Genomic DNA, 57,671 nt, shown 5'->3' on the forward strand with positions numbered 1-57,671 from the left:
ATCGGTGGAGCTGCATGACAAAGTCATCGGGCATTATCTGAACATAAAACACTATCAATAAGTTGGAGTCATTACCGATGAGCAATTCCAGGCTGGATTAAATACTGCGTTCGAAGATATCAACTGGACGCTCAGCTATAGCCTGACGAAAAACGCCTGGCAAAAAGGACGGGATCAGATGTTAGCGCTTAACGTCAATATTCCTTTCAGCCACTGGCTGCGTTCTGACAGTAAATCTCAGTGGCGACATGCCAGTGCCAGCTACAGCATGTCACACGATCTCGACGGTCGGATGACCAATCTGGCTGGTGTATACGGTACGTTGCTGGAAGACAACAACCTCAGCTATAGCGTGCAAACCGGCTATGCCGGGGGAGGCGATGGTAATAGCGGAAGCACAGGCTACGCCACGCTGAATTATCGCGGTGGTTACGGCAATGCCAATATCGGTTACAGCCATAGCGATGATATTAAGCAGCTCTATTACGGAGTCAGCGGTGGGGTACTGGCTCATGCCAATGGCGTAACGCTGGGGCAGCCGTTAAACGATACGGTGGTGCTTGTTAAAGCGCCTGGCGCAAAAGATGCAAAAGTCGAAAACCAGACGGGGGTGCGTACCGACTGGCGCGGTTATGCCGTGCTGCCTTATGCCACTGAATATCGGGAAAATAGAGTGGCGCTGGATACCAATACCCTGGCTGATAACGTCGATTTAGATAACGCGGTCGCTAACGTTGTTCCCACTCGTGGGGCGATCGTGCGAGCAGAGTTTAAAGCGCGAGTTGGGATAAAACTGCTCATGACGCTAACCCACAATAATAAGCCGCTGCCGTTTGGGGCGATGGTGACATCAGAGAGTAGCCAGAGTAGCGGCATTGTTGCGGATAATGGTCAGGTTTACCTTAGCGGAATGCCTCTAGCGGGAAAAGTTCAGGTGAAATGGGGAGAAGAGGAAAATGCTCACTGTGTCGCCAATTATCAACTGCCACCAGAGAGTCAGCAGCAGTTATTAACCCAGCTATCAGCTGAATGTCGTTAAGGGGGCGTGATGAGAAACAAACCTTTTTATCTTCTGTGCGCTTTTTTGTGGCTGGCGGTGAGTCACGCTTTGGCTGCGGATAGCACGATTACTATCCGCGGCTATGTCAGAGATAACGGCTGTAGTGTGGCCGCTGAATCAACCAATTTTACTGTTGATTTGATGGAAAACGCGGCGAAGCAATTTAACAACATTGGCGCGACGACTCCTGTCGTTCCATTTCGTATTTTGCTGTCACCCTGTGGTAATGCCGTTTCTGCCGTAAAAGTTGGGTTTACCGGTGTTGCAGATAGCCACAATGCCAACCTGCTTGCACTTGAAAATACGGTGTCAGCGGCTTCGGGACTGGGAATACAGCTTCTGAATGAGCAGCAAAATCAAATACCCCTTAATGCTCCATCGTCCGCGCTTTCGTGGACGACCCTGACGCCGGGTAAACCAAATACGCTGAATTTTTACGCCCGGCTAATGGCGACACAGGTGCCTGTCACTGCGGGGCATATCAATGCCACGGCTACCTTCACTCTTGAATATCAGTAACTGGAGATGCTCATGAAATGGCGCAAACGTGGGTATTTATTGGCGGCAATATTGGCGCTCGCAAGTGCGACGATACAGGCAGCCGATGTCACCATCACGGTGAACGGTAAGGTCGTCGCCAAACCGTGCACAGTTTCCACCACCAATGCCACGGTTGATCTCGGCGATCTTTATTCTTTCAGTCTGATGTCTGCCGGGGCGGCATCGGCCTGGCATGATGTTGCGCTTGAGTTGACTAATTGTCCGGTGGGAACGTCGAGGGTCACTGCCAGCTTCAGCGGGGCAGCCGACAGTACCGGATATTATAAAAACCAGGGGACCGCGCAAAACATCCAGTTAGAGCTACAGGATGACAGTGGCAACACATTGAATACTGGCGCAACCAAAACAGTTCAGGTGGATGATTCCTCACAATCAGCGCACTTCCCGTTACAGGTCAGAGCATTGACGGTAAATGGCGGAGCCACTCAGGGAACCATTCAGGCAGTGATTAGCATCACCTATACCTACAGCTGAACCCGAAGAGATAATTGTAATGAAACGAGTTATTACCCTGTTTGCTGTACTGCTGATGGGCTGGTCGGTAAATGCCTGGTCATTCGCCTGTAAAACCGCCAATGGTACCGCTATCCCTATTGGCGGTGGCAGCGCTAATGTTTATGTAAACCTTGCGCCTGCCGTGAATGTGGGGCAAAACCTGGTCGTAGATCTTTCGACGCAAATCTTTTGCCATAACGATTATCCGGAAACCATTACAGACTATGTCACACTGCAACGAGGCTCGGCTTATGGCGGCGTGTTATCTAATTTTTCCGGGACCGTAAAATATAGTGGCAGTAGCTATCCATTTCCGACCACCAGCGAAACGCCGCGGGTTGTTTATAATTCGAGAACGGATAAGCCGTGGCCGGTGGCGCTTTATTTGACGCCTGTGAGCAGTGCGGGCGGGGTGGCGATTAAAGCTGGCTCATTAATTGCCGTGCTTATTTTGCGACAGACCAACAACTATAACAGCGATGATTTCCAGTTTGTGTGGAATATTTACGCCAATAATGATGTGGTGGTGCCTACTGGCGGCTGCGATGTTTCTGCTCGTGATGTCATCGTTACTCTGCCGGACTACCCTGGTTCAGTGCCAATTCCTCTTACCGTTTATTGTGCGAAAAGCCAAAACCTGGGGTATTACCTCTCCGGCACAACCGCAGATGCGGGCAACTCGATTTTCACCAATACCGCGTCGTTTTCACCAGCGCAGGGCGTCGGCGTACAGTTGACGCGCAACGGTACGATTATTCCAGCGAATAACACGGTATCGTTAGGAGCAGTAGGGACTTCGGCGGTAAGTCTGGGATTAACGGCAAATTACGCACGTACCGGAGGGCAGGTGACTGCAGGGAATGTGCAATCGATTATTGGCGTGACTTTTGTTTATCAATAAAGAAATCACAGGGCATTGCTAATGCAGGTACGCAATATTACCTGAAGCTAAAAAACTGCACGTTAGCCCTTTGTAGGCCAGATAAGACGCGTCAGCGTCGCATCTGGCATAAACAAAGCGCACTTTGCCGACAATCCGAACAGAGCCCGCCAATGGCAGGCTCTGGTATTCTTTTACGCTACCACGCTAATAATCAGCACAATAATCAGCCCAACCACGGAGTTGACCAGCTCCAGCAGACCCCAGGTTTTCAACGTGTCTTTTACCGACAGGTCAAAGTAACCTTTGAACAGCCAGAATGAGGCATCATTAATGTGGGTGAGGGTGTTGGAACCCGCAGCCGTCGCCAGCACCAGCAGCGCCGGATTCACGCCAATCAGCTGACCAGTTGCTGGATCAAGGATTGCAGCACTGATAATCCCGGCGGCGGTCATCGCCGAAACGACACCCTGACCCGTCGCCAGACGAATTAGCACAGTGATCAGCCATGCCATAATGTAGGGCGAGATATTGCCGTGGGACATCAACATGCCGATGGTGTCGCCAATGCCGGTGTCGATGATAGTTTGCTTCAGCACGCCACCCGCACCGATGATCAGAATCACCATTGCAATACTCTTCACCGCGCTTTCAAAAGCGTTCATCACCCACTGCATGTCATGACCACGCGCGGTGCCAAAGAGTACGAATGCAACCACCATCGCAATAAACATCGCAATCGGCGAGGAACCGATAAAGTTAACCACTTCCCAGGCAGGGGTATCTTTTACCAGCCAGATATTGGCGATGGTGGTAGAGATCATAATGATCGCCGGGATCAGCGGCACCAGAATCGAAACGCCGAAAGAGGGCAGATTGTTCATATCTACCGGTTGATCTGCTTTCAGAAATGATGGCGTTGGGCGCTCAAGATTGCCGAGGAACTTCGGCAGGATCAGACCTGCGCAGATTACACTTGGGATCGTCACCAGTACGCCATAGATATAAACCATCCCCATATCTGCGCCATAAGCATTCACCAGCGCCACCGGACCCGGCTGCGGTGGGAACAGTGAATGTGCGGTAGTGGCAGCTGCTACTGCCGGGATCGCCAGTTTCAGGAACGGAATTTTAGCTTCGGCGGCAATGACAATAACCAGCGGCGCTAACATGATAAAGGCCACTTCATAGAACATCGCCAGACCAAAAATCAGGCCGATGATAATCACCGACAGCTGTACATAGCGCAGACCGAGACGCGCCAGCAGCGTATGCGCTATCTGGTGAGCCGCGCCGGAGTCGACCATCAATTTACCGATGACCGCACCGAACACCACGATGATAGCCAGTTCCCCCAGCGTGTTGCCGAAGCCCGCTTTCATGGTGTGCAGCAGCGACATCAAATCCATGCCCGCCAGCATCCCGACGGACAGCGCCGCCACCAACAAAGCCACCATTGAATTGATTTTGAACTTCAAATTCAGTACCAGCATCAGACCAATGCCGAATACCACCCAGAGAATGTTAAGCACATGCATAACGTTTTACCTTACCTGGTTGAACCGTTGTTATTTTGGGCGACATGTTATGTAAATTGGTCAACCATTGTTGCGATGAATGTCACATCCTCTGATCAATAACTATCGATTACCTTTTGCTGCAATTTGCAGCAACAACCAGGAGAGTGAAATTCTTGTGATGTGGTTAACCAATTTCAGAATTCGGGTTGACATGTCTTACCAAAAGGTAGAACTTATACGCCATCTCATCCGATGCAACGCCACGGCTGCGGTCTGGTTGTTCATCCGGATACCTAAACAACTCCAGGGTTCCGCGTCTCTTTGCTGTGGAACCCACTATGTGAAAGAGGAAAAATCATGGAACAGACCTGGCGCTGGTACGGCCCAAACGATCCGGTTTCTTTAGCTGATGTCCGTCAGGCGGGCGCAACTGGCGTGGTTACCGCGCTGCACCATATCCCGAACGGCGAAGTATGGTCCGTAGAAGAGATCCTCAAACGCAAGGCGATCGTTGAAGACGCAGGCCTGGTGTGGTCTGTCGTAGAAAGCGTACCAATTCACGAAGATATCAAAACCCACACTGGCAACTATGAGCAGTGGATCGCTAACTATCAGCAGACTCTGCGCAACCTGGCGCAGTGCGGCATTCGCACCGTGTGCTACAACTTCATGCCGGTGCTCGACTGGACCCGTACTGACCTCGAATACGTGCTGCCAGACGGCTCCAAAGCTCTGCGCTTCGACCAGATCGAATTCGCTGCATTCGAAATGCATATCCTGAAACGTCCAGGCGCGGAAGCGGATTACACCGAAGAAGAAATTGCTCAGGCAGCTGAACGCTTCGCCACCATGAGCGATGAAGACAAAGCGCGTCTGACCCGTAACATCATCGCTGGTCTGCCAGGTGCGGAAGAAGGGTACACCCTCGACCAGTTCCGTAAGCACCTGGAGCTGTACAAAGATATCGACAAAGCCAAACTGCGCGAAAACTTTGCTGTCTTCCTGAAAGCGATTATTCCGGTTGCCGAAGAAGTTGGCGTCCGTATGGCTGTTCACCCGGACGATCCGCCGCGCCCGATCCTCGGCCTGCCGCGCATTGTTTCCACCATTGAAGATATGCAGTGGATGGTTGATACCGTAAACAGCATGGCGAACGGTTTCACCATGTGCACCGGTTCCTACGGCGTGCGTGCTGACAACGATCTGGTTGATATGATCAAGCAGTTCGGTCCGCGTATTTACTTCACCCATCTGCGCTCCACCATGCGTGAAGATAACCCGAAAACCTTCCACGAAGCGGCGCACCTGAACGGTGACGTTGATATGTACGAAGTGGTGAAAGCGATTGTTGAAGAAGAACACCGTCGTAAAGCGGAAGGCAAAGAAGACCTGATCCCGATGCGTCCGGACCACGGTCATCAGATGCTGGATGACCTGAAGAAGAAAACCAACCCAGGTTACTCCGCAATTGGTCGTCTGAAAGGCCTGGCCGAAGTTCGCGGTGTCGAACTGGCGATCCAGCGCGCTTTCTTTAGCCGTTAATATCCACCGGCATGGCTGCGCGCCGTGCCGGTTCCTTCTTCCTTGCCGTCACTCTTTGAAGACGGATTCTGGAGTTTACGATGACTACTATTGTTGACAGCAATCTGCCGGTTGCCCGCCCGTCATGGGATCATTCTCGTCTGGAATCACGCATTGTGCATCTCGGTTGCGGGGCGTTTCACCGCGCGCACCAGGCGCTGTATACCCATCATCTGCTGGAAAGCACCGACAGCGACTGGGGCATCTGCGAAGTTAACCTGATGCCAGGCAACGACCGCGTGCTGATCGAAAACCTGAAAAAACAGCAACTGCTGTACACCGTAGCGGAAAAAGGCGCAGAAAGCACCGAGCTGAAAATTATCGGTTCGATGAAAGAAGCGCTGCATCCGGAAATCGACGGCTGCGAAGGTATTCTCAACGCGATGGCGCGTCCGCAGACGGCGATTGTCTCTCTGACGGTCACAGAGAAAGGTTATTGCGCCGATGCGGCAAGCGGTCAGCTGGATCTCAATAATCCGCTGATTAAGCACGATCTGGAAAACCCGACTGCGCCGAAGTCCGCGATTGGTTACATCGTAGAAGCCCTGCGTCTGCGTCGTGAAAAAGGGCTGAAAGCATTTACGGTGATGTCCTGCGACAACGTGCGTGAAAACGGTCATGTGGCGAAGGTTGCCGTTCTTGGGCTGGCTCAGGCGCGTGACCCGCAACTGGCGGCATGGATTGAAGAAAACGTCACCTTCCCGTGCACCATGGTTGACCGCATCGTTCCGGCGGCGACGCCAGAAACCTTACAGGAAATTGCTGACCAGCTGGGTGTTTACGACCCGTGCGCCATTGCCTGCGAACCGTTCCGTCAGTGGGTAATTGAAGATAACTTCGTTAATGGTCGTCCGGACTGGGATAAAGTGGGCGCACAGTTCGTTGCAGACGTTGTGCCGTTCGAAATGATGAAGCTGCGTATGCTGAACGGCAGCCACTCTTTCCTGGCGTACCTCGGTTACCTCGGTGGCTATGAAACCATTGCCGACACCATGACTAACCCGGATTATCGCAAAGCGGCCTTTGCCCTGATGATGCAGGAACAAGCGCCAACGCTGTCGATGCCGGAAGGTACGGACCTGAACGCCTATGCGACGCTGCTGATCGAGCGTTTCAGCAACCCGTCTCTACGTCACCGTACCTGGCAGATTGCAATGGACGGCAGCCAGAAGTTACCGCAGCGTCTGCTGGATCCGGTGCGTCTGCACCTGCAAAACGGCGGCAGCTGGCGTTACCTGGCGCTGGGCGTGGCTGGCTGGATGCGTTACACCCAGGGCGTGGATGAGCAGGGTAATGCCATTGACGTGGTCGACCCGATGCTGGCGGAGTTCCAGAAGATCAACGCGCAGTATCAGGGCGCAGACCGCGTGAAAGCGCTGCTGGGCCTGAGCGGTATTTTTGCCGATGATCTGCCGCAGAATGCCGACTTTGTTGGCGCGGTGACGGCGGCATATCAGCAGCTGTGCGAACGCGGTGCGCGCGAGTGTGTGGCTGCGCTGTAACTAACTGATTACCCTACAGACTTACTGGTCAATCAAACGCATATTTGGTTGACCAGTTTTCGTTTTTTTGCCCACCTGTACGTGCCAACTTCCAGTGCTAATGGTATAGTTTGAAAATAAATAACCGCATCTAACCAGATTGCTGACAAACCTGTTTATGAGCGATTCAGTCACTGTTTTTCTCCCCAGTCCAGGAAGGCAATAGGGCAGGGTAATGGCTACAGTCATTTCCCCTCATCCTAACCCTCTCCCCAAAGGGGCGAGGGGACTGAACGTGCCCTTTACAGGATTTGTTATCAGTCTCATCAAATGGATATTACTTATGAAATCTGTCACCTCTGCGCAAAGACCTTACCAGGAAGTCGGGGCGATGATCCGCGATCTGATCATAAAGACGCCGTACAATCCTGGCGAACGGCTGCCGCCGGAGCGTGAAATTGCAGAAATGCTTGATGTCACGCGGACGGTGGTACGTGAAGCGCTGATCATGCTGGAGATCAAAGGGCTGGTGGAAGTGCGCCGGGGTGCCGGTATTTATGTTCTTGATAGCTCAGACAGCCAGAACACAGACGGTCCGGATGCCAACGTTTGCAATGATGCGGGTCCTTTTGAGCTGTTACAGGCGCGTCAGTTACTGGAAAGTAACATCGCGGAATTTGCCGCTTTGCAGGCTACCCGCGAAGATATCGTCAAAATGCGTCAGGCATTGCAACTGGAAGAGCGTGAGCTTGCTTCCAGCGCGCCGGGCAGCAGCGAAAGTGGTGACATGCAGTTCCATCTCGCCATTGCCGAAGCGACGCATAACAGCATGCTGGTGGAGCTATTCCGTCAGTCCTGGCAGTGGCGGGAAAACAATCCGATGTGGATCCAGTTGCACAGCCATCTGGATGACAGCCTGTATCGCAAAGAGTGGTTGGGCGATCACAAACAGATCCTCGCCGCGTTAATCAAAAAAGATGCCCGAGCGGCGAAGCTGGCAATGTGGCAGCATCTGGAAAACGTTAAACAACGTCTGCTGGAATTTTCGAACGTTGACGATATTTATTTTGACGGCTATCTGTTTGATTCATGGCCGCTGGATAAAGTCGACGCCTGACTTATTATGATAAGCGCAAGGGTAAACGTTCCTTGCGCTTTCTTAAATTAAGAAGTCGCAATGAGTATTACTTTCTAAATTGCAGGGTATTGTTTAACTATCTGTATAACCTGAACGTGAGTACTCATTCTTCTCAGTGGTTATTTACCAATATAATTCCATTCACCATTTTTTAATTCAAACAGCTCTGGAAGAGATGACGGTTGCAAAGTCATACGTTTGAGTTTTGCATCTTCATCACCGGGGATAACTTTATATCCCATTTTTGCATGGATCTCCGCGGTACCTGGATAGGCTTCTATACCAATTATTGGGTCATTTCCCATTCCAATATTAGCATTAAGTAATGCGGCAAGGGCGAATCCGGAAGAATTTGCCACCCCTGAGACAGTTATTATCTGATCAATATAGATATCAATCCTTGGCTGCTCATTGGTCCATCTTTTTGCCTGAGAAACTGGAAGTGTTGAAATATATCCTGTCGTGGTTCCGGCATAACCAGGAATATTGCAGCCAGGGCCTAATGTTATTTCATGAACTGTATAGTCCTCAACAGGATCGAAAGGGCTTTTCATAAATAAATTTAGCCGTAATCCTTCTGCTAACTCTGTGGCAGCATGCGCCTTTTTACATATACCACCATATATTTCGTCTAAAGCTGAGGTGATTTTCAAGTTTCGATAGAGCATACGTCCTGTTGTTGTAATACCATTGAATTCTCTGCATGTTTCTGTCACATAATTAAATGGCCAGGACTCTTTACTAATATCAAGTTTTCTAATTTCGACAACGCTTTTTCCATCGTAATTATGGTTATTGCCACGAGCAAGAGGCGGAAGATAGATATTTTCCGTATCCATGCGTGCACGTTCATGTTTACGTGTTAACTCACTGTCGACTTTTGGATGATGAAGGAAGTGATTATCTGTAATAATTTTACTCTGAAGGGCATTGCTTAATGGCATAGACATAATAGTTACCTTTATGAGTATTTCACTGATGCTTAGAAAAATAGATAAATTTTTCTGTAGTAAAAAGAGAAGTAAACAAATGACATGCATGTTTCTGTTGTAGTGATATCAACTCTACACAGTGATATTAAAGGGTGGGAAACACTCTAAAGTATCAAAAAACGCTCATTTAAAATTATTTGCATGCAATTTAAAAGCATATCTTATTACTAATTGGAATTTGATGTTGCTATATTGATGTCTATATTAATAATGCCTGTGAATGGTATTTTTGATGTATTTGATATGTTATCAATTTATATTATTTACAAACTAATTGTTTCAAATAATACATGGCTGATTATGCGGAAATAAATAATTTCCCACCGGAATTAAGTAGCGGCGGTGACAAGTATTTTCATCTGCGTAACTATTCGGAATATTCAGAATATACTAGCGGTTTTTTTTTGAGTTTGATGATTTTTATCAAATCATGACTTTTTTTCTGAAAAGTCAGTAGATATTCATAGGCAAGTAAGGTTTTATACTTTGCTGACAGGATTCAGGCCTGTCTCAGACTGACATGGATGTAATGAACAAAAGGGAATGGCTATGGAAAATGAGCATCAATACAGTGGTGCCCGGCATTCAGGGCAAGCCGCATATGTTGCTAAACGTCAGGAGTGCGCAAAATGATGCGCCAATCACTTCAGGCTGTTTTACCTGAAATTTCAGGCAATAAAACGTCATTGCTGCGTAAATCGGTATGCAGCGATCTCCTCACACTTTTTAATTCTCCTCATTCGGCATTACCGTCATTACTTGTTTCAGGCATGCCCGAGTGGCAAGTGCATAACCCGAGCGACAAACATCTCCAGAGCTGGTATTGCCGTCAGCTGCGTTCTGCACTGTTATTTCATGAGCCACGGATTGCGGCGTTGCAGGTTAATCTGAAAGAAGCGTACTGCCACACTCTGGCGATCAGCCTTGAGATAATGCTGTACCACGACGATGAACCGCTAACGTTTGATCTGGTCTGGGATAATGGCGGTTGGCGCAGTGCGACGCTGGAGAATGTCAGCTAAGCACAATCTCCAGCTCGCGCAGTTCACGCCAGAAGCGTTCGGCAACGGGATTCATGCGGGTATTCATCCGGTATGCATAGGCCTGAATCGGGATCACCAGTTCGTCCCGATTCAGTACAACGAGCTTCCCGCTGCGAATTTCTTGTTGGATGGCGTACTCCGGCAGCCAGGCAATCCCACAGCCGTCGAGGGCAACCTGCTTTAAAAGCTCGCTCATCGAAGAGACAAAAAAGGTGCTGAAACTTAACTCACTGTGGCGCGTCAGGGTGCGATTAATCAATCGCCCCATGTAGGAGTTGCGGCTGTAATTCAGTAACGGAAAGTGTGGCTGCGCGAGGTTAAAAAGTGCTTCTCCGTGTTCGTCACTGGCGCAGACAGGGAACAATTGAGATTCAAATAAGCGAATGTGGTCAAACGGCGCTTCCAGCAAATCTTCGTCGTGAAAGGAAAAAATACAGTCACTTTGCCCTTCACGCAGTTTATCGACCGCTTCATCGACATCAATGGCTTCAATTGCCCAGGTAAAGAGCGGCGGCATCTGGCTGATAATGGACGGTAAAAGACCGAGGGAAAGAGAGTGTGCAGCGGCTATCTTGATTTTACGTTGCGCGTAATCGCTGCCGCCACGCAGCTCTGCCAGATTGCTCTCTAACTGTTGCAACAGATGGCGGATCTGCGAATGGAAGATTTTCCCTTGTTCTGAGAGTTGCAGCGGCGTTACCTGGCGGTTAAACAATTCAACACCAATCGCCTGTTCCAGCGCACGGATGCGGCGGCTGAATGCCGGTTGCGAGACGTTGCGACTGACTGCCGCCTGGGAAAAATTGCGGCATTTTTCCAGGGTCAGAAAATCATAAAGCCATTTGGTTTCAATATTATGCAAAATCGCACCACAGTCATCCATTACGTTTTACTCTGTCAGCCGCCCTTGCGGGCATTCTACGTCCATTCGGGCGGCTGACAACCGTTTAAGCCGTTTCAAACGTTCCTTTCACGCAGGCTTTGCCGTCTTTGACCATCAGTTTGCCGCGAGCGTATACCTGCTCAATGCGCAGTTCTGGCGTCATGACCAGCAAGTCAGCATCATTGCCTGGCAGAATTTCGCCTTTCCCGGTCAGGTTAAGGAAACCGGCTACGCTACTGGTGAGCGGGCGCAGGGCATCGCTGATACTGAAATCATAGTCTTTGACCAGCACCTGCACGGTTTCCAGCAACGTTTCAAAACCGGCAACACCGATATGGGTTAAATTCCCTTCGTCATCGAAGAACGGCTGGCTACCGTTGCCGTCGGAGCTGAGGGTGACGCGTGCCAGCGGAATACCCGCCTGAACGGCGCGGGCAATACCTTCGGCAGGGGCGACCGGTTCGTCAATGCTGCTGGTGATATCGATAGTGCCGCCTTTGCGCGCGAACTCCAGCGCCTGCTCAAACAACGGAACGTTGCGGTTAACGTGGGTCGGCAGCAACTTGCTGATCGGCACATCGCAGTTTTCCAGCAGGTCATAGACAGGCTGTAACGCCTTTTTGCTGTCGCCCATGTGGAACACGGTGACGCCAGGTTTACCGCCGAGCAAACCGCCAACGCGGGATTCCGCCGCCATATTAGCCAGGTGATAAACGTCCGGTGCGGCAGAACGGTGATCAGAGATGGCGCATTTCACGCCAATCACACGATCGATAATCGCCACGTCTTTTTCCACGGAACCTGTAATGGTGCGGGAAGGGACATGATAAGCGCCGGTCAGCATCCAGGCGCTGATGCCTTCTTCATTGAGCGCACGGGTCTTGGCGAGCAGGGATTCCGGGTGGCGAGAGATAGAGTCGGTGCCCAGCAGACCAACCACTGACGTGACGCCCGCTTCCGTCAGGCGACTTAGCGCCACTTCTGGCGTGCGCGTCGTGGGACCTGCTTCACCACCACCACCAATCAAATGGACGTGTTGATCAATAAAACCAGGACAGAGGATCTGCCCGCTGAGATCGACAACCGTGCAGTCCGGTACAATGTCAGAAGGGATATTGCTGGCAACGGCGATAATTTTGCCGTTAGCGACGAGGACATCGCAAATTCCCCGATCTTCCGGCGCATACAAATGCGCTCCCTGCAGCAGGGTAAAACCGGCTGCGGTATAATCAATCATGGTAACTCCTTGTTAAACAATAAGCTGCATAACCCAGATCGACAGCAATGCGTTAATCACGCAGACCGTAATGATATGCGGGTAATATTTGGCATTCACTTCGGCTGTCCCCAGGCAGCGACCGACATTTTGCACCGGGTTGCCCATTAAATACATCGCGGGCAGTAAAACGGTGACATCGTGACCGGTTAATGCGCCAGCGGTTGCCAGACTGGCGGCAACACCGACTGCGCCACCCATACTCATTAATGCGGCTAAAAGGACGGTTGCCGCTTCACCGGGTAATCCCCACAGCGCCATTACGGGTTCACAGATATGCCCCACCCAGTCGAGCAGGCCGGTAATTTTCAGTGCCTGAATGATGACAAACGCCATCACCACGTTTGGCAGCAGGTTGGTCGTGGCGATAGTAAAGCCACGGCGCGCGCCATCGATAAACATATCCATGACGTTTTTGCGGACCTGAGTTGTCATGCTTGCGCTCCTTGCGTTGGGTTGCGACGTTCTTCGAAGTTAAGCCAGACGCGCAAAATGTTGGCTCCGACAAATTTAAACACCAGGATGACGGCTAAAGGTACGATTACGGACGTGCCCAGAAAGGCGAACACCGCGACGCCGGAAGAGAAGTAGTTGGTGATGATGGCGCTACCGCTGGTTTGATATGCGGCGAAAATCACTTTATCGCGTTCGGTAATTTCCCCTTCCTGCGCCAGCTCTTTGGTCATACAGGCGGCGGCATCAGTGTTTTGCAGGTTAGCGATCAGCGCCAGCGAGCAGATCCCTGGAATGCCCAACAACGGTTTTAGCACAGGTGTCATTAACTGCTGCGCGGCGCGTAATCCACCAAGACCATCGGTAATTGAAATAATCCCCAGAGAGAGAATGACTGACGGTGCCAGCTCCAGCGCAAAGAGAAAGCCATCTTTAGCCCCCGCGCCACCCGCCCCGCGAAATGAGGTGGTGGCTCCGTTCGCACCAGGCAGTTGCCCAAACGATCCGTTCAGAACGGAAAAATCAAAAACGCGCCACCAGCTGTCTGTCCCGGAAAAAACACCGGAAAAAAAGATTATGGTGAGAAAAAAAGCCAGATACCCTTTAATGCCCACTTTTTCTGTCGCCAGATCCCCGGCTACAGCATCCCCTTGTTGTGTCATAACAATCCCCATTGTTTTTTTGTGTTTGTGTGTTGCTTGAGCCAGGAAAATTCCTGGAACTGAAAAACCTTATCAGCCATGTGGGTATGGGGAAAATGCAAGTATGTTTCTGGCTATGCGTTTTTTGCATAGGGGAAACATTACGCTGTGTGGAAAAGGTTCTGCGCAGGATTGAGTTGCAGAAAATTCATAAACCCAGTGACAATGACATTGGTAAATAAAAACAGAAAACCCAGGGACGAAAACGCGATGGCAAAGTACAACGAAAAAGAGCTGGCGGATACGAGCAAGTTTTTAAGTTTTGTCCTCCGACACAAACCGGAGGCGATAGGTATCGTACTGGACCGTGAAGGATGGGCGGATATCGATAAGCTCATACTTTGTGCCCAAAAAGCGGGCAAGCGGTTAACCCGTGCATTGCTGGATACCGTGGTCGCCACCAGCGATAAAAAGCGTTTTAGTTATTCCAGTGATGGTAGGTGCATCCGCGCGGTTCAGGGGCATTCGACTTCGCAGGTCGCTATTTCCTTTGTCGAAAAAACACCGCCACAGTTTCTCTACCACGGTACGGCAAGCCGTTTCCTTGATGAGATAAAAAAACAGGGGCTGATTGCAGGTGAGCGTCACTACGTACATCTCTCTGCTGATGAAGCAACGGCACGCAAAGTGGGAGCAAGACACGGATCGCCGGTTATCTTAACCGTCAAAGCACAGGAAATGGCGAAACGAGGTATCCCTTTCTGGCAAGCGGAAAACGGAGTCTGGCTGACATCAACGGTTGCGGTCGAATTTCTTGAGTGGTAAGGGAAACACTCCTCATGAAGTGACCACTTGCAGCTTAAATAATTGTACTGTGCTGATAAGCGCAGCAATAAACAACGCCGCCGCGCCGCAGAGAGTGGCGCCGGCAAGCGCCGATGTTCCATTGCCGAGCATACTGGTCAGCGCCGGGCCGAGGATTTGTCCAATGCCGTAAATGAGCGTCACAAAGCCTAAAAGATTGAGATTTCCCGGAACGCTCAGTTGGCGGGCGATAGTCATCACCAGAGATGTCGTGCCCATAAAGGTACCGCCAAAACCGATACTACTAATGATAAGCAAGAGAGGAGAGTCGCTGGCGAGAGTAAGCAGCACACTGATAGCCTGCACCAGCAAATTCGCCGTCAGGCAAGGCAAAGCCCCCCAACGTTTTGCTGCCCATAGCCAGCCAAAGCAGCCTGGCACAATTGATAAGCCGACTAACGTCCAGAGATGGGCGGTTAACAATGGTGAGCCTGCATCTTTCGCCATGAGCGGCAGGTAAGTCGCGACGATGATATAACCAAATCCCGCCAGGCCGTACAGAATAGCCAGTAACCACCAGCTCATTATCTGTTGCTCCGTTTTTGCCAATGGCATTGGTGCGATGGCGTGTTTTTTCGAGGGCATTAAAAGCGTAAGTGCAATCAGCATCATGCCAGAAAGCGCCCCGGCGCCTTGCCATAACGTTTGCGAGGATAAGGCAAAATGCAGGCCTGCCAGAACATATTCGTTGCCCAGTGCAATGCCAATGCCAACGCCAGAAAACAAAGCTGCCAGCACAAAAGGATGGCGCGTGTGCTGCATAATCAGCGTCGAACCAAAAATCAGCATACCGGCGCTGGCGACACCCGCCAGGAAGCGAATCAATAACACCAGAATAAATGGCGGCAACCATGCCATTGCGAGGATCAACAACCCGCTCGCCAGGGCAGAAACCAACAGAAATGGGCGCAGGCGCGACGGCTGGTGAAATGCGCCAAACGAAAATAGCAGACTGCCAGCCAGATACCCCGCATAGTTGCCGCTGGCAATCCACGAGAGCTGGCTAAATAAAAACGCCCCTTCCGCCATCATGACGGGCAACATAGGCGTATAAAGGAAGCGACCTAATCCCATACCTAAGGTCAGAACCAGCATCCCGAAAAGCGCGGTGCTGAAAGAAAAGCGTTCTACGGGATGCGAGGACGAAGGCATGTTTAACCTTGTATGTCATTTTTGTTGTTAACAAGTTAATAACAAAAAGGTGAAATATGCCAGCCTGTTAATGCGATGATTTAGGGGTAAAGCGATAAAAACGATTTGGTTCGCTAACGATATAAATATTACCAGAGGCATCCATCGCAATCCCTTCGGCCTGTTTGATGTTATGCGACAAACCTCGACTACCTTTGGTTAGTGATATTTCACCGATAACCTCGCCAACCAGGGTTACTTCCTGGAGTGCGCGAGATTCATGAGACAGCACCAGAAGCGTATTTTTTTGCTGGTTAAATTCTGCGCCGGACACATCATCTAAAGTAAATTGCCGTTGTAGTGCCTCGTCTTTGCTGATGTGTAATTCATTGCTACTTAACAGCCCGTTAACTTTGTAGACCTCAATCGGATTTTTCTCTTTAAAAAACCAGAAAGTGTGATCCTGGCGAGAATAAGCCAACCCTTCAAAACCGCAATTGGTTGGGGAGTCTTGCAGCGGGATTTTTATTTTTTTGAGGATTTTTACTTCCGAGTTTGGGGTCAGTGAAATCACATAAATGGCGTAATCGCGCTCATCGCTAATGACAAACTGATTATCGCCAATGTATTCGATCGTCTCGAGATCCTTAACAAAATCCAGAGGAATTGTGCGGATAAAATCACCATTGGTGGTCATTTCAACAATGGCGGCAGGTTTGTTGATAGTGCTAAAAAGAGTATTGCTTTGTGCCGACCAGGTCAGCGAAGAGATATTATTCGTTATGCCTGCAATTTCTTTGCCGTCAATGGTGGCGTGGTAATTCTGAAATGATGCTGCATGATTGCTTTTACGGGCGCAAGATTGCACGAAGAAAGTACACACTGCCACAATGACAAAAAGAATCACAATAACGAAGATGCGTTTACTTAACGAAATACTTTTTGTCACGGCAATCCCTTTAAGGCAAATCAATAAGATATCGAGAAGTATACGTAGCGATCTTAATGAATCCTTAACGCGGAGAAACCCCGTAATGTGCAATGCAGCGCCAGACACCATCCTGCTGGCAATAAATTGACTCAGTCTGCCCAGGGATCACCCATTGTATTTCCTCGCCGGGGGGACAGGTCAGCCAAATGCATAACCCGCAGCCGCCGCGTAAATCACGGGGAATATCGCTGACGCGAAAAGTCATGCCCGCTGCCTGCAACGCCTTGCGGGTTTGTATGACGCCGACCGTGGAGTGAAATAAAAATAAAAACTCTTTCATCGGCGTGTCCTCACTCGTTGACCAATTACCGCCGCGCCAATTGCGCCAGCAAATTGCGCATCAGGATGGGTATTTACCGGCATTCCCAGGTGAGATTCCAGCATCCGGGCAAACGTCTGGCAATGACTAACGCCACCAGTAAACAGAATCGGCGCTTCACAGGAGAGACGAGCAATGAAATTGGCACTCCTCCGCGCCATCGCGTTAATCACTCCGGCGAGAATCGCTTCTGGCGCGACGCCCGCTGAGCGCAGGCTGATCACTTCTGATTCGGCAAACACTGTGCACATACTCGTGATGGCATGCGGCGTGACATTTTCGGTAATGCTGTCGAGTTGCTCGACGCTGGTGCCAAGCGTGCGCGAGATCACCTCCAGGAAACGCCCGGTGCCCGCCGCGCATTTGTCATTCATCAGGAAATCGCACAGGTTACCGTCATCATCAAGCTGAATCACTTTGCTGTCCTGACCACCGATGTCGATTACCGCGCGCGTTGCTGGCGCAAGAAACCGTGCGCCCAGCCCATGACAGGAGATTTCCGTCACTTGTTTATCGGCAAAATCCACCAGTTGCCGTCCATAGCCGGTGAGCGTCAGAAACGGCGTTGTCTCTAACCCTTCGCGCAGAGTTTCCCAGGCTTCAGTAATTGCTGTTGCCGGACGAAAGGGTGTTGGAACGAGGAAACGGCGCGTAATCACGCCGTCTGCCAGTAAGATCCCTTTGGTGGCGGTAGAACCAGAATCAATGCCAATCGAATATGTCACTGCCACTCCTTACAGCATCTCAATAAAGGCCGCGACACGGGTACTGAGCTGCCCGACATCTGAGGTGGAGTAGTCTGTTTCAATAGCGATATAAGGAATGTTGTGCTGCTGACGCACATGACGTTTAATCGCCAGCGATTCCACCGCGTAGGTATGGCACGCCTGCAAAATCACATCAACTACGCCATCGACCTGATATTCTTCCACCATCTGGCTGAGCATTTGCAGGCGCTGATCGTTCGGCGAAACACAGGAGCAGCCAATCGCCAGATATTTATCCGCCAGTGCGTCGTAGACATCGCCCGTTTCTGCCACGCATTGCTCGGTCGCTTTCGCCCCGGTGCAGTTTTCATAACCGACAACCCAGCCGCCATTCTCTTCAATCGCGCGCACCACTTTTTCTGCTGCGCCGCCAATCGGGCAGCCGGTGATTAAAATGCGTGGACGCAGGGCCAGCCGCTGGCCTTCTTCCCACTGCTGACGAACGCGGGCTGTCATCGCGTCCAGTTCATTGATCAACGCCTCTTTATCGAACCGGAAGGTTGCGCCGTAGACCACTTTCAGAATGTCGCTGCCGCTAAGCGCCGGAGGATTTAACTGCCCAAGATGATAAAAATTAGCCAGTGCGCGACGTTCGCGGTTTTTCAGCGCAATGGCATCGCGCAGAGCATCTTCGCTAATCTCGTGCCCAAAACGTTCTTCTACCGTTTTTTGCAAGCGCAGCATCTCGGCTTTCCATAACGCACGCGAGGCATCGTCCTTAACGCTGTTCGGCAACTGCATCACATGAACAGGTTTAAACTCCGTCATGTATTCATACATTTTCTTTTTGCCGTCGCAGGTGGTTTCACCGACCACCAGATCAGAAAAGTAGAAGTAGGGGCATTTATCGGTTTTGCCGAAGCCGTAGCTGCTTTTAATCAGCGGGCAGAGGTTGCGCGGCAGATCTTTCTCCGCTTCTTCAATGGTTTCATCAGAGGTGGAACAGAGCGAAACCACAACCGCACCGGCTGCCATCGGGATCTCTTGCGGCATAAAGGTGCAGTAAGTGCCAACCAGCGGAATGCCGCGCTCCTTGAGAACCATGACGGTGAGAAAGCCTTTCTGGCGAGCTTCAGAGAACTGAGCGAAAATGGCGGGTAGATCGGTGACAAGTGACATGATTTTCCTTCCCCGTACCACGGGAGATAATGAAAAGAGGCCACATTATTACCATTCTTTTAGTGTGGTTTATTTGATCTCTCTCGCGGTTAGCTACTTAGTTTTTCATGGCTTTCTAAAAATTGCCGAGGGGGAACAAGGCCGGGAGCTGCGACAACAAATACAAAATTAGCCCAATACAACCGCCAACCAGCGTACCGTTGACACGGATAAACTGCAGATCTTTGCCGATATTTAACTCGATTTGCCGCGACATATCCCGCGCATCCCAGCTTTTTACCGTATCGCTGATATGGCGCGTCAGGAATGCAGAAAACTCAGGCGCGACGCGGTGCGCGGCTTGTTCCAGATGACCATTTAACGACGCCCGCAAGGCATCATCGGCAATTAACGTTTCGCCAAACCATTGCCCCGCCCGCGCGATACGTTCTTTCACACGAGAATCTTCACTGTTGATATCCGCTTTCAGCCATTCCCGTAAATCCCCCCACAATTCATTGAGATAGCGGTTAAAAGCTTCATCTTCTTTCAGATAGCTTTTTACGGCATCAGCTCGCGCTGCCATTTCAGGATCGTTTTTCAACTTGTCGATCAGGGTAAAAGTGGCGCGATCAAACGCATGGCGGATCTGATGCGCACGATCGCGGCTGATATCATCAAGCAAAGAATTCACCGCGTCAGAAACCAACTCAGCGCTATGTTCGCCCAGCCATTCAGTAGGCAAAATTTTGGCTTTCAGTGGATGCTCGCTCTCCAGCCAGCGAACAATTTGCTGGGCAATAAACTTGCGCGATTTATCGCGCTGGAGAAGGGCGATCAACTGTGCGATCAGCGTATCCAGAAGCACCTGATGACGATCGTTTTTGGTCATACTCTCCAGCATCAACGCACTGGTGCCGGAAAGATCGACCTTATCAATCGCCCGGTGGACCGCGCGCTTAAGCAGGCGCTGAATACGCGCATCATCGGTCAGTTCGAGAAAACCACTCATGATCTGCAACAGATGCTGACCAACGCGGCGGGCGTTTTCTGGCTGGCTAAACCAGTTACCAATTAGCAACGCCGGTTCGTGACGTCGAATCAATGCCACCAGCGATTGGGTATCGAGAAATTTTTCCTGCACGAACTGACCGAGATTTTCGCCAATCCGGTCTTTATTACGCGGGATAATCGCCGTATGACGAGAAATGATCGGAATCGGCACGCGGCGAAACAGCGCCACCACCGCAAACCAGTCCGCCAGCGCGCCGACCATCGCCGCTTCAGCAATCGCCTTCACACCGCTCACCCAAAAATTGGGCGGCAAAAAAAGCGTAACGACAAAGGTAGCAGCGGCGATAAGTAGTAAAGAGTGCGCCAACATTTTGGCGCGTCTGAGTTCAATGAGTTTATTCATAACGTTAAGAATAGAGCCTGACGGCAGGATCGCGCAAAAATCACCGCTCCTCCGCCAGCTCGGCAGCCTGATGTTGGCGCACGCGATTAAGCAATCCTGCCAGGGTGAAAACGACGATAATGCCCGCCACGACGGCTAACAGATGAAACGGCAAGCGACCGCCGTTAAACCACAGCCAGCGGCCGATTTCGACTGAGACAGACATCACCATCAGGATCACCATATTCAGCGATGCGGAGACGGTCCCTTTCGGTAAGTTATTGGAAAAAAGCGTAAAGCGGAATAAGGTCGGGAAGATTAAACCAATCCCGAAAGCATACAAACTGGTGCCCAGCACCGACCACAGCCAGACGTGCGGTGACAGCAGATTGCCGATAATCAACAGCGCGAGGCCGACCAGTTGAATGGGTACAGCACGCCAGATAAAGCGCGGTTCGGTCGGATCTTTAACGAAACGCGCCACGATGGCATTCGCGACAATCACCGCGCCGAACACCGGAACCTGTGTCCAGGCGAACTGCGAAGTTGTTAAGCCGCCTGCGTCAATCAGGATCACCGGCGAGACAGCCACCCAACTCATCATTGGGATATAGCTTAAAGAGATGGTTGTTGCGCCAAAGAGGAACAGCCGATTGCAAAAGACATTACGAAAATCGCGCAAGACGCTTTTGGCGCTATATGGAACCGCGCCGCGCTTCACCGTCTCAGGCATCGCCAGCAGTAAGCCAACAAATGAGATAAAACCCATAACCGCAATGATGGCAAAAAGGACTTTCCAGTGCACAAAGTGCATCAGAGCTGCGCCGGAAAGCGGGCCAATAATCGGCGCAATCAGTACGATGGAGGTGATAATCGCCATCAACTTAATCCCTTTTGTCTGTCCGAACGCCTCCTGCACCGTGACATAACCAACGGTAGCAATAAAACAGATACTGGTGCCCTGAATTGCACGCGCGATAAGAAACTGTGTCATAGACGTGGTGAACATTGTCGCAGCGCAGGCAAGGGTAAATATTAGCGCCCCGGTAATCAGCACCGGCCTGCGGCCAATCCTGTCGGAAAGCGGCCCCAGCAGCCACTGCAACGCCATGCCTCCAGCGAGATAGAGACTGACGGCAGCCGGAGCCAGACTGACATCGGCATTAAAATCACGGACCACATTAATGATCCCCGGCTGGATCAGATCCGTCGAAAGATAGGCGGCAAAGTCATACAAAATCAACGCCATCGGGAAAAACAGCGTAGCGGCATGGCGGGCAAAAAAACGTGGCATAACAAACAACTCCTTGTCCGGAGAACCCCAACGGGGAAAACGAAATTCAATACCGTCGGTAATGACGAAAGGCAGGCGAGAAGGACAAATGTACTGAATTTCATGTAATCAACCACACTGCCTGTGAACACACAGACAGAGAAATACCTTCTGACTTCGGGTCAGAATGTATAACGATTACAAATAGTCATCAGCACATTACACCTCTTTAATTGATGGGTTGCATAGAAAATATACACCTTAAGTGTAATTAAAATTTGCGGTTAATCAAAAGAGCGCGGTGGAAAGGGGAATATCTGCCGGGTACAGGAAATGTAAAACGCGAGCCTGTTTCCGGAAAAATGTATCGTTTGCAGACGAACAAAAATAGCCTGGAAAGCGCCTCGGGGAACGAGAAATTGCCGGGTGAGAATGGTTTTGTTAGTCGCTAAAGTCGGGCCATCTTATCAACAGGTGACGGATCGCCATGACAAACTTCACGACCAGCACGCCGCATGACGCATTGTTTAAATCTTTTCTCACGCATCCGGATACCGCGCGGGATTTTATGGAGATCCACTTACCTAAAGATTTACGTGAACTGTGCGATCTCGACAGCTTAAAACTGGAATCCGCCAGCTTTGTCGATGAAAAATTGCGGGCGCTACATTCCGATATTCTGTGGTCGGTAAAGACCCGCGAAGGCGATGGTTATATCTATGTGGTGATTGAACATCAGAGCCGCGAGGACATTCATATGGCCTTTCGCCTTATGCGCTATTCCATGGCGGTGATGCAGCGCCATATCGAGCATGATAAACGTCGGCCGCTACCGCTGGTCATCCCGATGCTGTTTTATCACGGTAGCCGTAGTCCTTATCCCTGGTCCCTGTGCTGGCTGGACGAATTTGCCGACCCGACTACCGCACGGAAACTTTATAGCGCAGCGTTCCCGCTGGTAGATGTCACTGTCGTGCCAGACGACGAGATTGTGCAGCATCGCAGAGTCGCCCTGTTGGAGTTGATCCAAAAGCATATTCGCCAGCGCGATCTGATGGGGCTTATCGACCAACTGGTAGTATTACTGGTTACAGAGTGTGCTAATGACAGCCAGATAACTGCGCTGTTAAATTACATTTTACTGACTGGCGATGAAGCGCGTTTTAAGGCGTTTATCAGCGAACTTACCAGGCGAATGCCACAACAAAGGGAGCGAATAATGACAATTGCAGAGCGAATTCATAATGATGGATGGCTGTTGGGAAGGGAGAGGGGGAGGAAAGAAGGGAAAGTAGAAGGGGAACGGAGCCTCCTCCGATTGTTGTTGCAGAATGGGGCCGATCCTGAATGGATACAACGATATACCGGACTTTCGGCAGAGCAAATGCAGGCATTAGATCAGCCCTTGCCTGAAAGCAAGCGTGATCCATGGATCGAGTACTAATCAGAGACGGATGACAAACGCAAAGCAGCCTGATGCGCTACGCTTATCAGGTCTACATAACCCATTAAATATATTGAATTTTAAAGATTTTGTAGACCTGGTAAGGCGTTCACATGGCATCCGGTATGAACAAAGCACACTTTGCCTAAGCCATGCTGGAACGTGGCGATGCCCCTGCAAAGATAAAACGAGTCACAGGCGATTCGTGAGAGGAAATCAGGGGCCTCGCCACTAATTCGAATTCATTCCATTGCCTGATACACGGCCTCGCCAATTTGCTTCAGTGCTTCGCGATAGGTTTCGCTGAGCGGCAAAGCGCAGTTGATACGCAGACAATTACGGTATTTGCCGGAAGCCGAGAAAATCGAGCCTGCCGCCACCTGGATTTTCATGCGGTATAGCTGCCGCGCGACGCAGACCATATCGACCTGTTCAGGCAATTCGATCCACAGTAAAAATCCGCCTTTCGGGCGCGTAATACAGATTTCGCAGGGAAAATATTCCCGTATCCAGCAGGTATAAAGCGCCAGATTGCGCTGATAGATCTGCCGCATCCGCCGGATATGGCGATGATAGTGACCTTCCAGCACAAACGTTGCCGCCGCCATTTGCGTGGACGGCACATTAAAGCTGCTGATGGCGTATTTCATATGCATCAGTTTATCGTGATAACGCCCCGGTGCGACCCAACCCACGCGCAGGCCTGGTGCAATACTTTTACTGAACGAGCTGCACAACAGCACTCGCCCGTCGATATCCCAGGAATGAATGGTCCGCGGGCGCGGATACTCCGTCGCCAGTTCGCCATAGACATCATCTTCAAAAATCACAATATCATGACGCTGAGCGAGAGAGAGAACGGCCCGTTTGCGCGCGTCCGGCATAATAAATCCCAGCGGATTATTACAGTTTGGCACCAGAATGATGCCTTTAATCGGTCACTGTTCCAGCGCCAGTTCCAGCGCTTCAACGCTGATGCCAGTTTCTGGATCGGTTGGGATTTCAATCACTTTCACGCCCATGCCGCGCAGCATCTGCATCGAACCGTAATAACAGGGGGATTCGACCGCGACAATATCGCCCGGTTTACACACTGCCATTAACGCCAGCGACATCGAGTTATGGCAGCCGCTGGTGATGATGATGTCATCGGCGGTGACCACCGAGCCGCTGTCGAGCATCAGGCGGGCAATCTGCTCTCGCAATACTCGCTGACCGGCTAACAAGTCATAACCGAGAACGGTTTGCAGATTATGCTGCACCACCCGGCTTAGCTCCCGCCACAGCGGTTTCAGGCTGGGCGCTTCGACATCCGGTGTGCTTTTGCTTAACGGAACAATGGAACTGTCGCTATGCGCCTCCAGCATATCCAGCACCTGATCCCACTGGGTAATTTCCACCGGGCGCTGCACCGGACGCGTCATCGGCGGTACTGGCGGCTGGGCTTTACGTTGTGCGACAAAATAACCCGAACGCGGCTGCGGAGTGATGAGCTTCATCGTCTCCAGCGTCTGATACGCCTGCTGCACGGTGCTGATACTGACGCCGTGCTCCTGACTTAAGCTGCGCACCGACGGCAATTTCTCCCCGTGACGATACAGCCCTTGCTCAATCCGTTCGGCAAGCAGAGTCGCCAGATGTTGATAACGCGTCATGCTGTATTCCTTATGTGGACCATACAGAGAGAAAAACCGGTACAGATGAGGCTAAAAAACCGGATGCAGATGCTGTTTTAACCTATCTGTATGTTAAATAAAAGTAATATTTGAATCTGTATTGTGAACTGCCAGAAGGTGGATGATGAAGCCTCTGAAAGATGAGGAGGTAGCAGATGGAATTTCACGAAAACAGAGCTAAAGCGCCGTTTATCGGCCTGGTGCAACTCTGGCAGGCGGTGAGGCGTTGGCGGCGGCAAATGCAGACCCGACGCGTGTTACAGCAGATGAGTGATGAGCGGTTGAAGGATATCGGGTTACGCAGGGAGGATGTGGAGTGAGGGGGGATATAGATTTATATATAATAAAACGTTTTTATGTTTTTAAATTAAGTTATAAAAATTTTCCCGAGACAATTCATCAATAGGTATGGAGTGTACAGGAATATCTTCTTCACTAACCTCTTTAAACTCATGTCGATAACGGTCAAAAAACGCACAGTGATTACTTGTGTTTTTTGACTGACTTTACAACTCTCATTATTCGCTATTGTGCAGTTTCTCTAATTGTTTTATACCCTGGAAAGTTAAATGTCAGCTACTGAATACTTTTTAATTGTTTGAGATTTATTTTCATTTGAAATTATAAAATCAGGTGATAAATGAGTTGTGATTAATAGATGGTTGATATCATTTTTATCTAAAATTGATTTATAGTATCGACCTGAAAAAATAGTTGTTGCCGCCTGAGTAACTATACAATATTCTGAAAGGTTTTCTTTCAAATTAGAAATGTTGTGGGGTTTTGTTTTTGTATCTTTTATCTCTAAGGAGCTTGCTTTGGGTCAATCAGAATACATTTCATGGGTAAAATGTACTTCCTGGCTAAGTAACTTTGTGAATCTTAGAGGGTTGAGACAACCGGATGGCCGTCCTCTTTATGAATATCATGCAACCAATGATGAATATACCCAATTAACGCAGCTACTCCGTGCAGTCGGTCAATCACAATCTAATATATGTAATAGGGACTTTGCTGCCTGTTTTGTTCTTTTTTGCTCTGAGTGGTACCGCAGGGATTATGAACGGCAATGCGGATGGACGTGGGACCCTATATATAAAAAAATAGGGATTTCATTCACCGCCACAGAGCTTGGTACTATCGTACCGAAAGGGATGGAAGATTACTGGCTGCGCCCAATTCGATTTTATGAATCTGAACGACGCAATTTTCTCGGAACATTATTCAGTGAAGGTGGTTTACCTTTCCGGCTACTCAAAGAATCAGACAGTCGCTTTCTGGCTGTTTTCTCCAGGATCCTTGGACAATATGAGCAAGCAAAGCAGTCAGGTTTTTCTGCCCTTTCGCTGGCAAGAGCTGTCATAGAAAAATCAGCGCTGCCAACTGTTTTTAGCGAAGATACCTCTGTAGAACTTATCAGTCATATGGCTGATAACCTCAATTCCTTAGTACTTACTCACAACCTAATAAATCACAAAGAACCAGTACAACAGCTTGAGAAGGTTCACCCTACCTGGCGAAGCGAGTTTCCAATACCGTTAGATGATGAAACAGGAACGCATTTTTTGAATGGACTGCTATGCGCAGCCTCTGTAGAGGCTAAGCCTCGACTACAAAAAAATAAGAGTACGCGTTGCCAATTCTATTGGTCAGAAAAGCATCCAGATGAGCTTAGGGTGATAGTATCTCTTCCGGACGAAGTTTCCTTTCCTGTAACAAGCGAGCCGTCAACTACGCGCTTTGAACTTGCCATTTGTGAAGATGGTGAGGAAGTCTCTGGCCTTGGGCCAGCCTATGCTTCTCTGGAAAACAGACAGGCAACAGTTCGATTACGTAAAAGCGAAGTGAGATTTGGCAGGCAAAATCCATCGGCAGGTTTGTCGTTAGTGGCTCGTGCTGGAGGGATGATTGTTGGGAGCATTAAACTTGATGACAGTGAAATTGCCATTGGTGAGGTGCCGTTAACCTTCATCGTTGATGCAGATCAATGGCTGTTACAGGGACAGGCTTCTTGCAGTGTGCGAAGCAGCGATGTTCTGATTGTGCTCCCTCGGGATAATAGCAATGTTGCTGGTTTTGATGGCCAATCGAGGGCAGTAAACGTATTAGGACTAAAAGCACTACCTGTGAAGGGATGTCAGGACGTTACAGTTACAGCAAATGAAACTTATCGGATTCGCACCGGAAGAGAACAAATCAGCATCGGAAGGTTTGCTCTAAATGGAAAGCGTGCAAGCTGGGTTTGTCATCCAGATGAAACATTTATTGGTGTACCAAAAGTCATTTCTACACTACCGGATATTCAAAGCATTGATGTAACGCGTTACCTGAGCGGAATTTCAATTGAGCAATGTCATATACAAGAGATGCTGGGGGCTCAATATCTTTCTATCCGTAATAGTAAGAATGAAACGCTCTTGCGTCGCAAAATCGGTATTTTGCCTGCTGATTTCAGTATTGAGATAAAAGGTGGAATACACGCAAATGAAGGCACTATCGTAATCACCACACAGCATCCTTGTGTAGCAAAACTTAAAGATAAAACATTGGAGGCTACACGTAAGCGTACTGAGGGGCGAACAGAGATACAACTCAAAGCGGAAGGGGTACCTCCGGCATTTATTACATTACAAGTTCTGCCTAATTTGGCGGCTGACCCCATCGATATTGAGTTACCTTTTCCCGCTAAAGGCTGTCTCGCTCTTGATGTAAACGGACGTCCTCTGGATAAAAACATTACGCTGCATGATCTGCTGGGTTCCAGAGCGTTTCTGTTCTCCAGAAATGGCGAGCCGACAAGATATACATTGCAGTTGCATTTGCGCTCCGTTAGTGGATTACAGGCATGGCACGAATGGTGTTATACGGCGTTGAGCGATCGTCCTGTTGAATTGAATCTCTATAGTCTGCGCGAACATATTGAGAACCTGATTTCACTTGAGGCAGGTATTGACCAGGTTGTTGAGATGCGTATTACGGGGGCGGGTGTGGTCATGGCCTGGCAAATTCGTCGCTATAAATACAGTCTGCGCTATGATTATGAAAAAGAACTATTACTCAGCCAGTCAGTGAACCATCGTGCTGGACAGATTCCTTCCCCCGTTATCATGCTGTTAAGTGAACCCGAGAGGAAATCCATCCCCTTAGCATCAAGAATGAGCGAGGGAGTGCCTGTCGGTGAATATGAGTTGAGCTCAATCGTTAACAAAAATGGACCGTGGTTGGTTGTCCCTAAACCGGGTGAAGAGATGGCTTTTCGTCCCTGCTTCATTCGTGGCGAATCTTCGTTACCGGTAGAAGAAAGCAACATCCGCTCATTGCAGAAAGCGACCCAGCTTTTTAATCCACAGGCAGAAGTTAATACCATCACACTGGTTCTCGGACAGATGGCTAACGATCCTGCCCATTCCGGCTGGCAATTTATGCGTAGCCTGTACGATCAATTTGGTTATTTACCACTGGCAACCTTTGAAGTATGGCGTGCACTGGTGCAGCATCCGCAGGCATTGGCAATGTCGCTCTTCAAATTTGAAATGTCAGCAGAGTACCTGAGTCGTATTGAGAATGAGTTCCCTATTCTATGGGAGTTTTTCCCCATCTTTGAGATCAAAGCGGCATCTGAGCGTTTCAAATTGTTCCTGAGCCAAAAAGGTGCACCGGAGGAAACCCAGAAATTACTGGTTACTAATATGTTTCAACGGCTGGGGCTCGTGTTCCCGACATATGCCGATGAAATTGAGAAATGGTTAAGTAACGGACATCTCCCCCCGTCTATTCCTGAGTCTTTTGTCCACGTGTGGTATCAGGAGCTTTTACGTGAGCATAGTGAAGCTCAATGGCCAGAGTACGGCAGCAAGCGGCTGCATAGCTGGATGGCATCACAAAAAAATCCAGTGATTGGTATTAATCCTGACGCAAATCACCGCTATTCCGTGGCCTTGTTACCCGTCTTCGCTGCAGCTGTGGCAAGCGGAAATGCTTCTTTTGAATCTGTATTTGACCGTAAACCCGGTGCCGTATTTTTCCTGAGGCAAGTCAGGGATTTCGATTCCCGCTGGTTTAAGGCCATCTTCCAGTGCAGCCTGTTGCGTTATGTTGCTAAAAAATAAAAAGGAATAAGGATGACTACACGCTATTTTTCGTCACTTATTGAACAATCGTTGTCTCGTTCAACTGAAGCAACGCTCAGTATCATGGGCGTTACCAACCCGCAGCTGCGTGAACATCTCGCGCAACAAATGGGGGCTGATTGTGGGAAACCGGGCTCATTCCTTGCTTCTCCGGTATTCCAGCAAATGTTTGGCTGGAAGGAGTCAAACCACACGATGCGCAGCCTGACGGAAGGCAACGCATTGTTGAGCAAAGCAGTGGTTGATTCACTGGATGATCAGAATAATGGCCGGTACCGGTTTGGTGCTGACTGGAGGCCTTTTACGCACCAGTTAGCCAGTTGGAAAGCTTTGCTGGAAAAGAAACATTCAGTGGTGGTAACCAGTGGTACGGGTTCAGGTAAAACGGAATGTTTTATGGTACCGGTGCTGGAAGATCTTTACCGGGAACTGCATGAAAATGGCAACAATCCGTTGGTCGGTGTCCGAGCCCTTTTTCTCTATCCATTGAACGCCCTGATTAATTCACAGCGCGAGCGTCTGGATGCCTGGACGCGTGGTTTTGGTACAGGGATCCGCTACTGCCTTTACAACGGCAACACCGAAAACCTACACGCTTCGGTAAAAAGCGAACAGGCAAAAAGGCCGAATGAGGTGCTCTCGCGCGAAAAAATGCGTGAAGAACCTGCGCCGATTCTGGTGACCAACGGCACGATGCTGGAATATATGATGGTTCGCCAGGTCGACGCCCCGATTATCCAGCAATCTAAAGCACAAAAATCACTACGCTGGATTGTACTGGATGAAGCGCATACCTATGTAGGGTCGCAGGCCGCTGAACTGGCGCTCCAGCTGCGTCGTGTGATGACCGCGTTTGGCGTGACACCAGATGACGTGCGCTTTGTCGCGACCTCTGCGACCATTGCCGGCAGCGACGCTGAAAAGCAGCTGAAAAAATTTCTCTCTGAATTATCCGGTATCCCGCAGGAGCGCATCAATGTTCTGGACGGAAGTCGGGTGATTCCTGAACTGGAACCATCCAAAAACGTTTCTGTTCCGTTAGACGAGATAGAGCAAATACCTGATCTGGATCTAAGAGATAAAAATGATAATAAAATTAAAGGGATAAGTCCTGAGCGCTTTTATGCGCTTACGCATTCCCCCGAAGCGCGTTACATACGTGAGATGTTGGTCAAACAGCCCAATCCGATGAAGCTGGATGAGATAACAGAGCGGTTACACGTGCTGACAAAACAGCATTACAGCCAGCAGGAAGTACTGCGTTGGATCGATGTCTGTTCAGGGACTCAACCTAATGCAAAGGATCCCGCATTTCTTAAAGTCAGGGCGCATATCTTCCAGCGTAATACCCAGGGAATATGGGCTTGTGTTGATAAAGATTGCAGATTAAAGCACGGTACACCGCTCGACAAAGGCTGGCCCTTTGGCTATGTGTATGTGAACCAGCGACAAAATTGTGACTGTGGAAGCCCTGTATACGAAGTTGCATTCTGTAATGATTGTAATGAGCCTCATCTTCTGGCACGGGACAAAAAGGGCAAACTAGTCCAGTGGGAAAATAAAGGTGGCGATGAATTCTCTTTGCAGGATGAAGTACCTGTTGAACATGACGCTACAGAAGAAAAAGTCGAAAAAGAGAACAGTTTTCAGCCTCCGTTGATTATTGCCGCAGGAGAGACCAGCGAGGCAGGTTATACCCTACAACGCCTCGACCGTCAGACGCGCCGTATTGGCGTTATTAACAATGACAGCATTCCGCTGATTATTAATGATATTGAACAGGTTTGTAGTGCCAGTGGCTGTGGCTACAGAGGCATGAGTGGGAAACAGCCCTTCCGGCGTGCACTATTAGGTGGGCCATTTTACGTTACTAATATCGTGCCCACCGTTCTAGAGTATTGTCAGGACTTTACCAGTGATGAAGGCAAAGAGGGCGTCGGACCAGATTCGTTGCCAGGACGAGGTCGTCGACTCATCACCTTTACAGACAGTCGACAAGGGACAGCCCGAATGGCGGTGCGTATGCAGCAAGAAGCAGAACGCAGTCGCTTACGCGGAAGCGTAGTCGAAATTCTCAGCTGGCATCAAAGGACGCAAACGTCTACAGCGCCGAATGCCAATGCCGATCTGGAAAAATTAGCGGCCAGGGCGAAGCAAGCCCGTGAGCAGGCAGAAGAATATCGAAGCTGGGGAATGCCAGACCAGGCGAAATTGTCACAAGCACAGGCTGAACAGCTTGAACAGGCTTATCAGGCTGCAACCGGTGGGAAAGCCGCGACTATCCTGGTATCCCGAACCTGGACGGAGATGGTTAACGAGCTTAAAGAGAGAGCCGATATCCGCGGGCCGGTTCTGCAATATAACCATTATCTTAAGCCTGAAGTGTTTAATGAAAACGGCGGCCCCCTTAAGCTTTCTGAAATGTTGTTGTTCCGGGAATTCATGCGTCGCCCTAAACGGACTAACAGCCTGGAAACACAGGGGCTGGTTCAGGTTGGTTACCAGGGGCTGGAGAAAATACATAAGAGCCCCTTGCACTGGCAGGAAAAAGGATTAACGCTGGATGACTGGCGCGATTTTCTCAAGGTTACGTTGGATCATTACGTTCGCGAGAGCAACTTCACACAGCTGGATGATGAGCTGAAAAACTGGATTGGTAGCCGTTTTTCATCAAAATTCGTCCGTAACCCGGAATCAAAAGATCCTGAAGATAATCAGAACAGACGCTGGCCTCAAATTCGTAATGGCAACGTATCCCATCGTTTAGCGAAGTTGCTGATGCTGGGGGCTGGATTCAAAACCGTCAATGCGGCAACTATTGATATTATCAATACATGGCTGAAAGAAGCATGGGCCCAACTTACCGGACCGCTTGCAGTACTGAAACCCGATGGCAACCGTTTTTATTTACCGAAAGAGCATATGACTTTTTCTTTAATCACGGATGCCTGGATTTGCCCGGTAACCAATAAAATCCTGGATACGGCTTTTAAAGGCTTAACCCCTTATCTGCCTACCCATATTTCGTTCGAGCATCTTACCCTGGCGCAATATGACACTTTTGTCGCGCAGAAAGTCACAATGCCGGAAATCTGGAAGCTGGATCGTTCACAGGAAGACTACGCAGAGGGTCTGGCAAAAGCACGCGACTGGGTCAGCCATGATCCGCTGATCGCACAATTGCGGTCGGAAAACGTCTGGACAGACATTAACGATCGTGTCGTGGAAGGCGGCTTCTACTATCGTACTGCCGAGCACTCTGCCCAGCAGTCGTCAGAACGTCTGCAAAGCTATGAAAAGATGTTCAAGAATGGGCAACTAAATGTTCTCAACTGTTCCACCACCATGGAAATGGGGGTTGATATCGGGGGTATTACTGCGGTGGTAATGAACAACGTACCGCCACATCCGGCCAACTATTTACAGCGCGCCGGGCGAGCCGGGCGTAGTAAAGAATCACGCGCGATCTCTTACACCCTATGTAAAGGTAACCCACACGACCAGCAGGTTTTTGCCAACCCGCTCTGGCCATTTGAAACCATGATCCCGGCACCCATGGTCGCGATGAACTCCGCCCGACTGGTGCAACGTCACGTCAATGCATTATTACTGTCCGACTTTTTATGTAACGTTATTGGCGAAACCGATAAAGAAAAAACCAGCCTCGATAGCCTCTGGTTTTTCGGTGAAGATGACGGGCAGTCAAAATGCGAACGCTTTAAAATCTGGCTGGAACGTCCGGTTCTTGATATCGACACGGCGCTGGAACGGCTGGTGAAAGGTACGGCGTTGCATGGTGCAAGAGCCGAATATCTGCGGGATAAAACAATCAACGCGATCACCTTCCTGCAACAGCGGTGGCTCTCCGTTTATCGCGATCTCGTGACACAGGAGCGTGAGTCGCAGCCGCAAACGCCTTATCGTAAGCGCATAGAGCTGGAGAAGAAACGGCACTGTGGCGAGTATCTGCTGCGCGATCTGGCTGCCAGAACCTTCCTGCCGGGATACGGTTTCCCGACAGATGTAGTGACGTTTGATAACTTCACGATGGAAGATTATATCCGCGAAAAATCGCAGAAAAGTCGTGATAAAAAGGACCGTGAAGATAACGTTTCCCGTTATAAAGGATTACCTTCCCGTAACCTCGGTGTTGCCATTCGTGAATATGCACCGGGAGCAGAGATCATCCTTGATGGCCGTGTCTTCCGCTCTGCCGGTGTCTCACTGCACTGGCACAACATTAATGCTGATACCAATGAAGCCCAGCGTCTGGATTGCGCCTGGCGCTGTCACAAATGCGGGACCATTGGCTATGAAGAGGGGATGAGCAGTTCCGGGATGCTCTTTTGCTCCAATAGCGCCTGCGGCGAAAAAATAATCATGGATAATCGCCGTCAGGTGCTGCAGCCTGCCGGGTTTGTCACCGATGCACACGCTCCGGTAACGAACAATATTGAAACCATGAAATTCGTCCCGGTTGTCCCCGCGTGGGTCTTTGTTAAAGCAGAGCCCGTACCGTTGCCTAACCCGCTAATGGGTTATATGGCTTCTGGGGCTGATGGGCATGTTTTCCAGCAAAGTTTGGGGGAAGGTGGACACGGTTATGCATTGTGTCTGAGCTGTGGCCGTGCTGAGTCGATGCTGAATGAAAATGATGCGCCGAAAAGTATGGAAGCTCACTATCCACCGCGTCCGGGTAAAGCGGATCGCGACAGCCAGAATCATCGTCTGATTTGCCCCGGTTCGACGGCACTCATGAAGAATGTCACCCTGGGCGCACTGGCGCGTACCGATGTCTTTGAAATGGTTCTGCGCAAACCGCAAAACGGCGAGTATCTGCCAGATAACACAGAGGAGGGGCGGATTGTTGCCATGACTCTGGCGGTTGCTCTGCGTCAGGCGCTGGCGGGCGTTCTGGGTATCTCTGCCGCAGAACTCGGCTATTCTGTACGTCCGGTCAGACTGGAGGATGGGCAATCGGTATTAGCCGTACAGCTTTATGATGTGATCAGCGGTGGTGCAGGTTTTGCCTCCAGCGCACCGGTACACATTGAAGCTATATTGCAGGGAATGGTGAAACAGTTAGGCTGCCGCCATTGTGAGACTGCATGTAGTGAATGCCTGCTTGATTCCCAGACTCGCCACGATCACGATTTGCTGGATCGCAAAGCGGCGCTGGCCTGGCTTGGCGATGACTTCACGTATTACATCGGTTTACCGGATGAAGAGACATTCTCGCTGCCGGATGCCCGCTACTGCCCTGGCGCCATTGGCGATACGATTCGCCGGGCGATTAACGAAGGCGCTGAAAAGCTCACCCTGTGGATGACCGGCGCGCCCAATGAGTGGGATTTATACGCACGTCAGTTCCGCGCGGCGGTTCAGAACTATCGGCTAAAAGACAACGTCGAGGTCGATCTTGTTATTCCTACGGGAGTGGATGACCCGGACCTGTTGCATGAACTATCGCAATTTACTGCGCTGGGTGTGCGGCTGTGCCATGTTGAACAGGATCTGCAATTACCGATCGTTGCCCAGGTCACCTTTACCGATCGCGTGATGACGCTGGCCTCTCGCAGCCAGCAGGCAACGATTCCGGGGCCGGAGTGGCACCTGAATGACGAACTGGTGGTGCGTAGTCTCGGTTATAAAACGGTAGAACTGAACGAGTTTATTCTGCCGGCTAAAGCCACCAACGCTGTCGAGCGGGTCAAAGACATTCAGATCCACAAACAGTTGAATGGACCACTGTCGCAGTTTGGGCAACGCTTCTGGGACGTGCTGTTTAACGACCATGAAGAAGCGCAGTCACTGATGAATAACACGCGAATTACCGGCGTTCACTATACCGATCGCTATCTGCAAAACCCGGTTGCGCTGGCGTTGTTGGGATCAATTCTGAGACCGCTAAAAACAAAGCTGACCGATGGCGCTGAAGTGACGCTGGATACGCTATTTAAAGATAAAGATCGCCCCGGTAACCGGCCTTTCCATGACTGGATGAGTATAGCGGATTTTCAGGATTTCGCTGATCAGTGGTTTGCTGCTGCGCTGGGCAGGCCGGTAGAACTGACGGTGTTCGACTCGCCGCGCGATATCCCTCACCATCGTAAACTGACGGTGACTTTTGAGGATGGTCAGGTATTGAAGATCCGCTTCGATCAGGGGATGGGCTACTGGCGCATCAACTTTTCATCGCAATGGCATTACTTTGATTTCCGCGATGACGTTTCTTTCCAGTTAGTCAAAATGGCTCAGGCCTGCAAGGAAGGGAATGTCGCCAACAGCGAAGAGAGTTGGGCAACGGATGTGCTGGTGGAGGTGATCGCCTCCTGATGATGAGCCGCTCCCGATGTGGTGTCGGGAGCGGTATTTTCTATAAAACTTACCGCTTATTTGAGATATTCATCGAAAATGTCGAGTAATTCTTGATGTATACACGGCCATTCCTGACCTAAATTGACGGTACACAAGCCAATATCGAAGCCATTAATTTTATAACGATGTTTCACTGCGGTATCTACGTGGGGATATATTAATAATCCCCCTATGTTTTCGCCATTTTCAGGCTTTAACGACCATAAGTAATTCATCAGTTGATAAAGATTTTGCGAATGAAATTTTTCTGTTCCCATTCGTCGTGAAAAAATGCTCTTATAGTATTTGGCGTCAACGATAAGTATTTTTTCTGATGAGCGAATGGTGATGTCAGTTTCCATTCGAGGTAACAAATTAAGTGACTGATCCGATATGCTCGATGCATCCCATTTTAAATAAGAGCGGGTTGTGTTTGCAGACGTTAATTCACGACGGCAAAATTCATAAAGAAACTTTTGATAAAGTAATGACATCTCTTTTTCGTTTCTTTCAAAATCATAGAAACGGTAGTGTCCTTTGTTTTGACCTGGAATAGAATTATTGACGATGAATTTGCAGACACTGATAACGAATTTATAATAACGCGTATTTTTTCCGCCATTCAGATAGCTGAAATGCTGCGGAGTTAAATGAAGAGTGCTAATGCCCGGTAATTTTCTATAAAGTGAACGAGCTTCATCTCTGATAGTTGAATTTAACTTTTCATGCTTAATTAATATGGCTAATGTGCTTTTTATAATTCGGTTAGCCAGCGTGTCTTCATTAAGCATATCAAAAGTACTGACGGTTTTCCCATGATTAAGATGGAAGCCGCGTATTGTTTTAGCAAACTCTATTCGCCCTTTGATGCCAGGAATGATCTCGGTATTAGGATTGTAATCAAGCTCAAGCCCTCGGCGTGAAAGCTGTAAAACCCCTTTATTTAATACATACCCCAGGATATCAAGAAGATTGTTACCGGGTATGGCTTCAAGGTTTGCCTGCTTAATTTCCTGTAAATAACCCCATGCATAGGTAAGCATGTAATAGATATTACGGACAGGTATCACGGGCTGTTCCACTATGAGTCCCCTAATAATTTGTTGGTCCATTTCTGTTGTTTATAGGGGTCATCAAAGAAATATTCTTCGAGTAAAGGGGCGATATCCGTCATCACAATTTCATTAAGCCATTGCGTATCCGGAGAGGTGCCATCTTCCAACCCACAGCAGAAGTAACTATGCCCAATGCGGAATCCTTTCCCAAGGATAGTGGCCTCTTTGCTGATTTCCTGGTTCAACTCGTTCATTTTTTGGCATAAAGACTCAACAAATGAAGGTTCTGCTTTTTTATTCAGTAAAAAATTCCGGAACTGTGGTGTATCAAAACCTGGCTCAATATCTATGAAAGAAAATCGTCTGCGTAGGGCATAGTCAACAACGGCCAGAGAGCGATCGGCAGTATTCATTAAACCGATGATATAAACATTCTCCGGGACATAGAATCGTTCTTCATCGTTTTCGGAGTAGGTTAGGGGAACAGACCAGTTTTCACCTCGTTTATCATGTTCCATTAACATCATCACTTCGCCAAATACTTTACTGAGATTGGCACGATTGATTTCATCTATAATAAAAATATACTTTTTCTCTGGCTGCTCTTTAGCTTGCTGACAAAAATTGTAAAATATGCCGTCTTTACGTCGGAAGCCGACGCCATTCGGACGATAGCCCTGTATAAAATCCTCATAGCTATAAGATTGATGGAACTGAACCATATTGACGCGTTGCGGAGCCTTTTCTCCTGTCAGCAAGTAAGCCAGACGGCGTGCAACAAAGGTTTTTCCAACGCCGGGCGGCCCCTGGAGGATAATATTTTTTTTGATGGTTAATCGTTTGAGTATCGTCTCTATTGTGGTTTCAGGGATAAACAAATCATTTAACGCATCTTCCAGACAGTATGATTCAGTTTTTGACATAGGTGGAATAACACTCTTGCCAGAATTAAATATTAATTTATAGTCGTTGATTATGTTGTCCAGCATAGAGGCAAATCGGGTGTAATCAATACCCTGTGAGACTTTTTGGGAACAGGCGTAATAGGACTGTCCGTATTTTTTAGGATATACACCCGAAGTTGCCTGAAAATACTCTGCGATTGTTTTAGGTATGTCTGAAGAGAACTGCCATTGGGCATGTGGTTCATTCGTGTCGCTTATACCATAAGCCAAAACCAACTCATCAAAATCTTTATAATAGAGAATAACGGGATATATACCGTTAGAAGCTTCCTGACCTTCTCCAAGAAATGCAAACCAGGGAATAGACGTAAAATTACCATAACCGAAACTCAATTTTACTCGCAGGTTACGGTAAGACGTTGGATAATCTTTAGTGGATTGCGAACGTTGTTGCTGTGCTTGCTTAATAAATTTTTCAATCCAGGGTTGAATAGATTCCATAAGATATGCCTTCCTCATTGCTAAGCCTCTATTATCGCTTTCGCAACGTACTGAAACAATAGATTTTTACTGCAAAATCAGACTGGTAAATATTTACTGAGGGGGAAAGTTTCTATTGAGTCAGTGGAAGGCTCCCGGTGGTTAACCGGGAGTAAACGCTGTTACGCGACTTTCTGTTTACCGGCAATCACTCCAATAAACGCCTGCACCTGCTTTTGTTTACGCGCCGACAGTTTGCACACCTGGCGTAGCGACTGCATCAGTTCGCTCTCCTCGGCGGCGGGTGGTTGGGCGGTGAGGACAATACAGCCTTCCATAACTTTGACATCTACCGCCGTGCCAGTGGCAAAACCGGCGGCTTCCAGCCACTGACCTTTCAGGGTGATGGCGGGAATACGGCTGTAATCCGGGTAGCGACTCGCATAACCGACGGTGACATGACGGTTATTTGCCGGGGAGACTTCTGCTTCGAACGGTTGTGCAATAGAATGCGTGTCAGTCATAACTGCTATTCTCCAGGAATAGTGATTGTGATTAGCGATGCGGGTGTGTTGGTGCACATCCGCACCGCGCTAAATACCTGTATATATCATCAGTAAATATGGGGAAAGTCCAGCTAAAAATAGAATAAAATGGGCAATTTCTGGAATGATTTAAATATATTTATGTGGGTTATGATTGGCGTGAAATAATAAAAAGCGCACCGGAAAGGTGCGCCAGAAAATAATGTTCAGGATTTTTTACGTGAGGCTTTTTTACCCCCGCTAGCTGCGCGTTCAGCTTTGATTTTTTCCAGCAACGCGGCGGCGCTGTTTTCTCCGCTGATCAAATCCGGGTTTTCGGCCCGCCACTGGGCGGTAAGTTCACCACGGAACGCTTTTGCCAGGATGGATTGCGTCAGGTTGTTGACGCGGGCTAAGGCGTTGTTGACCTGTTTTTCTATGGTGTCGGCGTAGGCGAAGAGTTGCTCGACGCGGCGAACGATTTCGGCTTGTTCTTTTACTGGAGGTAATAAAACAACTTGGGATTTGATATCTTTTCCTGAAATACCTTTTTGACCAGAAGTTGTTTTCACGCAGTTCATCATTGCATTTCGTGCTGAGGGGGATGAAAAAAATATTTCGATATATTCTGGTAAAGCATCTTTGGTTAATCGAGCTCGAATAAGTTTATCAGGATATAGCAAATTTTGATGTTGTAATTTTTTCAATAACCCACAAACACCAACAAATTCTAAACTTCCGTTATAGCGAGTAAATAAAAGATCTCCATCTTGTAATTTGTGGCGGTTTAGTTCACTTTCTGAACATTCTAGAAACCGAATATCGTTTTGATCTACATGGCCAGCACGTACAGAACTAATGCGTAGTATTGGATGACCAACACCACTTTCATTTGGCTTTGATGAAAGACCATTACGTAATTCAGTTAAGATAGATTCAAAATTTAACTTCTTAAATACAGAATGTTGCGGCTCAAAATTACGCCATTTTTCTGTCAATTTTCCATTAACTGCGCCCCCCAATACCGCTTGACGAAAACGTTTCAGGATTTGTGGGATTTGCTCAAAACGTGCTTTGGTGCTGTCTACCTGCGCCAGCAGCGTATCGAGTTTTTCAGCGATGATTTTTTGTTCGGCAAGTGGTGGGATTGGTATATTTATCAAATCAAAGCTTGCCGGCTTAATATTATTAATATTTGCACCAGCAGAAAGTGATGAAATTTTGTTTCGTTAAAGAGAAGATTTTGTGAAATGAGCAATAAAACCAGAAAATATAAGTTTTTCAGGACGTAATACACCGCAAAATGCGCCGAAACTACATTCAAATGGTAGATGCTGATGTGCGGATTTACCAACTACGGATTTGCTCCCTGATGACATTGCAATAACAATATCTTCAGGAGATATTTTTTGACTTTCTTTAACAAGATTTTTAGGAACAAAAACCAAGTCCGTAGTATCAAACTTGCCATTCTGAATATTGTTCGCACGGATAAGAGGCAAATAATCATCTTTTAGATAATTTATTGCCTGCTCTTTTTTATACGTTACTCCTCGGATTAGAGTTGTGACCGTAGATACTGGGGCGATAACCCACCCCTCCGGCAATTTCCCCGCACTCATTCCTTCACCCCACCAAACGCTTCTTCCAGCAACTGACGCTGCAAATCGGCCTCATCGCTCGCCCCCAGTTCACGCATCAGCGCATCCAGTTCAGACAGCGCCTGTACCAGTTCGCCCATCGCTTCTGCCGCTAATACATCCGGCTCCGGCAGGCTGTCGGCATCAATACTGTCTTTATCTTTCAGCCAGGAGATATCCAGCGAATCGGATTTTGCGGTGCGGATCCACTCACGGCTGAACTTGCGCCAGCGGCTGGTAGCAAGATGCTGGTCGGTGTTTTTGTTCTCTTCGCTGTCGGCAACTTCCGTCTCTTCGGCGTTAAAACTCCATTCACCTTCAGTGCGCGGGCTTAAACCGTGCGGGTCTTCGCCATACACGCGCTCAAACGGCTGCAAATGCTCGTCGGTAAACGGTGTGCGCTTGCCGAAACTCGGCATATTGGTACGCAGGTCATACACCCACACATCATCGGTACAGTTCTTATCCTGATTCGGGTTCGCCACCGTCCCTTTGGTAAAGAACAGCACGTTGGTCTTCACGCCCTGAGCGTAAAAAATACCGGTCGGCAGACGCAGAATGGTGTGCAGATGACACTTATCCATCAGGTCACGACGAATGTCGGTGCCTTTGCCGCCTTCAAACAGCACGTTATCCGGCACCACCACCGCCGCACGACCGCCGGGATGCAGCGTTTCGATAATATGCTGCATAAAGCACAACTGTTTGTTGCTGGTCGGGTGAACAAAGGTGCGGGTAATGTTGGTGCCTGCGGCGCTGCCAAACGGCGGGTTAGTGGCGACAATATGCGCCTTCGGCAGGTTTTCACCGTCGCTACCCAGAGTGTTGCCCAGACGGATTGCGCCGCCGTGGTCGAGGTTGCCTTCAATATCGTGCAGCAGGCAGTTCATCAGTGCCAGACGACGGGTGCCGGGCACCAGTTCGAGGCCGATAAACGCGCGGTGGATCTGGAAATCCTGCGTGTCGCCATCAAGGTCGTCCAGATCATTGGTTTGCGACTTAACATAGCGGTCGGCTTCAATCAAAAAGCCCGCCGTACCTGCCGCCGGGTCCTGCACCACTTCACGCGGCTGCGGTTTCAGCAGATGAATAATGGTTTTAATCAGCGGACGCGGGGTGAAGTACTGGCCTGCACCAGACTTGGTTTCATTCGCGTTCTTCTGCAACAGCCCTTCGTACATATCGCCGAAGTCATCGCGCGACTTACCGTGCGCGCCGTTGTACCAGTCCAGCGAATCCATATTGCTGACCAGTGCGGTTATTTGTTTCGGCTCGGTGATGGTGGTACTAACATTATGAAAAACTGCCTGTACCAGCTTTTTGTCATCTTCGCCTAAATGCACGAGCATTTTTCGGTAGAACTGCAACTGCTCCTGGCCGATGCGGGATTTCAGGTCATCCCAGCGGTAACCTTCCGGCAGGTATTCCGCTTCCTGACCGGTCTCTTTACACATTTTCAAAAACAGCAGCGAGGCGAGTTCATTGACGTAGTTTTGATAGGAAACGCCGCCATCGCGCAGGTTGTCGCACAGCTTCCACAGCTTCGCGACCAGATCGTTATTGTTCATTGTGAGTTCCGTAAATTAAGCAGCGGCCCAAATTCATCGAGCCGCAGAAGAAGAAATTGCCGAGGGTAATATACACAAAATCATTCAGGTTGCATCAAGGCGGCAAGTGAGTGAATCCCCGGGAGCGTACAGAAGTACGTGACCGGGGTGAACGAGCGCAGCCAACGCAGAGGCAGCCTGAAGGATGAAGTGTATACGTGTCAGGCCAGCTCGTCCCAGATATAATCGCTGAATTTGCCCAGCAGGGTATCGAGATTATCGTCAAAGGTTCTTTGCAGCATCGCCTTCCCGCCGCGACGGTGGAAGTTGCCGGTTTTGAAGACATCGTCGTCGAGCACCACTTTCTCTTTCAGCGCCTGCGCTAAACGATCGAGCCAGCTTAATTGCTCGCTGCTCCAGTCGTTTTCGCCCTTAATGCGCGTCAGCGCGTGATCGACACGTTCCTCAAACGGTTTCAGCGCATCGCCCACCGCAGCGCGGCGAATATGACCAATCAGCCGGGCGGCGATATCTTCATTGCGCGTCTCTTTCCATGCTTTGCGCAGGGAAGATTCCTCAAAGTGCTGGCGGTCAAACCACTCCTGTAGCTCGACCAGCCCTTTACGGGTGAGATCGCGCGGGCGATTAATAACTGCCTGCAATGCCGGTTGCGCGTTCGGGGAACGTTGCACCAGCGAGTCAAAGGCTTCGAGGAAATCCTGCGGCGTGTCGTAATCACCGTACAGCGATTTTACACTCACCACTTCATCGTCGATATCGAGAAAGATCGGCGCATCATTCAGGTTGTTGATGTCCGTTTTCAGCTTTTCCAGACGGCGATAAAGCCAGGCAGTTTGTTAAAGACTTCGGCGCTCCAGTGCGGCCCTTTTTCCCGCAGGCGCGAGGCGAAGCCGTTAAAGTTCACGCCCGCCGCGTCCTGGCATAGCTCATCCAGACGACGCAGCTGTTTATCTATCGTTTCGCTGCGGTCACGGTTAAACGTGGCCAGACCGATGATACGCTGGAGCTTCGCCACCAGTTGTTCATGGCTGTGCTCGGCAAAACTGCGGCCATCCGCTTCGGTGATTTTATAGGTTTCTGAATCGGTAATTTCATTGACCAGCGTTTGCAGTTCCACCTTCGGGCGCACCACCACCGGACGCATGGTGTCGACGCTCTCCAGCGTGCTGTAGATATCGACACAGTCAAAAATCTTAAAGCTGGTTTTATTCACCTCCGGGCATAAGCGCGTGGCGCGGCCTTTCATCTGTTCGTACAGAATGCGGCTGCGTACTTTACGCAGGAACACGATATTACAGATCGACGGAATATCGACGCCGGTCGTCAGCAGGTCGACGGTTACCACGGTATTGGGCAGCCGCTCTTTATTGAAGCGGGTGATCATGGTCTGCACTTTGCGCGCGTCTTTATCGGCATCACCGGTGATCTTGATGATCGCGTCGTGCTCCAGTTGCGGATACTTTTTCTTGAACGCGGCACGCAGCTCTTCCACCACCATATCGGCATGGGCATTGGTGACGCAGAAGACCAGCGTTTTTTGCGATCCGGTCGGGTCAAGATAATTGGTGAGTGCGTTACAGACGGCGCGGTTAAACGCCGGGATCACCAGGCCACGGTTAAAGTCGGCGACTTCAAAATCCTGATCGTCTTCCAGGGTGTCATTGATCACTTCTCCCTGCGGGCTGATGCGCTCTACCTGCTCGCCTTTGGAGAGATAAACCCCCTCCTGCGCGTTGCGGGTGATGATCTGAATAGGCGGATCCTGGTCGATCAGAAAACCGTCGATAACCGCGGTACGGTAGGTATAACGGTAAACCGGCTCGCCGAAAATCTGCACAGTATGTAGCGCCGGGGTGGCGGTGAGAGCGATTTTTACCGCATCGAAGTGATCGAGAATGCGACGGTAGGCAGAGACGTAATCCAGCTGGCTGCGGAACTGCAGTTCGCCTTCGGTCTGCTCTTTATCGAGAATATAGCCGCGATGCGCTTCGTCAACGACGATACAGTCGTAACGGGCCACCGGCATCGGTTCATCTGATTGCAGGGTGCGTTTCACCAGCGACTGTACGGTGGCAACGTGAATTTTGGTGCTGTCTTCCGGGAATTTATCCGTCAGCCCTTTAATGTCGAAAATGCTGTTGAAGGTGTCGCCGTTAATACGCGTATCTTCAAACGCGCCCAGCGCCTGTTCGCCAAGAGAACGGCGGTCGACAAGGAAGAGAATGCGTTTAAAACGCTGGGACTGGATCAGGCGGAACATCATGGCGATTGCCGTACGGGTTTTACCGGTACCGGTCGCCATCGCCAGCAGGATCTCTTGTTGCCCCTTGACGATTGCCTTTTCAACCGCGCGGACGGCATCTTCCTGATAATAACGCAGGCCCAGCTCGCTCATGCCAGGGTTATCGGCAAACCACTGATTCTGTTTTTGCGGTTCGCTGCCGAGCATTTCCAGCAGCTCTTCCGGGCGGTGCCACTCGGGTAAGGCTTTCGACATATTGCGGGTATCACGCACGTCGCGATACCAGATGCCGCTTTTGGTCTTCATTGTTGCGCGGTATTCGCGCCCGTTGGTCGAGTAGCAGAAGGGGATTTTAAACCGTTGTTTGCCGCTGGTGTCCTGCCAGCTGGTTTCATACTCTGGCACTGCTTCATGCACTTCATCCGGTGAGTAGTGCTCAAGCAAGGTTTCCCGCAGGAAGCCATTATCGAAACATTTACTGTAGCGATACGACTCATTGAGCCTGGCGGGAACGTCGATATTGTTACGTTTCGCCTCTACCACCGCGATGGGTTTGAGGCCGACAAACAGCACATAATCCGCAAAGCCCTGATTACCCGTTTCATCTTTTCCGGTCGGCCATTCGGCAATGGCTTTATTGACGCCGGGTTCCGGACGTGCGCCTTTGGAGAAGCGCAGGGTTTTGCTGTCGGCCTGCCAGCCTGCTTTACGCAGTTGCGCATCAATCAGGAAGCGACTCTCTTCTTCGCTAAGGTTGAGTGTGCGCTTGATGGCCTGATCGGTAATTTCTTTGTGGTAAGCCTTACGTTCCTGTTCGGTCTGTTTTGCCAGTTCCGCGTTCTTCTCGGCGAGCTGTGCTTCCAGTGCCGCAAGGCGAGCCTGGGTTTGCGCTTCGGTTTCCTGCTGTTTGCCTTCCAGAATGGCGATATAGCCGTTCAGGGCAACCAGCTTCTGCTGTTGCGCTTCGACTTCTGCCTGAGTCTGCGCTTTTTCTCGCACCTGCTGTTCAAGCTGTTGTTTTAGCGTCAGCACTTCCTGGTGATAGAGGTTTTCACCACGTTCCGGCAACACAAACACCGGCACCGGGAAGTCATAATCTTTAGTGACCAGACGGTAGTACCAGACAGCCAGGCGGAACCCGAGTCGCAGGCACATCTGGGCATCGTTGAGATCGTTATGATATTCGTGCACCGCCTGGTTACCAATGCGGCGTAATTTGTGAAATACAGAGAGGATGTTGTCATCAACAAAGGCGATTTTGCCGAGTTCACGCAGGAGATCGTGTTGATTCTCACAAGGGGGGATGTTGAGTAACAGACCAAGATGTTTCGCTGTGGCTTCGCCAAACATACGCATTTTAATCAGCGTCGTGTTGGGATCATCCGGGTAGTTATTTTCCGCCGCACAGGCGATGGCATAAGTGAAGTCGTTGACGCCCTTCAGGAATTCAAAATTGGATTTATTCATCATTGTTATTAATCCATTGCTGTGCGGGCCTGTCCAAATATTTAAGGCCCATAACATCTCATCTTAGCTTTCTGTACCTTTCCGGGCAATGACCACGGTCACAGCAACTGACTCATTTCTAACGTGTTCGTCTATTTTTGTAGTGCTATAGTAGCCGAAAAACATCTACCTGATTCTGCAAGGATGTACTATGACGGTTCCTACCTATGACAAATTTATTGAACCTGTTCTGCGTTATCTGGCAACAAAACCGGAAGGTGCAGCCGCGCGTGATGTTCATGAGGCTGCCGCGGATGCATTAGGACTGGATGACAGCCAGCGAGCGAAAGTCATTACCAGCGGACAACTTGTTTATAAAAATCGTGCAGGCTGGGCGCATGACCGTTTAAAACGTGCCGGGTTGTCGCAAAGTTTGTCGCGTGGCAAATGGTGCCTGACTCCTGCGGGTTTTGACTGGGTTGCGTCTCATCCCCAGCCAATGACGGAGCAGGAGACGAACCATCTGGCCTTCGCTTTTGTGAATGTCAAACTTAAGTCACGGCCGGATGCCGTCGATTTAGATCCGAAAGCCGACTCTCCCGATCATGAAGAACTTGCAAAGAGCAGCCCGGACGATCGGTTAGATCAGGCGCTAAAAGAGCTTCGTGATGCGGTGGCTGATGAGGTTCTGGAAAACTTATTGCAGGTTTCTCCTTCGCGCTTTGAAGTCATTGTTCTGGATGTTTTGCATCGCCTGGGGTATGGCGGCCACCGTGATGATTTGCAGCGTGTTGGCGGTACTGGAGATGGTGGCATCGATGGTGTGATATCGCTTGATAAACTTGGCCTGGAGAAAGTTTATGTTCAGGCAAAACGTTGGCAGAATACTGTAGGCAGGCCAGAATTACAGGCATTTTACGGCGCACTGGCTGGGCAAAAAGCGAAACGTGGGGTGTTTATTACCACTTCTGGATTTACTTCTCAGGCGCGTGACTTTGCCCAATCCGTCGAGGGTATGGTGTTGGTTGATGGGGAACGCCTGGTGCACTTAATGATCGAAAACGAAGTAGGGGTTTCTTCACGTTTGTTGAAGGTGCCGAAACTGGATATGGACTATTTTGAGTGAAATATCAGGCCGGATGCGGCTGCGCCTTATCCGGCCCATAACCCCTTACTTCCTCAACCCCGCAAACGCAGCCCGAATCTCTTCCTCCGGCAGCTGGATCCCGATAAACACCATCGTGCTATGCGGTTTTTCATCGCCCCACGGCCTGTCCCAGTCGGCGCTGTAGAGGCGCTGGACGCCCTGGAACAGCAGGCGGTTAGGTTCGCCGTCAATCCACAGCATCCCTTTGTAACGTAGCAGTTTATCCGCCGACTCCAGCAGCAGGTTTTCCATCACGCGGGAAACTTCGCTGATATCTACCGGGTAATCCAGTTCCACCACAATCGACGAAATATCGTTTTGTTTATCTGCGATAAAGTGGAAACGCGGTTTGGTGCTGACGACGTTTTCTTCCAGCATAAAACCGTTGGTGTTGAACAGCAGGCCCAGAGCGATGTCGCCGTGGGTGACGGTGTAGACCGGTGCGCGGGCGTTGATGCGCGCCAGGCGTTCATGCAGTTTTTCTGCTTCGCCTGCGACGTCGGTTTTGGTCAGCAGAATGCGGTCGGCGTAGCCAACCTGTGACTGGGCGATGGTGAACTGGTTCATCTGCTCACCGGCATGTACCGCATCCACCAGCGCAATCACGCCGTCCAGCAGATAACGCTGGCATAAAACTTCATGGGAGAAAAAGGTCTGAATAATCGGGCCGGGATCGGCCATGCCGGTGCATTCAATGACCAGACGGTCGAACTGAATATTGCCCTTGTCGAGATTGTCCAGCAGGTCGAGTAGCGCGTCCTCCAGCTCGTTGGAGCGCGAACAACAGATGCAGCCGTTGGTCAGCGTTTTGATCTGCGTGGCGCGGTCGCCAATCAGTTGATCATCAACAGAGACTTCGCCGAATTCGTTTTCAATCACGGCAATTTTGTAGCCGTGCTGTTCATTAAGAATATGGCGCAGCAGGGTGGTTTTGCCTGCGCCTAAAAAACCGGTGAGTAGGGTAACTGCAATCGGGTTCATGCTCTCTCCATTAACAACAGCGCATACCGCCTTTACCATCGCCGCCGTAGCGCGCGTTCTGGCGTTCGCGGAAGAATTCTTCATAGCTCATGTACGGCTTGTCGGGATGGTTGGTCTTCATATGCTCGACGTAGTTGTCGTAGTCTGGAATGCCAATCAACATCTTCGCCGCCTGGCCGAGATATTTTTTTGCCTGTCCTAAGTTACCAAACATTTTGCCTTCCAGATATGCGTAAAGCCCGGAAGGTCCGGGCTAGGGATTTGCCGGATGCGGCGTAAACGCTTTATCCGGCCTACGATAGACACTTTGTAGGCCGGATACGCGCAGCGCATCCGGCAACCGGTTAGTGGTGCGAAGAGATCTTCACGCCGCCTTCCGGGATTGGAACGTACGGAGTTTCTTTGTCAGTACGTTTGTCGCTGTTACGCACCTTCAGCCAGGTTTTGAAACCGTAGAAGATGATGCTGTACACCACAATCAGGAACAGAATACTCAGGCCTGCGTTGGTGTAGTTGTTCACAACGATGTGGTTCATGTTGGCAATCTGCTGCGCCGTCAGGTCAGTACCGTTAGCAATCTTCTCTTTGTACTGGCTTGCCATGTAGAAGAAGCCTTCCATCTGCGGGTTGGTGCTGAACAGTTTCAGACCCAGCGCCCAGGTGGTGCAGATAAGCAGCCATACAGCCGGAACAACAGTTACCCAGATGTATTGGGTGCGCTTCATCTTAATCAGCACAACGGTGCCCAGTACCAGCGCTACGGCTGCCAGCATCTGGTTGGAAATACCGAACAGCGGCCACAGGCTCTTAACGCCGCCCAGCGGATCGACCACGCCCTGATACAGCAGGTAGCCCCACAGACCCACACAGCCCGCAGTACCGATGATACCGGCAACCAGAGAGTCGGTTTTTTTCAGGAACGGGATGAAGTTACCCAGCAGGTCTTGCAGCATAAAGCGGCCAGAACGAGTACCCGCATCCAGCGCGGTCAGGATGAACAGGGCTTCGAACAGAATACCGAAGTGATACCAGAAGCCCATGTCAGCCATCGGCAGCACTTTGTGGAACACGTGAGCGATACCTACCGCCAGCGTCGGCGCGCCACCTGCACGGTTCAGGACAGAAGGCTCACCAATGTCTTTCGCGGTTTGCAGGATCTGCTCTGGCGAAATCACGAAGCCCCAGGAGCTGACGGTCGCCGCCGCGTGTGCGGTAACGTCTTTCAGCTGCGCCATGATGATCGGCGCGTTCTCGCCACCCATTTCATGCAGGTTAGGCATGGTGATGCCAAGGCCAGCAGGCGGGGTATTCATCGCGAAGTAAAGACCCGGTTCGATGATGGACGCAGCAACCAGCGCCATAATCGCCACGAAGGATTCCATCAGCATTGCGCCGTAGCCAATGAAACGCGCGTCGGTTTCGTTAGCCAGCAATTTCGGCGTCGTACCGGAAGAGATCAGCGCGTGGAAGCCAGATACCGCACCACAGGCGATGGTGATGAACAGGAACGGGAACAGAGCGCCTTTCCACAGCGGGCCAGTACCGTCAATGTACTGGGTCATTGCAGGCATTTTCAGTTCCGGGTTCAGCACCACGATACCCAGCGCCAGGCCGACGATAACGCCGATTTTCAGGAAGGTTGCCAGATAGTCGCGCGGTGCGAGGATCAGCCACACCGGCAGCAATGCGGAAACAAACGCATAGCCAATCAGCGCGAAGGTAATGGTGGTGTCTTTAAAGGTCAGTGCCGGACCCCAGTACGGATCGTGAGCAATCACGCCACCGAAGTAGATAGAGGCAACCAGCAGCACGATACCAATGACAGAGACTTCACCCACACGCCCCGGACGGATAAAGCGCATGTAGATACCCATAAACAGCGCAATCGGTACGGTTGAGCAAACGGTGAAGACACCCCACGGACTTTCGGCCAGGGCTTTAACCACAATCAGCGCCAGGACGGCAAGGATGATGATCATGATTAAGAAACAGCCAAACAGCGCGATAGTCCCCGGTACTGGTCCCATCTCTTCTTTTATCATCTCACCGAGAGATGCGCCGTTACGGCGAGAGGAGATAAACAGCACCATAAAGTCCTGAACCGCACCGGCCAGTACTACCCCCGCCAGCAGCCACAGCGTGCCAGGCAGGTAGCCCATCTGTGCGGCGAGAACCGGACCGACCAGCGGACCAGCACCGGCGATAGCGGCGAAGTGGTGACCAAACAACACGTAACGGTTGGTCGGAACGTAGTTCAGACCGTCGTTGTTAATAACCGCAGGCGTCGCGCGCGTGGGGTCGAGTTTCATCACCTTCTGGGCGATGTACAGACTGTAGTAGCGATACGCCACCAGATACACCGACACAGAGGCGACCACGATCCACAGGGCGCTGACGTGCTCCCCCCGACGTAATGCAACTACCGCGAGGCAGAATGCACCGATGATTCCGAGAATCACCCAGGGTATGTGCTTGAATAGTTTTTTCGTATCCATAGTAAAACCTGGCATTTTACTCGTCGTCTTTTGGCTTACAGGTGCGGCAGCTGCGTTCGTTCACCCCTGTCACTTACTGTTGCAAGCTCCCGGGGATTCACTCACTTGCTGCCTTCCTGCAAACCAAAATCCATAGAGTAATTTGTTAATCATAGGCCGAAGCCGTTCTAGGTTTGCGTTGCGTTTGAGGAGGTAAATTGACCGCTATCCTGCAGTGATGTTGCCAGAGATACGCGCGCGTAAAGTAAGGTAAATAACTGAGTGGTTATTTTAGGGATGTAAGCGGTCAGGAATGGCGGTGAGCGGTTGGGCAAGAATTATTCATCGGGTGGATATGTGATTGAGATCACAATAAAAATACCCCTTCGACGAATGCGTGAAGGGGCTGGAGCTTAAATCGCAGCTTCCATTTCCAGCATCACCGGATGGAAACGGCGTTTAAAGTAAATAAGTCCGTGACCTTCTGCACTGAGGATGATGTTTTTAATCTCCACCAGATACACCAGATGTGTGCCAATCGCCTGCACATCGCGGATCTCTCCTTCAAGACTGGCCAGCGAACCTTTCAGCACCGGCTGCGCCAGCGGACCTTTTTGCCAGCATGAGAGGCTAAAACGCTCTTCCATCGCCATGCCTGTCATGCCCGCGAAGTGGCGTGCCATCAGTTCCTGCTCATGGTTGAGGACGTTGACGCACAACTTACCGTTGCCCTGAAAAACCGGGTTCATCGCACTGTTGGCGTTAATGCACACCATCAGCGACGGTGGTGTATCCGTGACCGAGCAGACAGCCGTTGCCGTAATCCCGCATTGTCCGGCGTCGCCCTCGGTGGTGATAATATTTACCGCTGCCGACAGGCTGGCCATCGCGTCACGAAAGCGCAGGCGTTGTTCATCTAATTGCATCTTAACCTCCTGCTGCGTTATTTCAGCAGCTTATCCAGCATGTTGATATCGTCGTTGTTGTGCAGGTGCGGCACAGTCCAGCCGTTCTGGTCGTATTCCGACAGGCAGCGATCAACCATCGCCATCATCTTGTCCATATTGCCGGAGCTTTGTGCCTGGCGCAGACACTGCAGGCGAATCTCATCCTGGCTACCGGAGTAGTTGATTTCATACAGCTCGTGACGACCACCAAATTCGCTGCCAATGGCGTCCCACATCAGTTTGAGGATCTTGATGCGCTGGACGTGATCCATACCGTTCGAACCGCGCACATACTTCGCCAGATACTGGTCGATCTGCGGATTGTTCAGGTCACGGGCACTGGAAGGGAGATAGATCAGGCCACTGGTAACGTTGCGTTCGATAATGTTTTTGATCTTCGCGTAGGCCATTGGTGCCAGTACGCGATAGGTTTGCAGTGCGGCATGATCCGGTAAATAAGCCCCGTTGACCCACGGCGTCGCTTCTGAACACATCGAGTCACTCAATGCCCAGAAGGTGTTGCGCCACGCCACCACTTCACCGAGATCGGCCTGCACACCACGGAACTCCAGGGTGCCGGTACATTCGAGTGATTTTTTCAGCAGTGCCGTAATGAAGTCTAATTTCACTGCCAGGCGCACACAGGCTTGCAGCGGATACATACGGGCAAAACCGCCTTCCATTGTCCAGCGACGGCAGCGATCGAAATCGCGGTAGATCAGCACGTTTTCCCATGGGATCAGCACGTTATCCATCACCAGAATCGCATCGTTCTCATCGAAGCGGCTGGAGAGCGGGTAGTCGTACGGCGAGCCGGTAGCACCCGCGACCATCTCATAAGAGGCGCGGGAGATTAATTTCACGCCATCGGCATCCATTGGCGCAACGAACATCAGTGCGAAGTCCGGGTTTTCGCCCATCACTTGTGCCGAGCCGAAGCCAATCATGTTGTAGTGAGTCAGCGCCGAGTTGGTGGCAACCACTTTCGCACCGCTGACGATAATCCCGGCGTCAGTCTCTTTTTCCAGCTTGATGTAAACGTCTTTCACTTTATCGGTCGGCAAATGACGATCGATCGGTGGGTTAACAATCGCGTGGTTAAAGTAGAGGCCAGTTTCCTGAATACGGGTGTACCAGTTACGGGCGTTCTGCTCGAACTGACTGTAAAAGCCCGGATTCGCGCCCAGTGCGCAACCGAAAGCGGCTTTGTAGTCTGGGGTACGGCCCATCCAGCCATAGCTCAGGCGTGACCACTCAGCGATGGCGTCGCGTTGCTGGCGCAGGTCGTCGGCACTTTTCGCCACGCGGAAGAATTTATGGGTATAGCCGCCGCTACCGGTGTCGGTGTTCCAACACAGAGAGTCCTGCATCTCCGGTTTGTGTAGCGCGTCGTACAGTTGGGCAACAGACGCTGCCGCATTACGAAATGCCGGATGAGTGGTGACGTCTTTCACTCGCTCGCCATAGATATAGATCTCGCGACCATCCTGCAGGCTTTTCAGATACTCTTCCCCGGTGAACGGACGTTGGGTACTGGCGCGGAAATCTTCTGGTTTCATATCGACCTCTACAGTATTAATCGGAATACGATTGTTAATTTTGTGTGTTGTTTTTGTTATTCAATTGAAGCTTGCAGGGGCGATTACGGGAAGAGACTTTTGGGACAATGGCTGGTACTTTTCAGGTCGGGTACGGTTTTGTGATCGAGGTCGCTTTTAGCGATTTTTAACGTTACTAAATCCCCTTGCTCCAGGCGGAGAAAGGGGAATAGCAGGTGGTGCCTGGTTTCCCGTTAAGGCTAAGGGAATTTCACGTCACAGGTACTTTTTTGGCACGATAAGCACTGGGCGAGCAACCGACTAAGCGATTAAAAAAGCGCGCAAAATAAGCCGGATCCTTAAAACCGAGTTGCCAGGCAATATTGTTCACGGCGTTATCAGAAAACAGCAGCAGCCGCTTGGCTTCTCGTAGCTGCCTGTCGAAAATCAACCGTTTTGGCGGACGGTTGGCAAAGCGGCGGCAGATGTCCGTGAGGCGTGATTCGGTGATATGCAGTTCGTTAGCGTAATCCGGTACTGTCCAGTGCTGATGAAAATGGCTTTCAATAAGCATATGAAAACGCTGGAACAGTTTTAATTCTCCGCGCATTCCGCTGGCGGCATGGTCGTCGAGTTTTGCGTTACGCAGCAGTAGGGTGAACACTGCCTGTGCCAGTAACGTCAGGGTGTGTTCCCGTCCAGGCAGTTGTTCTACCGATTCCCGCTCTATCAGTTGCCAATAGTGTTCCAGCGCCGCCAGTTCGTCGGGTTTATCTGCCAGTGACAGGCAAATCCCCGGCAGGCCGAAGGTTTCCCGAGTGCCAGGATAAAGAACTTCCAGCAGGGGCCAGATCAGATCTTCCCGTACCGTCAATACATGACCGTCAGCATCAGACTCCGTAATAAACGCATGAGGTACTGACGGCGGCGTCAGGACAAACAGGGGCGCTTCCACCGAGTAGCGATGATCGTCAAGCTGTAGCTCAATCTGTCCGCTATTGAGGAAATGCATCTGAAAGTACTGTTCGTGGCGATGTGGCAGCATATGGCGGCCAAAAAAGGCCGCCATGCGGGCGAACGACTGATAATGCACATCGTCCGTGCCCAGGCTTTCATCGTACTCTTTGCTGATATCAATATTGGCAATCTGACGGTCACACATCGTCGTTCCTTACGGGGTCGCTCGCGGACGGGAGGACTGCATTGGAATCGCCCAGATAATCCCCGCACCAATCACCAGCAGCGTGGCAACAAACCACAATCCACTGTTAAAGCTGCCGGTCAGATCTTTCAACCAGCCGATCATAAACGGACTTAACGCTGAACCAATGTTGCCAGTGGCGTTGATCACCGCAATACCGATCGCTCGTGCCCGCAGGCTGATGGACTGATCCGGTGTTGTCCAGAAAATCGCCATTGCGCTGAATGATCCGGTCGAAGCCATAATGATCCCCAGCATCTGGATCATGTTGTGATCAGTTGCCGAAGCCAGTAACCAACCAGCGGCAGCGAACAAATAAGGAAGGGCGGTGTGATGCCTTCGTTCCTGGCGGCGATCTGAGTGACGGCTCCAGTAGATCATCCCGAGAATGGTACAAATCTGCGGTACGGCGGCCAGCAGGCCGATGGTGATATTACTGCTGCCCTGATTAAAGCTTTGCAGGATCTGCGGTGTCCAGATGCTGATCGCACTAAGTGTGTTGGTCAGGCAGAAATACACCAGGGTATACATCATCACCACCGGAGTGAAGATCTCCCGCCACATACTGCGTTGTTGCATGGCGTGGTGGCTGATGGCTCCCTCTGGCTGAACCAGCGTCAGACGATCGTTATCCATCATCTCTTGCAGGCATTTTTTGTCTTCTTTCGTCAGCCACTTAGCTTTGTCCGGTGAGTCATCAAGCCAGAACCACACCATGACGCCGAGTAATACCGACGGGAAGCCTTCCAGCAAAAACAGCCACTGCCAGCCTTTTAATGCCATTACGCCATCCAGCGACAAAATGTAGCCGGAAACGATCGAGCCCAACGCTGTCGTTACCGGCATTGCTACCATAAACAAGGCGTTGGCACGGGCGCGGAAATAGGCCGGAAACCAGAAGGTTAAATACAGCAGAATGCCAGGCAGAAAGCCGGCTTCGGTAATGCCAACCAGTATACGCAGTACGTATAAGCTGGTGGGGCCAGTGGCAAACATGGTGGCAGTAGAGGCGATGCCCCAAAGCACCATGATGGTGGCGATCCAGCGCCGTGCACCGACAATACTCAGCATAATGTTGCTGGGAATGCCGAAGATGACGTAAGCGGCGTAGAACAAGGTGGTAGCGAGGCCAAACATGGTGGCGCTCAGACCGAGGTCGCGTCCCATCGTGAGTCCGGCAAAGCCGATGTTGATGCGATCAAGGAACGAGAAGATAAACAGCACGAACAGAAAGACGATCAGGCGGCGAAATAGCTTCTTAATAACCGCCTGTTGTCCGGCAGTCAGCGCTTTATGCTGATTCGCCGGATCGATACTCTCCGGTATGGCAGGTGAGGTGTCGCTCATTTTACTTCCTCTAATGGGATTTTTGTAGGGTACGACAAGGTTTATGGCGGATGCGCACAAACGCCTTATCCGGTCCGCGATTTGGTACGGCTTTTTGCCGGATGCGGCGTAAACGCCTTATCCGGCCTACGGTTTGGTGCGAGTGTAGGCCGGATAAGCGCAGCGCATCCGGCATTAATACACGTCGGGCTTAATCGCTGTAGCCTGCGCACCAAACCGTGCTGCCAGCGCTTCGGCGGCGCGGGCGAGCAGGGTGGTGTCAACGCCGACGGCGACAAACAGCGCGCCCAGTTCCAGATAGCGTTTTGCCAGTTGCTCATTGGCGATCAGGATCCCCGGCGCTTTGCCCGCTTCGCGGATCTGCACGATCGCCTGCTCAATCGCGGCCTGTACTTCCGGGTGCTGAGGATTACCGGCATAACCCATATCGGCGCTCAGATCCGCCGGGCCGATAAACACGCCGTCGACCCCTTCCACGTCCAGAATCTGCGGTAAGTTCTTCATTGCCTCACGCGTTTCGATCTGCACCAGCACGCACATTTGATCGTTGGCTTTTTGCAGGTAATCAGGAATGCGATTCCAGCGCGAGGCTCGGGCCAGCGCACTGCCCACACCGCGAATACCGGCGGGGGGATAACGGGTGGCGCGTACCGCTTCACGGGCTTCGTCAGCGTTTTGTACCATCGGCACCAGCAAGGTTTGTGTGCCGACGTCCAGCAGTTGTTTGATTTGCACCGGATCGTTCCACGACGGACGTACTACCGGCTGGCTGGGGTAGGGCGCAATCGCCTGTAGCTGGGTGAGCACGGTTTGCACGTTATTCGGCGCGTGCTCACCGTCGATCAATAACCAGTCGAATCCTGCTCCGGCCAGTAACTCCGCGCTGTAGCTGCTGCTCAGCCCCAGCCATAATCCGATCTGCGGGCGGCCTGCTTTCAGCGCCGCTTTAAAACTGTTTTCCATCGTTCTCTCCTTAAACAAAGCGGCAGCTAATGGAACCCATGTTGCCGTAATCGACGTGGAAGGTGTCGCCCTTACGCGCCGGAACCGGGCGGGTGAACGAACCACCGAGAATGATTTGCCCGGCTTCCAGTTGTACGTCATAGGGTGCGAGTTTGTTCGCCAGCCAGGCCACGCCGTTTGCCGGATGATTCAGCACACCAGCGGCGACGCCGGTTTCTTCAATCACGCCATTGCGATACATCAGGGCGGAGATCCAACGCAGATCCAGTTCGTCTGGTTTGATCGGACGACCGCCGAGGATCACTCCGGCGTTGGCGGCGTTATCAGAAATGGTGTCGAACACTTTGCGCGGGCGCTGGGTTTCCGGATCGATGTTGTGGCAGCGAGCGTCGATCAGCTCCAGCGCCGGGATCACATAGTCCGTGGCGTTGTAAACGTCGAACAGCGTGCAGTTTGGTCCACGCAGCGGTTTTGCCAGCACGAAAGCCAGCTCCACTTCAATGCGCGGCACGATAAAGCGATCGGTCGGGATATCGCTGCCATCGTGGAAGAACATGTCGTCCAGCAGTGCGCCGTAATCTGGTTCGCTGATTTGCGAGCTGGCCTGCATCGCTTTCGAGGTCAGGCCGATTTTGTGGCCTTTCAGCGTGCGACCTTCGGCAATCTTCAGGCGAACCCATTCGCGCTGTACGGCGTAGGCGTCTTCGATGGTGATCTCCGGGTAATCCAGCGAGATCGCGCGGATCTGTTCGCGCTGTTTTTCTGCCTGATCCAGACGCTGGGCGATCAGGGTGTGGGTGTGTTTGTCGAACATAGCGATATCCTGTGGCATTGCCGGATGCTGCTGCGCCTTATCCGGCCTGGAAGCTGGTGCAAATTTATTTAAACAACGCGTGTACGTTGTTCTGTTTGAAATTCAACGTCGGGTGCAGCTCTGCAATCTCAAATGAAAGCGCCAGGTAACGGCTCTCCATCAGTGAGGCGAAGTGCGTTTTAATCAGATCAAACAGCATTTCTCCTACTTCCTGACGGCTTTCCAGACTGCGTCCGCTGCCGATTTTTAGCGTCATATGCACAAAGGCGTAATCGTGCTTGCCATCAGCCATTTGCCAGGTATCGATCCAGTGCGCCCGGCTACGTATTCCCCCAAGCGGAAAAATCCCCGTTGCCGCCAGTGCAGTGTTAACACTGGCAAACAGCTCAGGTAAGCGGGCTTCTTCACGAATATTTTCAGTACATTCCACGATAAAGTGCGGCATAAAACGTCCTTACGCGGGCAGCGGGAAAACAGCGTTAACCTGACCGGTGCCAGAGCTTGGGAACAGCTCGGTAATAAACTCCACCTTGCCGTCGTATTTATCCCAGCCGAGCATCCCCAGCAGCATCACCGTGTCGTGCATATTGCCTTCGCCGTAGCAGTAGTCGGCGTACTCCGGCAGCATATTGCAAAACTCTTTGAACTGGCCTTCGCGCCACAGCTTCACCACGCGCTCGTCCATCTGGCGGTCGAACTCGCGGGTGTAGCTGTTCATCCCTTCTTCCGCACGCTGATCGTCAATAAAGCGGTGCGATAACGAACCGCTGGCAAGGACCGCCACGGTGCCGTCGTACTGTTCGATCGCTTTCAGAATCGCTTCGCCCAGCTTGCGGCTGTCGGCAAAATCGTGAACCGTGCAGAAAGCCGAAATGGAGACCACTTTGAAGTGCTTGTCTTCATTCATGTAGCGCATCGGCACCAGCGTGCCGTATTCCAGTTTCAGGCT

44 protein-coding genes and 4 pseudogenes (1 of these 48 running past the window's edge) are annotated in these 57,671 nt (G+C 50.6%); 17 read left to right on the plus strand and 31 right to left on the minus strand.

All coding sequences use genetic code 11. From position 1 onward, the window contains the following. The 5 genes and pseudogenes from RTW80_RS31305 to fimH all read left to right on the plus strand — a co-directional run. Positions 1 to 61 (plus strand): IS1 family transposase (locus RTW80_RS31305; RefSeq protein ID WP_071528444.1); only part of this gene is annotated, 61 nt, incomplete at its 5' end. A gap of 15 nt (positions 62 to 76) precedes the next feature. Further along, a pseudogene (gene fimD / locus RTW80_RS09000) lies at positions 77 to 1,039 on the plus strand (fimbrial usher FimD); the annotation flags it as partial. 9 nt (positions 1,040 to 1,048) lie between these two features. Continuing rightward, on the plus strand, positions 1,049 to 1,579 hold the full coding sequence (gene fimF / locus RTW80_RS09005) for a type 1 fimbria minor subunit FimF (protein WP_001244827.1): 531 nt from the start codon (positions 1,049 to 1,051) through the stop codon (positions 1,577 to 1,579). Between the two features lie 72 nt (positions 1,580 to 1,651). Then, positions 1,652 to 2,095: a fimbrial protein gene (locus RTW80_RS09010; RefSeq protein ID WP_077897989.1), complete on the plus strand. Its 444-nt coding sequence runs from the start codon at positions 1,652 to 1,654 to the stop codon at positions 2,093 to 2,095. Between the two features lie 19 nt (positions 2,096 to 2,114). Then, a complete protein-coding gene (gene fimH, locus RTW80_RS09015; protein WP_312718905.1) occupies positions 2,115 to 3,017 on the plus strand; it encodes a type 1 fimbria D-mannose specific adhesin FimH in 903 nt (300 codons plus the stop codon). A gap of 173 nt (positions 3,018 to 3,190) precedes the next feature. On the opposite strand, the gene gntP is transcribed toward fimH, so the two are convergent. Further along, a complete protein-coding gene (gene gntP / locus RTW80_RS09020; RefSeq protein ID WP_059320044.1) occupies positions 3,191 to 4,534 on the minus strand; it encodes a gluconate permease GntP in 1,344 nt (447 codons plus the stop codon). Between the two features lie 339 nt (positions 4,535 to 4,873). Between gntP and uxuA the strand changes: the two genes are divergently transcribed. The 3 genes from uxuA (at position 4,874) to uxuR (ending at position 8,695) form a co-directional block, all read left to right on the plus strand. Beyond that, positions 4,874 to 6,058, plus strand: coding sequence for a mannonate dehydratase (gene uxuA / locus RTW80_RS09025; RefSeq protein WP_000438582.1), 1,185 nt, complete (start codon positions 4,874 to 4,876; stop codon positions 6,056 to 6,058). 80 nt (positions 6,059 to 6,138) lie between these two features. Beyond that, positions 6,139 to 7,599 (plus strand): fructuronate reductase, encoded by a 1,461-nt coding sequence (locus RTW80_RS09030; RefSeq protein ID WP_032084381.1) that lies wholly within the window; start codon positions 6,139 to 6,141, stop codon positions 7,597 to 7,599. 322 nt (positions 7,600 to 7,921) lie between these two features. Then, positions 7,922 to 8,695, plus strand: a complete 774-nt coding sequence (gene uxuR, locus RTW80_RS09035) for a Uxu operon transcriptional regulator (RefSeq protein ID WP_000844158.1) — start codon at positions 7,922 to 7,924, stop codon at positions 8,693 to 8,695. 140 nt (positions 8,696 to 8,835) lie between these two features. On the opposite strand, the gene RTW80_RS09040 is transcribed toward uxuR, so the two are convergent. Beyond that, positions 8,836 to 9,666: a DUF2686 family protein gene (locus RTW80_RS09040; protein ID WP_312718909.1), complete on the minus strand. Its 831-nt coding sequence runs from the start codon at positions 9,664 to 9,666 to the stop codon at positions 8,836 to 8,838. 332 nt (positions 9,667 to 9,998) lie between these two features. Between RTW80_RS09040 and ytiD the strand changes: the two genes are divergently transcribed. The 3 genes from ytiD (at position 9,999) to iraD (ending at position 10,730) form a co-directional block, all read left to right on the plus strand. Further along, positions 9,999 to 10,142, plus strand: coding sequence for a protein YtiD (ytiD, locus tag RTW80_RS09045; RefSeq protein WP_001329085.1), 144 nt, complete (start codon positions 9,999 to 10,001; stop codon positions 10,140 to 10,142). A 115-nt stretch (positions 10,143 to 10,257) separates the two neighbouring features. Then, positions 10,258 to 10,341 (plus strand): iraD leader peptide IdlP, encoded by an 84-nt coding sequence (idlP, locus tag RTW80_RS09050; RefSeq protein WP_122989392.1) that lies wholly within the window; start codon positions 10,258 to 10,260, stop codon positions 10,339 to 10,341. Then, complete coding sequence (gene iraD, locus RTW80_RS09055) at positions 10,338 to 10,730, plus strand: anti-adapter protein IraD (protein ID WP_000986206.1); 393 nt, start codon at positions 10,338 to 10,340, stop codon at positions 10,728 to 10,730. Before idlP ends, iraD begins: the two co-directional genes overlap by 4 nt. Here iraD and hypT read toward each other — a convergent pair. The 4 genes from hypT to RTW80_RS09075 all read right to left on the minus strand — a co-directional run bounded on the left by hypT (position 10,723) and on the right by RTW80_RS09075 (position 14,025). Then, the gene (gene hypT / locus RTW80_RS09060) at positions 10,723 to 11,634 is read right to left on the minus strand and encodes a hypochlorite stress DNA-binding transcriptional regulator HypT (protein WP_000340740.1); all 912 of its coding nucleotides are present in this window, start codon (positions 11,632 to 11,634) and stop codon (positions 10,723 to 10,725) included. The genes iraD and hypT overlap by 8 nt on opposite strands. Positions 11,635 to 11,698: 64 nt before the next feature. Next, entirely contained in the window at positions 11,699 to 12,871 is a 1,173-nt protein-coding gene (gene iadA, locus RTW80_RS09065) for a beta-aspartyl-peptidase (protein ID WP_000568417.1), read from the minus strand. A gap of 12 nt (positions 12,872 to 12,883) precedes the next feature. Next, complete coding sequence (locus tag RTW80_RS09070; RefSeq protein WP_000211971.1) at positions 12,884 to 13,345, minus strand: YjiG family protein; 462 nt, start codon at positions 13,343 to 13,345, stop codon at positions 12,884 to 12,886. Next, a complete protein-coding gene (locus RTW80_RS09075; RefSeq protein ID WP_063119353.1) occupies positions 13,342 to 14,025 on the minus strand; it encodes a nucleoside recognition domain-containing protein in 684 nt (227 codons plus the stop codon). Before RTW80_RS09075 ends, RTW80_RS09070 begins: the two co-directional genes overlap by 4 nt. A gap of 249 nt (positions 14,026 to 14,274) precedes the next feature. Here RTW80_RS09075 and kptA point away from each other — a divergent pair, with 249 nt between their 5' ends. Further along, complete coding sequence (gene kptA, locus RTW80_RS09080; RefSeq protein WP_001751982.1) at positions 14,275 to 14,829, plus strand: RNA 2'-phosphotransferase; 555 nt, start codon at positions 14,275 to 14,277, stop codon at positions 14,827 to 14,829. 12 nt (positions 14,830 to 14,841) lie between these two features. Here the strand turns inward: kptA and RTW80_RS09085 are convergent, their stop codons facing one another. The 7 genes from RTW80_RS09085 to mdtM all read right to left on the minus strand — a co-directional run bounded on the left by RTW80_RS09085 (position 14,842) and on the right by mdtM (position 21,864). After that, entirely contained in the window at positions 14,842 to 16,020 is a 1,179-nt protein-coding gene (locus RTW80_RS09085; RefSeq protein ID WP_063119354.1) for an MFS transporter, read from the minus strand. A gap of 67 nt (positions 16,021 to 16,087) precedes the next feature. Further along, positions 16,088 to 16,948, minus strand: coding sequence for an SdiA-regulated domain-containing protein (locus tag RTW80_RS09090; RefSeq protein ID WP_063119355.1), 861 nt, complete (start codon positions 16,946 to 16,948; stop codon positions 16,088 to 16,090). Positions 16,949 to 17,012: 64 nt separating this feature from the next. Beyond that, positions 17,013 to 17,270 carry a DUF3343 domain-containing protein gene (locus RTW80_RS09095; RefSeq protein ID WP_000657679.1) on the minus strand — a complete coding sequence of 86 codons (258 nt, stop codon included), beginning with the start codon at positions 17,268 to 17,270 and terminating at the stop codon, positions 17,013 to 17,015. Then, a complete protein-coding gene (gene yjiL / locus RTW80_RS09100) occupies positions 17,267 to 18,034 on the minus strand; it encodes a putative 2-hydroxyacyl-CoA dehydratase activator YjiL (protein WP_000222495.1) in 768 nt (255 codons plus the stop codon). The genes RTW80_RS09095 and yjiL overlap by 4 nt, the downstream gene beginning before the upstream one ends. Before the next feature lie 9 nt (positions 18,035 to 18,043). Then, positions 18,044 to 19,195: a double-cubane-cluster-containing anaerobic reductase gene (locus tag RTW80_RS09105; RefSeq protein ID WP_063119356.1), complete on the minus strand. Its 1,152-nt coding sequence runs from the start codon at positions 19,193 to 19,195 to the stop codon at positions 18,044 to 18,046. A gap of 115 nt (positions 19,196 to 19,310) precedes the next feature. Continuing rightward, positions 19,311 to 20,591 (minus strand): DUF445 domain-containing protein, encoded by a 1,281-nt coding sequence (locus RTW80_RS09110; protein WP_063119357.1) that lies wholly within the window; start codon positions 20,589 to 20,591, stop codon positions 19,311 to 19,313. A gap of 40 nt (positions 20,592 to 20,631) precedes the next feature. After that, the gene (gene mdtM / locus RTW80_RS09115; protein WP_063119358.1) at positions 20,632 to 21,864 is read right to left on the minus strand and encodes a multidrug efflux MFS transporter MdtM; all 1,233 of its coding nucleotides are present in this window, start codon (positions 21,862 to 21,864) and stop codon (positions 20,632 to 20,634) included. 466 nt (positions 21,865 to 22,330) lie between these two features. On the opposite strand from mdtM, the gene RTW80_RS09120 reads away from it, so the two are divergent. Beyond that, entirely contained in the window at positions 22,331 to 23,287 is a 957-nt protein-coding gene (locus RTW80_RS09120; RefSeq protein WP_124063972.1) for an Rpn family recombination-promoting nuclease/putative transposase, read from the plus strand. Positions 23,288 to 23,529: 242 nt separating this feature from the next. Here the strand turns inward: RTW80_RS09120 and RTW80_RS09125 are convergent. Then, positions 23,530 to 24,942, minus strand: a pseudogene (locus RTW80_RS09125) (PLP-dependent aminotransferase family protein). A 176-nt stretch (positions 24,943 to 25,118) separates the two neighbouring features. On the opposite strand from RTW80_RS09125, the gene RTW80_RS09130 reads away from it, so the two are divergent. The 3 genes from RTW80_RS09130 (at position 25,119) to RTW80_RS09140 (ending at position 35,429) form a co-directional block, all read left to right on the plus strand. Next, positions 25,119 to 25,283, plus strand: coding sequence for a DUF1127 domain-containing protein (locus tag RTW80_RS09130; protein ID WP_000394280.1), 165 nt, complete (start codon positions 25,119 to 25,121; stop codon positions 25,281 to 25,283). Between the two features lie 498 nt (positions 25,284 to 25,781). Next, entirely contained in the window at positions 25,782 to 29,072 is a 3,291-nt protein-coding gene (yjiT, locus tag RTW80_RS09135) for a protein YjiT (RefSeq protein ID WP_001513100.1), read from the plus strand. 12 nt (positions 29,073 to 29,084) lie between these two features. After that, positions 29,085 to 35,429 carry a DEAD/DEAH box helicase gene (locus RTW80_RS09140; RefSeq protein WP_063119360.1) on the plus strand — a complete coding sequence of 2,115 codons (6,345 nt, stop codon included), beginning with the start codon at positions 29,085 to 29,087 and terminating at the stop codon, positions 35,427 to 35,429. Positions 35,430 to 35,485: 56 nt separating this feature from the next. On the opposite strand, the gene mcrC is transcribed toward RTW80_RS09140, so the two are convergent. The 6 genes and pseudogenes from mcrC to hsdR form a co-directional block, all read right to left on the minus strand. Then, positions 35,486 to 36,532, minus strand: a complete 1,047-nt coding sequence (gene mcrC, locus RTW80_RS09145; RefSeq protein ID WP_000437621.1) for a 5-methylcytosine-specific restriction endonuclease system specificity protein McrC — start codon at positions 36,530 to 36,532, stop codon at positions 35,486 to 35,488. Then, positions 36,532 to 37,911: a 5-methylcytosine-specific restriction endonuclease subunit McrB gene (gene mcrB / locus RTW80_RS09150; protein ID WP_000443951.1), complete on the minus strand. Its 1,380-nt coding sequence runs from the start codon at positions 37,909 to 37,911 to the stop codon at positions 36,532 to 36,534. The genes mcrC and mcrB overlap by 1 nt, the downstream gene beginning before the upstream one ends. 161 nt (positions 37,912 to 38,072) lie before the next feature. Next, positions 38,073 to 38,414 (minus strand): endoribonuclease SymE, encoded by a 342-nt coding sequence (gene symE / locus RTW80_RS09155; RefSeq protein WP_000132601.1) that lies wholly within the window; start codon positions 38,412 to 38,414, stop codon positions 38,073 to 38,075. A 227-nt stretch (positions 38,415 to 38,641) separates the two neighbouring features. After that, positions 38,642 to 40,036 (minus strand): annotated as a pseudogene (gene hsdS / locus RTW80_RS09160) (type I restriction-modification system specificity subunit). Then, a complete protein-coding gene (hsdM, locus tag RTW80_RS09165) occupies positions 40,033 to 41,622 on the minus strand; it encodes a type I restriction-modification system methyltransferase (RefSeq protein ID WP_001063204.1) in 1,590 nt (529 codons plus the stop codon). Before hsdM ends, hsdS begins: the two are co-directional and overlap by 4 nt. Before the next feature lie 200 nt (positions 41,623 to 41,822). After that, positions 41,823 to 45,334: pseudogene (gene hsdR, locus RTW80_RS09170) on the minus strand (type I restriction-modification system endonuclease). Between the two features lie 187 nt (positions 45,335 to 45,521). On the opposite strand from hsdR, the gene mrr reads away from it, so the two are divergent. Then, positions 45,522 to 46,436 (plus strand): adenine/cytosine-specific restriction endonuclease Mrr, encoded by a 915-nt coding sequence (mrr, locus tag RTW80_RS09175; RefSeq protein ID WP_000217931.1) that lies wholly within the window; start codon positions 45,522 to 45,524, stop codon positions 46,434 to 46,436. Positions 46,437 to 46,481: 45 nt separating this feature from the next. On the opposite strand, the gene yjiA is transcribed toward mrr, so the two are convergent. From yjiA to hpaD, 11 genes are all read right to left on the minus strand, one after another. Continuing rightward, entirely contained in the window at positions 46,482 to 47,438 is a 957-nt protein-coding gene (gene yjiA, locus RTW80_RS09180) for a GTPase (RefSeq protein ID WP_063119361.1), read from the minus strand. Positions 47,439 to 47,448: 10 nt separating this feature from the next. Next, positions 47,449 to 47,652: a YbdD/YjiX family protein gene (locus tag RTW80_RS09185; protein ID WP_000467859.1), complete on the minus strand. Its 204-nt coding sequence runs from the start codon at positions 47,650 to 47,652 to the stop codon at positions 47,449 to 47,451. Positions 47,653 to 47,782: 130 nt separating this feature from the next. Further along, the gene (btsT, locus tag RTW80_RS09190; protein ID WP_001309197.1) at positions 47,783 to 49,933 is read right to left on the minus strand and encodes a pyruvate/proton symporter BtsT; all 2,151 of its coding nucleotides are present in this window, start codon (positions 49,931 to 49,933) and stop codon (positions 47,783 to 47,785) included. Between the two features lie 392 nt (positions 49,934 to 50,325). Continuing rightward, the gene (locus RTW80_RS09195; RefSeq protein WP_001175455.1) at positions 50,326 to 50,838 is read right to left on the minus strand and encodes a 4-hydroxyphenylacetate 3-monooxygenase reductase subunit; all 513 of its coding nucleotides are present in this window, start codon (positions 50,836 to 50,838) and stop codon (positions 50,326 to 50,328) included. A gap of 17 nt (positions 50,839 to 50,855) precedes the next feature. Beyond that, positions 50,856 to 52,418, minus strand: coding sequence for a 4-hydroxyphenylacetate 3-monooxygenase, oxygenase component (hpaB, locus tag RTW80_RS09200; RefSeq protein ID WP_063119362.1), 1,563 nt, complete (start codon positions 52,416 to 52,418; stop codon positions 50,856 to 50,858). Positions 52,419 to 52,668: 250 nt separating this feature from the next. Further along, positions 52,669 to 53,559 carry a 4-hydroxyphenylacetate catabolism regulatory protein HpaA gene (gene hpaA, locus RTW80_RS09205; RefSeq protein ID WP_000332890.1) on the minus strand — a complete coding sequence of 297 codons (891 nt, stop codon included), beginning with the start codon at positions 53,557 to 53,559 and terminating at the stop codon, positions 52,669 to 52,671. Between the two features lie 9 nt (positions 53,560 to 53,568). Continuing rightward, positions 53,569 to 54,945: a 4-hydroxyphenylacetate permease gene (hpaX, locus tag RTW80_RS09210; protein ID WP_312718936.1), complete on the minus strand. Its 1,377-nt coding sequence runs from the start codon at positions 54,943 to 54,945 to the stop codon at positions 53,569 to 53,571. A 174-nt stretch (positions 54,946 to 55,119) separates the two neighbouring features. Next, complete coding sequence (gene hpaI, locus RTW80_RS09215) at positions 55,120 to 55,908, minus strand: 4-hydroxy-2-oxoheptanedioate aldolase (protein WP_000431702.1); 789 nt, start codon at positions 55,906 to 55,908, stop codon at positions 55,120 to 55,122. A gap of 10 nt (positions 55,909 to 55,918) precedes the next feature. Continuing rightward, the gene (gene hpaH / locus RTW80_RS09220) at positions 55,919 to 56,722 is read right to left on the minus strand and encodes a 2-oxo-hept-4-ene-1,7-dioate hydratase (protein WP_000459750.1); all 804 of its coding nucleotides are present in this window, start codon (positions 56,720 to 56,722) and stop codon (positions 55,919 to 55,921) included. Between the two features lie 64 nt (positions 56,723 to 56,786). Then, positions 56,787 to 57,167 carry a 5-carboxymethyl-2-hydroxymuconate Delta-isomerase gene (locus tag RTW80_RS09225; RefSeq protein ID WP_001119868.1) on the minus strand — a complete coding sequence of 127 codons (381 nt, stop codon included), beginning with the start codon at positions 57,165 to 57,167 and terminating at the stop codon, positions 56,787 to 56,789. Positions 57,168 to 57,176: 9 nt separating this feature from the next. Continuing rightward, a protein-coding gene (gene hpaD, locus RTW80_RS09230) for a 3,4-dihydroxyphenylacetate 2,3-dioxygenase (protein ID WP_000516990.1) crosses the window boundary here: on the minus strand, positions 57,177 to 57,671 show its 3' portion. It continues 357 nt past the right edge of the window; only the last 495 of its 852 coding nucleotides appear in the window; its start codon lies off the right edge, out of view; it ends in the stop codon at positions 57,177 to 57,179.

The sequence above is a fragment of the Escherichia sp. AM3 genome, from assembly GCF_032029835.1.
Classification (GTDB): Bacteria; Pseudomonadota; Gammaproteobacteria; order Enterobacterales; family Enterobacteriaceae; genus Escherichia; species Escherichia coli.

Coding starts and splice junctions, on each gene's coding strand:
- RTW80_RS09130 (WP_000394280.1), top strand. CDS start 25,119: ATGGAATTTCACGAAAACAGAGCTAAAGCGCCGTTTATCGGCCTGGTG.
- RTW80_RS09095 (WP_000657679.1), bottom strand. CDS start 17,270: ATGAAAGAGTTTTTATTTTTATTTCACTCCACGGTCGGCGTCATACAA.
- hpaI (WP_000431702.1), bottom strand. CDS start 55,908: ATGGAAAACAGTTTTAAAGCGGCGCTGAAAGCAGGCCGCCCGCAGATC.
- RTW80_RS09120 (WP_124063972.1), top strand. CDS start 22,331: ATGACAAACTTCACGACCAGCACGCCGCATGACGCATTGTTTAAATCT.
- RTW80_RS09185 (WP_000467859.1), bottom strand. CDS start 47,652: ATGTTTGGTAACTTAGGACAGGCAAAAAAATATCTCGGCCAGGCGGCG.
- RTW80_RS09070 (WP_000211971.1), bottom strand. CDS start 13,345: ATGACAACTCAGGTCCGCAAAAACGTCATGGATATGTTTATCGATGGC.
- hpaX (WP_312718936.1), bottom strand. CDS start 54,945: ATGAGCGACACCTCACCTGCCATACCGGAGAGTATCGATCCGGCGAAT.
- mcrB (WP_000443951.1), bottom strand. CDS start 37,911: ATGGAATCTATTCAACCCTGGATTGAAAAATTTATTAAGCAAGCACAG.
- btsT (WP_001309197.1), bottom strand. CDS start 49,933: ATGGATACGAAAAAACTATTCAAGCACATACCCTGGGTGATTCTCGGA.
- RTW80_RS09085 (WP_063119354.1), bottom strand. CDS start 16,020: ATGCCTTCGTCCTCGCATCCCGTAGAACGCTTTTCTTTCAGCACCGCG.
- fimF (WP_001244827.1), top strand. CDS start 1,049: ATGAGAAACAAACCTTTTTATCTTCTGTGCGCTTTTTTGTGGCTGGCG.
- hsdM (WP_001063204.1), bottom strand. CDS start 41,622: ATGAACAATAACGATCTGGTCGCGAAGCTGTGGAAGCTGTGCGACAAC.
- RTW80_RS09040 (WP_312718909.1), bottom strand. CDS start 9,666: ATGTCTATGCCATTAAGCAATGCCCTTCAGAGTAAAATTATTACAGAT.
- hypT (WP_000340740.1), bottom strand. CDS start 11,634: ATGGATGACTGTGGTGCGATTTTGCATAATATTGAAACCAAATGGCTT.
- RTW80_RS09225 (WP_001119868.1), bottom strand. CDS start 57,167: ATGCCGCACTTTATCGTGGAATGTACTGAAAATATTCGTGAAGAAGCC.
- mdtM (WP_063119358.1), bottom strand. CDS start 21,864: ATGCCACGTTTTTTTGCCCGCCATGCCGCTACGCTGTTTTTCCCGATG.
- RTW80_RS09075 (WP_063119353.1), bottom strand. CDS start 14,025: ATGACACAACAAGGGGATGCTGTAGCCGGGGATCTGGCGACAGAAAAA.
- mrr (WP_000217931.1), top strand. CDS start 45,522: ATGACGGTTCCTACCTATGACAAATTTATTGAACCTGTTCTGCGTTAT.
- hpaB (WP_063119362.1), bottom strand. CDS start 52,418: ATGAAACCAGAAGATTTCCGCGCCAGTACCCAACGTCCGTTCACCGGG.
- iraD (WP_000986206.1), top strand. CDS start 10,338: ATGATGCGCCAATCACTTCAGGCTGTTTTACCTGAAATTTCAGGCAAT.
- hpaA (WP_000332890.1), bottom strand. CDS start 53,559: ATGTGTGACCGTCAGATTGCCAATATTGATATCAGCAAAGAGTACGAT.
- RTW80_RS09110 (WP_063119357.1), bottom strand. CDS start 20,591: ATGAATAAACTCATTGAACTCAGACGCGCCAAAATGTTGGCGCACTCT.
- hpaH (WP_000459750.1), bottom strand. CDS start 56,722: ATGTTCGACAAACACACCCACACCCTGATCGCCCAGCGTCTGGATCAG.
- ytiD (WP_001329085.1), top strand. CDS start 9,999: ATGGCTGATTATGCGGAAATAAATAATTTCCCACCGGAATTAAGTAGC.
- kptA (WP_001751982.1), top strand. CDS start 14,275: ATGGCAAAGTACAACGAAAAAGAGCTGGCGGATACGAGCAAGTTTTTA.
- yjiA (WP_063119361.1), bottom strand. CDS start 47,438: ATGAACCCGATTGCAGTTACCCTACTCACCGGTTTTTTAGGCGCAGGC.
- RTW80_RS09105 (WP_063119356.1), bottom strand. CDS start 19,195: ATGTCACTTGTCACCGATCTACCCGCCATTTTCGCTCAGTTCTCTGAA.
- fimH (WP_312718905.1), top strand. CDS start 2,115: ATGAAACGAGTTATTACCCTGTTTGCTGTACTGCTGATGGGCTGGTCG.
- idlP (WP_122989392.1), top strand. CDS start 10,258: ATGGAAAATGAGCATCAATACAGTGGTGCCCGGCATTCAGGGCAAGCC.
- RTW80_RS09140 (WP_063119360.1), top strand. CDS start 29,085: ATGACTACACGCTATTTTTCGTCACTTATTGAACAATCGTTGTCTCGT.
- RTW80_RS09030 (WP_032084381.1), top strand. CDS start 6,139: ATGACTACTATTGTTGACAGCAATCTGCCGGTTGCCCGCCCGTCATGG.
- gntP (WP_059320044.1), bottom strand. CDS start 4,534: ATGCATGTGCTTAACATTCTCTGGGTGGTATTCGGCATTGGTCTGATG.
- iadA (WP_000568417.1), bottom strand. CDS start 12,871: ATGATTGATTATACCGCAGCCGGTTTTACCCTGCTGCAGGGAGCGCAT.
- uxuA (WP_000438582.1), top strand. CDS start 4,874: ATGGAACAGACCTGGCGCTGGTACGGCCCAAACGATCCGGTTTCTTTA.
- symE (WP_000132601.1), bottom strand. CDS start 38,414: ATGACTGACACGCATTCTATTGCACAACCGTTCGAAGCAGAAGTCTCC.
- uxuR (WP_000844158.1), top strand. CDS start 7,922: ATGAAATCTGTCACCTCTGCGCAAAGACCTTACCAGGAAGTCGGGGCG.
- RTW80_RS09195 (WP_001175455.1), bottom strand. CDS start 50,838: ATGCAATTAGATGAACAACGCCTGCGCTTTCGTGACGCGATGGCCAGC.